Genomic DNA, 54,006 nt, shown 5'->3' with positions numbered 1-54,006 from the left:
GGCGATGCCGAAATCGTCGCCGCCGGTGGTCAGGAAAACATGACCCTTTCGCCCCACGCCGCCGCCCTGCGCGCCGGTCATAAGATGGGCGACATGAAATACATCGACACCATGATCCGTGACGGCCTGTGGGACGCCTTCAACGGCTATCACATGGGTCAGACCGCCGAGAACGTGGCCGAGAAATGGCAAATCAGCCGCGACATGCAGGACGAATTCGCCGTCGCCTCGCAGAACAAGGCCGAAGCCGCGCAGAAGGCCGGCAAGTTCGCGGACGAAATCGTGCCCTTCACCATCAAAACCCGCAAGGGCGACATCGTGATGGACAAGGACGAGTACATCCGCCACGGCGCAACCATGGAAGCCATGGCAAAACTGCGCCCCGCCTTCACCAAGGACGGCTCGGTCACGGCGGCAAACGCCTCGGGTCTGAATGACGGCGCGGCAGCGACCCTGCTGATGTCGGCAGAGAATGCCGAGAAGCGCGGGATCGAGCCGCTGGCCCGGATCGCGTCCTACGCGACCGCTGGTCTGGACCCGTCGATCATGGGCGTCGGCCCGATCTACGCCTCGCGCAAGGCGCTGGAGAAAGCAGGCTGGTCGGTTGACGATCTGGACCTGGTCGAGGCCAACGAAGCCTTTGCCGCACAGGCCTGCGCCGTGAACAAGGACATGGGCTGGGACCCGTCGATCGTGAACGTCAACGGCGGCGCGATTGCCATCGGTCACCCGATCGGCGCATCCGGCTGCCGCGTTCTGAACACGCTGCTGTTCGAAATGAAGCGCCGCGATGCGAAAAAGGGTCTGGCGACCCTCTGCATCGGTGGCGGCATGGGTGTCGCGCTCTGCGTGGAGCGTGACTAAGTGCGTTGAAGATTGAACATAAAAGGGCGTCCGCCGGGCGCCCTTTTTGTTGAAACCAAGCTTTACACCTTAGATGCGACAATATCGCCGGACAGAAAGCCAAAATCGAACACGAAACGATATTGCGCAGAAATCTCTCTCAGAGTAACAGAATTACCAAGCAGACAAATTGAAGGAGTCCTCAATGGCACGTACAGCACTCGTAACCGGCGGTTCCCGCGGCATCGGCGCAGCAATTTCCAAGGCGCTCAAGGCCGAAGGGTATAATGTTGCAGCCACCTATGCCGGGAACGACGAAGCGGCGGCAAAATTCACCGAGGAAACCGGCATCGCCACCTACAAGTGGAATGTAGCCGACTACGACGAATCCAAAGCGGGCATCGAAAAGGTTGAGGCCGAGGTCGGCCCGATCGACATCGTTGTCGCCAACGCGGGCATCACCCGCGACGCGCCGTTCCACAAGATGACTCCGGATCAGTGGAAAGACGTGATCGACACCAACCTGACCGGCGTGTTCAACACCGTCCATCCTATCTGGCCCGGCATGCGTGAACGCAAGTTCGGTCGCGTGATCGTCATCAGCTCAATCAACGGTCAGAAGGGCCAGTTCGCGCAGGTGAACTATGCCGCGACCAAAGCGGGCGATCTGGGCATCGTAAAGTCGCTGGCGCAGGAAGGCGCGCGTGCGGGCATCACCGCCAACGCCATCTGCCCTGGCTATATCGCGACCGAGATGGTCATGGCGGTTCCGGAAAAGGTTCGTGAATCCATCATCGGCCAGATCCCGGCCGGCCGTCTGGGTGAGCCCGAGGAAATCGCCCGCTGTGTGGCGTTCCTGGCATCCGACGATTCTCAGTTCATCAACGGCTCGACGATTTCGGCCAACGGTGCACAGTTCTTCGTCTGATCCAACAAACCTGTAAGAAATCGGGCCGGTCCTTTTGGACCGGCCCTTTTTTATCCCGTAAGAACGCGCGCGCTGCGCTCAGCGGGAACCGAACAGCCATTTCAGGGCGTTGTTGATTGCGCGAGACCGTTCCAGATGCGCACGCTGAAAGGCGCGGGCGGTGGCCGGGTTGGTGGTGACCTCAATCATGGCGGTTTTCCTTTCAGTTCAACTCTGTTTGACTTGAACTGAATATGCGCCTTAAATTCTAAGCTGACAAACGAGGTTTCTACAGGTTTCAGTTAAGAATTTCTTGATAAATGAGCACACCCCTTCCCCCTCTGACCGCCCTGCGTGCCTTTGATGCTGCCGCACGGCATATGTCCTTTGCCAAGGCGGCGGACGAATTACACGTCACGCCCGCAGCGCTGTCCTTTCAGATCAAATCGTTAGAGGAGCATCTGGGCCGCCCCCTGTTTCACCGCCTGAACCGCGCGGTGGAACTGACCGAGGCTGGGCGCGCCCTCGCCCCCGGTGCCGCCGAGGGGTTTGCCACACTGCAGGCCGCGTGGCAGGCCACCCGGCGGCAGGGCGACGACACCAGCCTGACGGTGACCGCAGGGCCTGCGCTGACGGCCAAGTGGCTGGCGCCGCGGCTCTATGACTTTGCCCGATCCCATCCCGAGATTGACCTGAAGTTTTCGGCCACCCTGCGGATCGTGGATCTGGAACGCGACGATGTGGATGTGGCCATCCGCTTTGGCTATGGCCCGGATGAGGGGTTGTATTCCGTCCCCGTCCGCAAAGAGTGGCTGACCCCGGTAATGACCCCCGAACTGGCCGAACAATTTCCGACTGTCGAAAGCCTGAAGGACGCGCCGCTGATCCATGACGACTCGATTGCGTTTCTGCAGCCGCGATGCGACTGGCCCACCTGGTTCCGGGCGGTGGGGGTCGACTTCACACCCGAGCATGGCGCGCGGTTCTCAAACGCCGATCACGCGATTGATGCTGCGGTTGCGGGCGTCGGTGTGGTGCTGGGCCGCCGCGCCATGATCCTTAAGGACATGACCGAGGGGCGGCTGGTCGCCCCCTTCAAGGTCGCTATCGAGACCCGCGGGCGGTTCCGTTTTCTGTGCCTGCCCGGCGCCGAAAACCGACCGCAGATCGCAGCCTTTCGCGATTGGTTCGTTGCCGAGATCGAGAAAACCGCGCATATCTCGGACGACTTCAAGATTATCCCGGTGGAAGACGTCCCTGCCCCATGACCAGAACACGCGCAACAGCCATCGGGTTCATCGCCGTTTTGCTGTGGTCCTTGCTGGCCCTGTTCACCGTTGGGTCGTCTCCGACCCCACCCTTGCTGCTGAACACCATCTGCTTTTCGATCGGCGGCACGCTGGGTCTGATCTGGACCGGGGCCAACGGTGGGTTGCGCCAACTGCGCGCAGTGCCCATCACGACATATCTGTTCGGCACTTTGGGGCTGTTCGGATACCACGCGCTGTATTTTTCGGCCCTGCGCATGGCCCCGGCAGCCGAGGCCGGGTTGATCGCCTATCTCTGGCCACTGCTGATCGTGCTGTTTTCAGGGCTGCTGCCGGATGAGAAGCTGCGTATCGGACATCTGATCGGCGCCTGCCTTGGCTTTGCCGGGGCGGCCGTGATCATAGCCGGGGGCGGCAGCATGGGGTTTCAGGCCGATCATCTGCCGGGTTATGGGTTGGCGCTGCTCTGCGCGCTGACATGGTCGGGCTATTCCGTCCTGTCGCGCCGATTGGGCGATACGCCGACCAGTTCGGTCGCGGTGTTCTGCATCACGGCGGCGATTGCCTCAGGCCTGCTGCATTTGGCGGTCGAAGATACTGTCTGGCCCGATGATGCCATCGGCTGGGCATCGGTCGTGGCCCTTGGGCTTGGGCCGGTTGGGCTGGCGTTTTATGTCTGGGATATCGGGGTAAAGCAGGGCGACATCCAGATACTGGGCACGGCGTCCTATGCGGCTCCCCTGTTGTCTACGCTGGCTTTGGTTGTGGCCGGGATCGCCGCCCCGTCCTGGGGTCTGGCGATCGCGGCCGTGTTCATCACAGGCGGCGCGGCGATTGCCGCGCGGGCCAGTATGAGACGCTAGTTCGACAGTCGCTCGATCTCTTCCTTCAGCCTAAGCTTCTGCTTTTTAAGCTGAGCAATATGGAGATCGTCGATGCCAGGCGAGCGTTGGGCTTGTTCTACTTCAAGACCGAGGTTTTCGTGCTTTTTCTTCAGTTCGGTCAGGTGTGCGCTCACGCTCATGGCGATACTCCTCTGTTGGTGTCTGAGTTTCACGTAAGAAGTTGACCACATCGTTTCCACCCTGTCACGCTGCAGACGCACAGATTCTGTCATAAATCCGACAAATTCGGCTGGTTACTGCCTATCGGTCGAAAATGCCGCAGATCGTGGCCCCGTCGCGCAGCACCGAAGAGACCTGAGTCGTATAGCTTTCGCCGTCTTTTTCATGGCGGTCGCCCGCGTGCAAAATCAGCGGTGCGTGCAGCCGAAACGCCGCCTTGCCTCCCTTTCTAGCCCGCAAAATGACCAGTTCAGCGCTACGGCCAGTGCGCGCGGCCAGCGGCAGCACCTCGACCGAGCCCAGACGCCCGGTGCAGCCCGCCAGCATGTCGGGCAGACGGTCGGCCTTTTGGATCATGTGCAGATACCCACGCGGCGCAAGGCGTTTGGCCGCAGCATCAAACCAATCAGCCAGCGGCGTCTCTTCCCCCAATGCCACGCTGCGTCCTTTATCCGTTGCCGGGCTGTGCGCACCCGCACGATAATAAGGCGGGTTGGCGATCACGTGATCGAACTGCCGCTGTTTCAGATCGGCGGGCAGAGCGTTCAGGTCTGCTTCGATCACCTCCAGCGGCGCGCCGTTTTCGACAGCGTTACGACGCGCAAGATCGGCATAAGGTGCTTGCAACTCCACGCCCACCGCCTGCACCCCCGGCACACGGGACAACAGGCACAGGATTGCCGCTCCGGCGCCACAGCCCAGCTCCAGCACGGTGTGACCACGTGTCGCCGGAACCGATGCCGCCAACAGCACCGGGTCAACCCCGGCGCGATAACCTGCGCGCGGCTGCCACAGGCGCACACGCCCGTTCAAAAAATCATTACAGGCCAAATCACTATCGGGAAACTGGGTCATCGTCCCAACGGGATGTCATTGTCGCGCATCACGCGTTCCGCACGGGTCAGATCATCTGTGCGCACCATCAGGCGGCGCGGGAAGATTCCGATGCCACCTTCGAGGATGCTCATATTTACGTCCATCTGAAAGCAGTCTATATCCTCACCTTCAAGAAGGGCCGAAGCAAAGGCCAGGATCGTTGGATCGGTGCTGCGCAAAAGTTCTTTCATGGGACGGATGTAAGGGCAAGGACCGCCGAAAGTCGAGCCTTGTATCAGGAGTGTGATGGATATCGACACGATCACAAAACCGCATGAACGGCTGGCAGAAATACTGGCCGGCGAAATGGACGCGGTCAATGAACTGATCCGCACGCGCATGGCCTCTGAGCACGCGCCGCGCATTCCCGAGGTTACAGCGCATCTGGTTGAGGCCGGCGGCAAGCGCCTGCGTCCGATGCTGACATTGGCAGCGGCCCGTCTGTTTGGCTATCCGGGCGACCACCATGTGCGTCTGGCGGCAACGGTCGAGTTCATTCACACCGCCACCCTGCTGCATGATGATGTGGTGGACGAAAGCGCCCAGCGGCGCGGGCGGCCCACGGCGAACCTGCTGTGGGATAACAAATCCAGCGTTCTGGTCGGCGATTATCTGTTTTCCCGCAGCTTCCAGCTGATGGTCGAGACCGGATCACTGCGGGTTCTGGACATTCTGGCCAATGCCTCGGCCACCATTGCCGAGGGCGAGGTGCTGCAAATGACCGCCGCAACCGATCTGGGCACGGATGAGGCGATTTACCTGCAGGTCGTGCGCGGTAAAACCGCCGCGCTGTTCTCGGCTGCAACCGAGGTCGGCGGTGTGATCGCCGGCGCCTCCGAAGAGCAGGTCAAAGCGCTGTATGACTATGGCGATGCGCTGGGTATCGCCTTCCAGATCGCGGATGATCTGCTGGATTATCAGGGCGATAGCAAGGCCACCGGCAAGAATGTCGGCGATGACTTCCGCGAGCGCAAGCTGACTCTGCCGGTGATCAAGGCCGTGGCGCAGGCAACCCCCGAAGAACACGCTTTTTGGGAGCGCACCATTGGCCGAGGCCGTCAGGAAGACGGTGACCTGGATCACGCGCTGAGCCTGATGGGCAAATACGGCACTCTGGACGCCACCCGCGCGGATGCGTTCGGATGGGCCGCCAAGGCCAAGGCCTCGCTGGACGCCCTGCCCGACCACGAGATCCGCACCCTGCTACGTGATCTGGCAGACTACGTGGTTTCGCGCCTCAATTAAGCTGCGTCGCGCGGCACCACCAATCGGGATGGGCCGCGCCGATCTCATAGGCCGCGAAATGCGCGTCTTTCATCGTTGGATATAGCGCGAAACAGGTCGAGCCTGAGCCCGACATCCGGGCCAGCAGACTATTCCTGGTATCTGCCAGTTCCTCAAGCACGCGGGCCACGTCCGGGACCAGCCCAGCTGTGGGTGGTTCAAGATCATTGCGCTGGCCCTGTAACCACGCGGCACAGTCCTCGGGTGCGTGAAACGCTGGGAGTACGTCTGGCATGGGCGGGTTGTCACGGCTGACCAAAGCCGAGAACACCGCGCCTGTGGGCACTTCGACGCCGGGATTGACCAGAAGGGCAGGCAAAGGGGGCAATTTGACTGGGTCCAACTGCTCACCGATACCGCGCATCCGCGCACCGGCGGCCAACACGCACACAGGAACGTCCGCACCCAATGACAATGCGGTATCCGGCGAGACAGCCCCCCCCTGATCCGCAATCATCCGCAGCGTCGCCGCAGCGTCGGACGAGCCCCCGCCGATCCCGCCGCCGTGGGGCAGCACTTTGTTCAGATCGATATGTCCGGTCCAACCCGCAGCCTCGGCGGCTTTCCAGACCAGATTGCGGATGTCCGTGGGCACGCCTGCGGCGTGCTCGCCGGTGACTGCCATCGACAAAGCAGGGCCGGGGTTGAACTCCAGCTTGTCGCCGATATCCGCGAACACCACCAGCGAATCCAGCAGGTGATAGCCGTCCGGCCGCTGGCCGGTGACATGCAGGGTCAGGTTGATCTTGGCGGGCGCAAAGGCCTTAGTTGCCATTGGCGACCTTCAGCGGCTCGGCCCCTTCTTCGGCCAGAACCGCGTCCAGCCCGATCTCAAGCTTGCGGCGGATACGTTCGGGGTCGGCCTCGCCATCCGTATCTTCGGGGTCGATGAAGGACAGGGCACGGCTCCACTGAAATTCAGCTTCACGACCACGGCCCACAGCCCAGTAAACGTCGCCCAGATGGTCATTCACCACCGCATCGACGGGCATCAGCTCGACCGCGCGCTCCATATGCTCGACCGCTTCGTCATAGCGGCCCAGACGGAACAGGACCCAGCCCAGACTGTCGACGATATAACCGCTGTCCGGCCGCGCCGCGACGGCGCGTTCGATCATGTCCAGCGCCTCGTCCAGTTTCTCGCGCCGTTCGACCAGCGAATAGCCCAGATAGTTCAGCACCTGCGGCTGATCCGGGTTCAGCTCCAGCGCGCGGCGGAAATCGGCCTCGGCCTGATCCCAGTTCTTCAGACGCTCATGCGAGATGCCACGGGCATAGTGCAGGAACCAATTGCCCCCGGTGCTGCTCTCGGTCCGGTCAATGGCCCTGTCATAGGACGCGACGGCCGCCGCGTATTCCTCTTGCTGGCGCTGCAGATCGGCCAGCGCAACATGTACGCTGGGCAGGTTCGGGCTCTGGCTGGCCAGCGTCTGCAGCACTTCGGCTGCGGCATCTTTCTTGCCCCACCGGCTGAGCACTTCGGCCCGGCCCAACTCGGCGGCATGGTAGTCGCTGCTGCTGGGCGGCACCTTGCGATAGGCATCCACCGCCAGATCATATTGTTCCAGATCGTCCAGCAATTCGGCGCTCAGCAGGATCGCATCCACGTGGTCGGGGCGCAGGAACGCGGCGATGCGCACATAAAGCAGGACGTAGTTCTGCGCCGCCTCGTTGCTGAGCGCGGCACCGACGGAAAAGAACACTTCGGCCATCCCGTCCTGAGCCGATTGCGCATGGGTGAACGGCAGCGTTTCACCAGCGCTCAGACGCGCGACATAGCCCTCTATGGACGGATCGCTGCCAGCGGCGAAGACCTCGGCCAGAAATTGCAATGCGTCGTCATGGCGATCGAGCTGCGACAGGACCTCGGCCCGGGCCAAGGCCGCGCGGCGCGAAAAGCGGGATACGGCGCCGTTATGCTCCGTGAACACCTCTTCGGCGCCTTCGAAATCACCCACCGACGCAAGCGCCAGCGCCTTGTGATACAGCGCAAAGTCCCGCAGCCCGTCCTGCGTGGCGACCTCATCGAACTGTTCCATGGCGCGGGTCATGGCGCCCTGCCCCATATAGGCCCAGCCCATCATCAGACCGTCGACCAGAGGCCCCACGCCCTGCGTTTCGTGATCCAGCGCCAACAGGTCGTCCAGCTTGCCCTCAGCCCCCAGATTGGCGGTGATCACCATCCGCGCCGCCTGGCTGGGCAGGCCCATATCCGCGATCACCTGTGCAACCGGCAGCGCTTGCTGTACCTGACCCAGAGACAGGCGGGCGACCACCACGCTTTCCAGCAGGGTCGCATTTTCGGGATCGGCCTTCAGGGCGCGGGCATAATATTTCTCAGCCGCACCATAGTCGTTCTCGTAAATCGCCTGACGGCCGGCCAGATAGGCGCCGGACCCTGTATCCGCTTGAACCGGAAGTACAAAAGACGAGGTGAACAGCACAGCCAGCGCTGCGCGACGAACCAGAGAAACCACCACAATCCTGCCTTGCTATTCTTGTCTGCGCAACAAGCTAGGGCTTTGGCTGGCAAGAGGCAATGGCAGAGCCTTCACGACCCTGCCAGTGCCCGGTTTTTTGCTTACATGTTTGGATAATTCGGCCCGTCGCCGCCCTGCGGTGTGGTCCAGGTGATATTCTGGCTGGGATCCTTGATATCGCAGGTTTTGCAGTGAACGCAGTTCTGGAAGTTGATCACGAATCGCGGACCTTCTTCATCCTCGACCATCTCGTACACGCCTGCCGGGCAATAGCGCTGCGCCGGTTCGTCGAACTTGGGCAGGTTGACCTTCACCGGAATGTCCGGGTCGGTCAGCTTCAGATGGCAGGGCTGGCTTTCCTCGTGGTTGGTCATCGCAAACGAGACGTTGGTCAGGCGGTCGAAGGACAGCGTGCCATCGGGCTTGGGATAATCGATGGGCTGATGCTTGCTGGCTTCTTCGGTCGACTGCGCGTCGTTCTTGCCATGGCCCAGAGTGCCCAGCAGCGAGAAGCCCAGCGTGTTGGTCCACATGTCCATGCCACCCAGCACGAGGCTGGCGGTCAGGCCGTATTTCGACCACAGCGGCTTGACGTTGCGCACCTTTTTCAGGTCGCTGCCGATGGCGCCTTCGCGGACATCGGTTTCGTAGGCGGTCAGCTCATCCCCCGAACGGTCGGCCTTGATGGCGTCGAATGCAGCCTCGGCTGCGGCCTTGCCGGACAGCATTGCGTTGTGGTTGCCCTTGATGCGCGGCACGTTGACCATACCCGCTGAGCAACCCAGCAGTGCCACACCCGGCGCCACCAGTTTCGGCATCGACTGCCAGCCGCCCTCGGTGATCGCGCGGGCGCCGTAGGCCACGCGCTTGCCGCCTTTCAGCAGCTCGGCCACCATCGGGTGGTGCTTGAAGCGCTGGAATTCCATGTACGGATACAGGTGCGGGTTTTTGTAGTTCAAGTGCACCACGAAACCGACATAGACCTGATTGTTTTCCAGGTGATAGATGAACGACCCGCCGCCCGCGTTGCTGCCCAGCGGCCAGCCCATGGTGTGCGTGACCGAGCCCTCCTTGTGCTTGGCCGGGTCAATCTCCCAAATCTCTTTCATGCCGACGCCGTATTTCTGCGGCTCTTTACCGGCAGACAGGTCGTATTTGGCGATCACTTCCTTGGACAGCGAACCGCGAACACCTTCCGACAGGAAGACGTACTTGCCGTGCAGCTCCATGCCCGGTTCGGTGCCCGGACCGTACGATCCGTCGGGTTCCAAGCCGAACACACCTGCAACGACGCCTTTGACCTCGCCGTTGTCGCCGTAGACCAGCTCGGAACAGGCCATGCCGGGGAAGATTTCCACGCCCAGTTCCTCGGCCTGCTCGGCCATCCAGCGGCAGACATTGCCCATCGAAACGATGTAGTTGCCGTGGTTGTTCATCAGCGGTGGCATCGGCGCGTTGGGGATGCGGATTTTACCGGCCTCACCCAGCATGTAGAAATTGTCTTCGTGCACCGGCACGTTCAGCGGCGCGCCCTTTTCCTTCCAGTCCGGGATCAGCGCGTCCAGCCCGCAGGGGTCCAGAACCGCGCCCGACAGGATATGCGCGCCCACTTCCGAACCCTTTTCCAGAACGACGACGTTCAGGTCCGCGTCCAGCTGCTTCAGACGGATGGCCGCCGACAGGCCCGCAGGGCCTGCACCCACGATCACCACATCGTATTCCATCGCTTCGCGTTCAATCTCGGCCATCGCGGGCTCCTTAGCTAACTTTCCGAATTGGCGCTTTCACTGCGTGGTCTGCGCAATATTGTTTCAAGGCTGATTACATGGTCTGAAAGACCTTGGTCAATCAAAACACGGCGTAACATTGCTGCAATGCGGCAGTTATGCCTCGGGGGCGTCCCCCATCAGGTATCTGGGACCGCTACCATGAGATTTGGCGCGGTCATCGGGGTTGTAAAGGGCACATTTCGGCAGGCTCAGGCAGCCGCAGCCGATGCAGCCGTCAAGATTGTCGCGCAACCGCGTCAGGGTATCGATTCGCTGGTCCAGATGGGACCGCAGGCCGATGCTGATCTTTTGCCAATCTTTCGGCGTCGGCGTGCGGTTCCCCGGCAAGCCCGACAACACCTCGCGAATCTCGGGCAGGGTCAGGCCGAATTGCTGGGCGATCATGATGAAACTCAGCCGCCGGATGTCGGCACGCTGATAGCGCCGCTGTCCGCCCGCGTTGCGCCAGGGCGCGATCAGCCCCTGCGCCTCGTAGTATCGAATGGCGGACACCGCCAACCCGGTGCGCCGCGCCAGAGCGCCAATCGCCAGCCCTTCCGAAACCGCCATTTCGACCTCGCAAATAATCCTTGACCTAAAGTTAGGTTTAGAAATTACAGTGAGTCGAAACAAGCCCCAATTCGCAAAGGAGATTCCATGATGGCGACGCTTGAACACACCAATTTCACTGTCCGCGATCCGCAGGCCTCGGCCGCGTGGATGCACAAGGTGTTTGGCTGGAAAACCCGTTGGGAAGGCCCCGCCATCGCGGGCGGATACACGGTTCATGTAGGCAGCACGCATACCTATCTGGCGCTTTATGCGCCCAGCGACCCGAAGCCGTCGGATGAAAGCAGCTATGACATCGTTGGCGGACTGAACCACGTGGGTGTGCTGGTCGAAGATATCGACGCCACCGAGCAGAAAGTGATCGACGCAGGGTTCACCCCCAAATCCCACGCCGATTACGAACCCGGCCGCCGGTTCTACTTCAACGATGACAATGACATCGAATTCGAGGTGATTAGTTACGCCTAGGCCGTAATCCGCCCGTTGCAGGGCCATGCCCTCTTGCATTTCACGCCTCATTTGGGTCAGGTATTTGCCAACCCATCAAATCGCCCCGACGCTGGTTCCATGCGGCGGGGCGCATCACTTTATGCGTGGACGACAAGAGTATGGAAAAGATTCCCATGACGCCTGCGGGCAATGCCGCGCTCGAGGCAGAGCTGAAAAACCTGAAATCCGTCGAGCGCCCGGCGATCATCGAAGCCATCGCCACAGCGCGCGAATTGGGCGACCTGAAGGAAAACGCCGAATACCACTCGGCGCGCGAAAAACAGGGCTTTATCGAAGGCCGCATCAAGGAGCTGGAAGGCATCCTGTCGCTGGCCGATGTGATCGATCCGGCCAAGCTGTCCGGCGCGATCAAGTTCGGCGCCAAGGTCACGCTGGTCGACGAAGACACCGACGAGGAAAAGACTTGGAAGATCGTGGGTGAGTATGAGGCCAATATCGAAAACGGCCTGCTCAACATCAAATCGCCCATCGCCCGTGCCCTGATCGGCAAGGACGAAGGCGACAGTGTCGAGGTGCGCACCCCCGGCGGCGTGCGGTCTTACGAAGTGCTGAGTATCGAGTACGCCTGACCGGAGCGTCCCCATGTCCGAACCCACGCCCGAGCAGGAACCCGAGCGACCGACCTCGCTGGGCATCTATGACAAGCCGTCGCGCCCGGCAGTGACCGAGATCGAGATCGCGGCCATCGTGCTCAGCGTGATCTGGCTGGTGGTGTCGGTGGTGTTTCTGGTGCTGCCCGGCCAGACGCAGGGCGGTGGGTTCGTCGTGACCCTGCTGGCGGTGTTCATGCCGGTGGCGATGATCTGGGTTGCCGCCACCGCGATGCGCGCCAGCCGCGTGATGCGCGAGGAAAGCGAACGCCTGCAGACCGCCATCGACGCGATCCGGCAGACATATGTCATTCAGCAACAGCGTGCGGCCAGTACGTACGAACCAACTGTCAGTAAAAAGCTGGATGAAATCGCCGAAGCCACCAAAAAGACTGAAACTGCGCTGGCGACGTTTTCGACCAAACGCACCGAACCCGCGCGCGCCGCTACGTCAAACGGTACAGGCGATCAGACGACGCTGGAGCTGGGCACACAAGCCGAAGACATTGCGCCGCCGCTCAGCACCGATATTTTCATCCGCGCGCTGAACTTCCCTGAAACGCAGGACGATACCGAAGGGTTCAACGCCCTGCGTCTGGCCCTGAAGGACCGCAAGACCGCGCAGCTGGTTCAGGCGTCGCAGGATGTGCTGACCCTGCTCAGCCAGGAAGGCATCTATATGGATGACCTGCGCCCAGACATGGCCCGGCCCGAGGTCTGGCGGCAGTTCGCGCAAGGCGCACGGGGGCGTTCGGTGGCCGCTCTGGGCGGTATCCGCGACCGCTCGTCATTGGCGCTGACGGCGGCGCGGATGAAACAGGACCCGATCTTCCGCGATGCCGCGCATCATTTCCTGCGCCGGTTCGACCACATGATCGTCGCCTTCGAGCCCGAGGCCAGCGACGCCGACCTGACCGCCCTTGGCGAAACCCGCACAGCGCGGGCTTTCATGCTGCTGGGGCGTGTGGCTGGGACGTTTGACTAAGGCGCGGTGACAGGCCAGCTCATGCGCGTGGCGCTGCTGAATCCGAACAGATACTGAAACGGACCGGTCTTTTCCTTGCTGACGGCCCTGAAGCCCTCACGCTCATACAGGGCCTTTGCGCGGGGGTTTGTATCAATCACATCCAGTTGCACCTCCGACATGCCCGACTTGCGGGCGTGATCCTTGATCGCGGACAGCAGCGCGGTTCCGACCCCCTGTCCGCGTGCTTCTGCGGCGACAAAAATTCCGTCCATCTGGAACACGCCGGGTTGCAGACCGCGCTCCAGAACGCACAGCACCAGACCGCGCCACGTGCCGCCAAACCAGCCATAGATCTTTGCCATATCAGACAGGCTGCCTTCGACCAGCCCGCCGTCCTGGGTTTTGAACCCGGCCAGCCCCAGAATCTGATTTGAACTGTCCCGCGCGACCAGGGCAAATTGCGGATTTATGGAAAGTTCTATGAAGGCCAACCCCTTTTTGTCCGGCCCCATGACTTTGTGCAGCTTGGCTGCAAAAGCCTGCCAGAACAGGGCTGCGGCCTTTGGTCGTTCAGCCTCGGCGAAGCCCTGTTCGATCCTGACGGTCACAACCCAAAGCTTCCATAGGGAATGAACCGGACCATATCGCCCGGTTTGATGTGGCGCACGCCGTCCTCGATCTCGACCAGTCCCTCGGCCCAGCTGAGCCCGCTGATCCGGCCCGACCCTTCCGAAGCGAACACCTCGGCCTGGCCATCACGGACACGGGCACGCAGGTATTCACGGCGGCCCGGTTTCTTGCGTTTCTCGAACGCGGCGGGCAGGTCAAAACCTTGCGGGGCCTGCCAGCCCTCACCGGCCATCAGGCCCAAGGCGGGGCGTGCAAAGATCAGCGTGCAGACCATGGCCGCCACCGGATTGCCCGGCAGGCCGAAGACTGGCGTTCCCTCCCACATGCCCAACGCTAAGGGGCGACCAGGTTTCAGCGCGATCCGCCATTCCTGCATCGCGCCCGCCTGCCGCAACAGGGCCGAGACGTGGTCTTCGTCCCCTGCCGACGCGCCGCCGCTGGTCAGGACCACATCCGCCTGCTCTGCCGCTTGGTTCAGGCGGTCGCGCAGGGCATCCCGGTCGTCCTCGACGCGCCCCATGTCCACCGGCTGAAACCCCATGCGGGCGATCAGCGACAACAGCATCGGGCGGTTGGCGTCGAATATCTGGCCCGGACCGGGGGATTCTCCGGGTTCGACCAATTCGTCCCCGGTGGACAAAACGGCCACCCGCAGCGTTTCCCGGACCGACACATCAGCAAGCCCCGTCGCAGACAGCAAGGCCAGATCGGCGGGCGTCAGCCTGCGCCCGGCGAACAGAACCGGGTCGCCCTCGGCCACATCCTCACCGGCGCGGCGCGTATTGGCACCGTGTTTCAGTGGGCCGTGAAAGGCGATGTGGCCGTCCTGAACGGTGACGTCTTCCTCAAGAATGACCGTATCCACACCCGCAGGCAGGGCCGCGCCGGTCAGCACGCGCAGCGCATGGCCGTCAGGCACCGCCCCACCAAACGGAATGCCCGCCGCCGCGCGCCCCGGATGCAGGGGCATCACTTGCAGCCCCTCGGGCGCGGCACCGGCAAAACCATAGCCGTCCACCGCCGTATTCGGCAGCGGCGGGTTCGAGCGTTTTGCGATGACATCCTCGGCCAGAATGCGCCCGGTTGCCTGTTCCAACGGCAGGGTTTCGGCACCCATCCTCACCGTCAACCGCTGGCGCAGCAGGGCCAGCGCGTCGTCCACCGGCGTCCAATTCACCCCGGCGGGCAGCGCAAAACAATCATTGCGCAGGGGCGGCGGAGCGATGTTCGGTTTGGTCATAATCCGACCTCCTGCAAGATAAAATCCGCGATGGCTGCGGTGTCATCCAGATCAAATACCGGGCAATCCACAGTCAGCGGCGTATCGCTGGCCACGGCGCGGATGGTTGTGTTTTCGGGCGCCATCAAAGCGTTCTTGGCCTCGACCCGAAACGCCTCGACCTTGGGATGGGCTTCGCGTTTGAACCCCTCGATCAGCACCAGATCAACCGGCGACAAACGCGCCAGCAGCTCGGCCAGAGACGGCTCGGGCGCACCGCGCAGTTCCTGCATGATGGCGATGCGCTGGCCCGAGGCCAGCAGCACCTCGGACGCGCCCGCGATGCGGTGGCGATAGCTGTCGGTGCCCGGCTGATCGACATCAACGCTGTGATGGGCGTGCTTGAGGGTCGATACGGTGAAACCCCGCCCGGTGATCTCGGCCACCAGCCGCTCCATCAGCCCGGTTTTGCCCGCGTTTTTCCAACCGGTGACGCCGTAGACCCTCATGCCTGCTCCAGCAGCTTTTCTGCCCGCGCCAGATCCTCGGGCGTATTGACGTTAAAGAAAGGATCGAACGGTTCAGCGTCGAACAGGGCCTCGCGCCCGTCATGTTTGTCGGTCCACAGCACGACCTTGCGCAGCCCGTCGTTCAGCGCATCGCGCAGATCATCACGCAGAGCCACCGGCCAGAGGCCAAAGGTCGGGTGCCGGTTGATACGCTTGCTGCCGCCCGATTTCAGCGCCTCATCCCCGGTGCGCGGCGTGGTCGCCAACACAAGCGGATGGGTTTGCCCCTTTGCGGCGCCGGTCAGCCGCGACACCAGATCGCGCGGAAAGAACGGCGTGTCGGCGGCAGCAGTGACGACACAGTCGGCGCCCTGCTCCGCCGCCCAGTCGAGCCCCGCCAGTACACCCGCCAGAGGGCCAGCAAACCCTTCGATCGTGTCCGGCAGGATGGGCAGGTTCAGATCAGCGAACCGTTCGGGATCACCATTGGCATTCAGCGCAAGGCCGTCCACCTGCGGGGTCAGACGGTCGATCACGTGGGACAGCAGGCTCTGCCCACCGATCTGCAACAGGCCCTTGTCGCCGCCACCCATCCGGGTGGCCAGACCGCCTGCGAGGATGATGCCAAGGGGTTTGGTCATGTTGCCTCCCCGATTTCTGGCCATTTCCTGAACTTCTCCGGTGGAAGAAAAACCAAAGAACCGATGCAAAGGCCAAACAGAATGTACCATATGCTTGTGGACACCCCTGTAAATTCAGCCAGAATGCGGCTTAACCGATAATAGGCAGGCAGAAAAACGACCACGGCACCAAGAACAAAAAGGGCGCAAAAATAACGCCGAAATCTGCGCACCGATTTCCGTGTCTCTTCAGAAAACTCCAAAGAGTTGGGCAAACCGTGAAGTAAAACCCGTTGAAGGGCGACGTTCTGTTGCTGCACCAATAGCCCCCAAGACTGCCATCCCAACCGAAAAGGGGCGCTCAGGTCGAATGTCCCAATGTACTCAGCGGGTTCGCAACCCAATCGGCGAAGAACATTTGGCTCCAATCGTGCCAATCCCTCTATAACACCTCGTTTGCTGCGTGCGTAGCTTCGCAGCATCAGAAAACCCAAGGGCAAAATGCTGATTATCAAAACGAACAATGCGAAAGCGTAGAGTGTTTCTAAGATCATCCCGCACTCTTCCTGCGATGTTTCTTGTCCTCAACCGCGACGGTCGCCGGGTCCACGTCGCGGACCAGCCGATCTTCGCCCGACAGGCACACGAACCGCTGGCCGCGCATCCGGCCGATCAGGGTCAGGCCGACCTCGCGGGCAATCTCGACACCCCAGGCGGTAAAGCCCGAGCGGGACGCCAGCACCGGGATGCCCATCATTGCCGTCTTGATCACCATTTCCGAGGTCAGACGGCCGGTGGTGTAAAGGAGCTTGTCCTCTGCCGCCTCGCCCTTTGACAGCATCCAACCCGCGATCTTGTCGACCGCGTTGTGGCGGCCCACGTCCTCCATATAGACCAAGGGACGATTCTCGCAGCACAAGACCGTGCCGTGGATCGCGCCCGCTTCGAGGTACAGCGAGGGCGTCCGGTTGATCTTGGCGGCCAGATCGTAAAGCCACGAGGTTCGCACCTGAACCTGCGGCAGGCGGACGTCCTCCAACCCCTCCATCATGTCGCCGAACACTGTGCCCACAGCGCAGCCGCTGGTGCGGGTCTTTTTCCTGAGCTTGTCCTCGTACGAGGTTTCACGCGCGGTACGGACGATGACGGTTTCCAGATCGTCATCGTAATCAACGCGGGTGATCTGGTCATCGGCCAGCAACATGCCCTGATTACGCAGAAAGCCCAGCGCCAGATACTCGGGATAATCGCCGATGGTCATCGCCGTCACGATTTCCTGCGCGTTGAGGAAAATCGTCAGCGGGCGTTCTTCCACGACCGAGATTTGGCTGACCTCGCCATTCTGGTCGACGCCTTCAACCGCACGGGTCAGGCGGGGCGCACCCGGATCGGGGGCGATGATGTAGTCCGAGACATCCAGTTCCGTGGCCAATTGCAACCCTTTCCCAAGACCGTTAGTGCTGCGGGCAACACCATAGGATTTAGCCATGGCAGACACCACATCCAAGTCGTACTTCTGGAAGGGTTTTCGCGACGGGTCACCGTTCATCTTTGTCGCAATCCCCTTCGGCACCCTGTTCGGCGTTTTCGCGACCGAGGCCGGGTTGGATATCGTACAGACCATGATGCTCACCTCAACGGTCTTTGCCGGGGCTGCGCAATTCGCCGCCCTGCAATTGTTGCAGGACCAGACCCCCACCGCCATCATTCTGATCTCGGCGCTGGCGGTGAACTTGCGGATGGCAATGTACTCGGCCTCGCTGACGCCGTTTCTGGGGGCGGCACCCCTGTGGCAAAGGGCCTGCGCGGCCTACCTGACGGTCGATCAGTCCTATGCCTGCTCGATCGTGCAGTTCGAAAAAGAGCCGAAGATGACCGTGCCCCAGCGCATGGCCTATTTTGTAGGCTCGGTCACCCCGATTACACCGCTTTGGATTCTGGCCACCTATCTGGGTGCGGTTCTGGGGACACGCATTCCCGAAAGCTGGGCGCTGGACTTTGCCCTGCCGATCACCTTTCTGGCCATGATCGGCCCGATGATGCGAACCTTTCCCCATGTGGTCGCCGCGCTGGTGGCCATTGTCGTTTCGTTGCTGACCGTGGCCCTTCCGTACAATCTGGGCCTTTTGATCGCAGGTTGTGCCGGGATGATCGCAGGCGCCCAGGCTGAACTGATCGCCCAGCGCAGAAAGGTCGACGCATGACCCATCCCGATCCCGTCACGATCTGGACGATCATCGTCGGGCTGGCCGTTGGCAGCTATGCCCTGCGCTTTGTCTTCATCGGTCTGGTCGGAGACCGCCCGATGCCGCCCTGGCTGCTGCGCCACCTGCGCTACACCGCCGTGGCCATCCTGCCGGCGCTGATCGCGCCGCTGGTGGTGTGGCCAACCGCAACCGGCGGGCAGCCGGACGCACCGCGCATGGCTGCGGCCGCAGTTGCCCTGACAGTTGGACTGATCACGAAAAACGTGCTGGCGGCCATATTTTCCGGGGCCGGAACCCTCTATGGCCTGTTGTACCTATTGGGGTAAGGCCACGTCCTGCTGGTTCAGAACGGCGTTGTTCGCCGCCAGCCCCTTTTGCAGATCGGCGTCGTCATTCTCGCGGTATTCGCTGGTGACCACCCCCGGCAACTCGCCGAATTGCTCGGACAGTTTGACCGGATAGAAGGTGGTGCTGATCTGCTCGAAACCCGGCACCTGCTGCAACAGCTGAGATGTCGAGTTGGCGCAGTACGCGCTGGACACCGGCCCCATCTGCTTGGCCAGTTGCAGGGCGATCTCGGCCTGTTGCGGCGTGACCTCGATGGTTTGGATTCGGGCAAAATGCGTTTCACGCGCGTGGCTGCTGCGATAGGCGCGCTCGACGTTCGGGGTAATGCCGTACAGCACGTCATTCCTTATCGGCACCACGTCAGCCCGGAACGAACCTGCGGGGTCAAAGATCACCCGCTCACTGCCGCTGATCATCAATGACGTATGAGCACCCGAACCGGTCCGGGTGTTGATCATCGTATAGAGGGTCAGCGTCGACGGCCCCGGATCACGATAGGATCGGGCCACAACTTCCGACTGGTCAGCCTGTGGTCGCTGCGAGCCGGTGCAGCCCGCCACTGTCACTGCCAGCAGGCAGGCAAGCAAAATCCTGATCACGGTGATCCCCGTTTTGGATTAAGAGGCGAAGACCGCCAGGAACAGGCACAGGAAGGCGATGGCAACCACGCACCATGTGGTGGCCTTGATAAAGCCGTTGAAGGTTTTTTCTTGGACGTTGATGTCCATGTCGCCGTGCTTGTATTCAGCCATTGGTCAGAGATTCCCAGTTCGCGTGTTTAAGATGTTGGATAATCGAAAATCAGGGGCCTGTCACCACGTCATTCGCGCGCAGGGGGCGCAGACAGGAAGACCGAACAGCCCGGATATCCGAATCCCCAGCGCCAGGGCAGGCCGGAACAGGGGCCGCCACCCAGCCGCACCGCCGCGTGCATCGCCTCGGCAGTGATGGAGTGGGCCGTGCGAATCTGGTCCGGCGTCATGTCGTACCGTTCAGCATATTCGTCGGCATTGTCGACCCCGTGCTGTTTGACGCAGGCGCGCAGCGCATCATCCGCTGACAGGCGCGCGTCATAGCTGTTCCCGGCCTGCGTCGCCCCGCCCGCATTGTGATAGGCGCGGTCATGGGTCACGCAGCAATATTCCCACGGCGGATGTGCTTCGTAGAGCGCGCTGAACTTGGGAAAGGTCTCGGCCACAAAGCGCCAACTGGCCGACAGGCCGCCGGAACAGCCATCGGTTTCGAACGGGATCGGTTCCGTGTCCCCACGCTGCGCGATCAGCGCACGGTGGGCAGGCATCTCGATATTGCGCATGAAATCCTGCGCCATGGCGGGGGCCGCCATCAGCGCGAGGGTCACGCATAGATTACGGGTTTTCATCGCGCATCGCCTGGGTGTCGACGGACATGCCGAAGGCGGTCGCCAGCCACAGCAGCAGCCGCTCGGCCGGGCCCATTTCGGCGCGCACCCGCAGCACCTCATTGGCCATCGCGGGGCGGTCGGTGATCAGACCGTCCACCCCCATCGAGGCCATGGCCGACATCTGCAGCGGGTCGTTCACCGTCCAGACATAGATATCCTTGCCCGCCGCATGAACCGAGCGCACCAGCCCCGGCGTTGCCATCGCGGCATTGACGGCGATGAAATCACCTTCCAGCCCGGTCAGATCGCCGACGGCAGTTGCGGCCAGAACCCCTGCCCGCCAGTCAGGGCGCAGCTTTTTCATCTTTTGCACTGCCGGGTATTTCAGCGACATGGTGGCGATGTCGTCCTGCATCTGAAGCTCTTCCACAAGCGCCGCCACGCGGTTTTCCAGATCAACGTCATGTCCATAGTATTTCAGTTCGATAATGACCTTGGCCTTACCCTTTGCGGCCTCCAGCACCTCGCGCAGAGTGGGCGTGCGTTCGTCGGCATATTCGGGGCCGAACCAGCTGCCGATATCGATCTGAGCGATGTCCTCCATCGTGGCATCCCAGACCTTGAGGTTCACCCCCGCCAGTTTCATGAAATCACTGTCATGGGCGACAATGACCACGTCATCCGCCGTTTCCTGCACGTCGATTTCGACCCAGTCCGCCCCGTCTTCGATCGCTTTCAGCACCGAGGCCATAGTGTTCTCGGGCCGCAGCGCCGCAGCGCCACGGTGGCCGATCACCTCAGCCCGGTCCGGCGCCTGTATGCGTTCCAGCAGATGCTGCCCGAACCACAACCCGATCAGCACGGCCGCCACGGCGGCGCCGAGGGCGGCGAATAGTGGAACACGCAGGCTGCCGGGTTCGGGATGCGGCGGTTCCTCGGTTCTGATCTCGAAGAACCCGTCCAGCAGCACCGCCAGCGCGCCCAGTGCCGTTGCCGCCAGCACGAGGCCAGCCACGGACCAGATCCCGGCCACCAACAGGCTGTAGACCAACGCCAGCCGCAAGTGGCTGGCCCCCTGCAGCGGTACAATGGCAAACAGCAGCCCGGCCACCCATGCGATCAGGCCCGCGATGATCACGCGCAGGATCAGCCAGATCGCCAGCTCGATCTTGAGGCGCCCGCGTTTGCCTTCCATCCGGGTGGCGCTGATGTTGAAGGCATGGGCGGGGTGAACGCCTTCGAACAGGACCAGATGCAGGCCCAGCGCCCAGGCCGACAGACGACGGATCAGCACCCAGGCCATGACCAGAACCACGGCCCCGATCAGTGCCACCGCAATCCAGAACGATGGCGGATGGAAGGTCAGGTAGTAGTTGATGTCATATTCGGTCAGCGTCCACCACGCGATCACGGCCGCAACGGCTGCGAAGGGCAGGACCAAAACCAGGACCCGCAGCACAAAACGCACCGCAAAGCCGAACAGCGCCGGAAGGCGCGACAGGATCAAGCCGATGGCGGAACTGCCCGCACGCCACGGGTCGGATTCGCCCATCCGCAGCGATCCGGCCATGACCGAGAACACAAACACCTCGGCCAGCAGAAACAGGCTGAGCACGGCAATCGCCGCGACAAAACCCACCGGTGACAGGATGAAGGCGGCAATGGCCTGATCCGTCAGCGCGGTCTGGTTCGACAGCGACACCGCCAGATTGACGATGAGCGCCACAGCTGGCGCGATCAGGGCAACCAGCAGCAGGCGCACGGCGACATAGATCGGCACAAAGACGCGACGGCGCGCCCATGCACCCTTGTAGGCGCTTGTAACGGCTGAAAAATCGGACACGCGGCACCCCCTTGAATGGTGCACTCATTCAAGGCTGCGCAGACGTGAATTGCAAGTCAGGCGGTCAGCTTTCTTCCAGATCCTTTGCCAGCCGGAAACCGATGCGGTTGGCAGGCTTGTCCTCGACCGATTTGGGCAGGGCGCGCAGCATCACGTTCAACTGGCTGACATGCTGCACCAGTTGGGTCCGCGCCCCGCTCGCGTCCGAGCCGTAGAAGGTGATGATATCGGGATCGAAGTAGCCCATGCCCTCGATCCGCATGACCCCGGCATCGCCGCCGGTAAAGCCCATAGCGACCTCCTGATCGCCGGTCAGCGTCTTTTCGAAGTTCTGGATATAAAGGATCAGCCGCTCATAGGCCCATTGCGCCGGGCTTTTGGTCTGAACCGGTTTTTGCAGTGGTTCGGGCAGATTCTTGGCCGCGGACTCAGCGTTGGGGTTCGCGTGAAACTCGTAACACCTGGGCAAAGCCGCCGCTTCTGCCGCCTCGGCCGATGTTTCGATCTGGTCCTGCATAGCTTTACCCTTTGCGCTGAAACTCCCACGCCCCGTCCGCGCGCCGCGTCCGGGTCACGGTTCCAATGTGGTAAAGATGGTTCAGATGTGCAACCGCCTCGACCAGCGCAAGCCCATATTCGCCCTCGCCAATCTGACGTTTGAACAGAGGAGTGAAACACTCGGCGGCGGTTTTCGGTGTATCCAGATAGTCCTGCAAGCGATCCAGCGCGCCGTGGTGATTGTCGATCAGTTGCTTCATCCGCAGCGGCAGGCCGGTAAAGGGCAGCTTATGCCCACCCAGCGCCAGTTGGTCGGGCCGCGCCAGACCCTGCAGCCGCTCGCAAGCCTCCAGCCATTCGGCCACCGGGTCGGCCATCGGCTCGGTGACATAAACGCCCAGATTGGGGCTGATTGAGCTGAGGATCTGATCCCCGGTGATCACCAGATTGTCATCGCAGCTCCAAAAGGTAGCGTGTTCGGGCGCGTGGCCATTGCCCATATGCACGTCCCAGTCGCGCCCACCCATACGGATCACGCTGCCCTGTTTGATCCGGGTAAAGCCCAGCGGCATCGGATAGACCGTGTCGCAGAAGTTGAACGGCCTTTCGGTCATGCGTTTGGCAAGCACGTCAGCATGCATCCCCGCGCTGCGGTAGTAATCCAGCGTCTCTTGCGGCCAGGTTTCCTGCACATCCAGTTGCAGCATCCGCGAAAACAGCCACGCAGTGCGGGTCGTGACCAGTTCGGCGCCATGATCGGACTGGAACCAGCCCGCATTGCCGACGTGATCGGGGTGGTGATGCGTGACCACCACACGGGTCACCGGCTTGCCTCCCAGCGGCCCGGCCATGAGCATTTCCCAAACCCGGCGGGTCTTGTTCGACGAAATTCCCGTGTCGATCACCGTCCAGCCGTCGCCATCATCCAGCGCATAGATATTGACGTGGTCCAGCGCCATGGGCAGCGGCAGGCGCATCCACAGCACACCTTCGGCAACCTCGGTGGCCTCACCCGGTGCCGGGGGCTCGGGCCAGGGGTATCGGATCGCCAAAGGAGTTTCCCCGTCCATTATACCGCCAATTCCTCGGCGCTGAGGGCATAGAGGTCCCCGGCCCCGTTCTGAGCCTGCGCCAGCAGACCGGCATATTCCGGCAGCAGCGCGTTGATGTAGTACCGCGCCAGTTTGAAGCGCGGGCCATTGGGTTCGGCCAATGCGGCCTTCAGATGGTAATGCGCGCCCAGAACGCGGGCGAAGGCGTGAAGATAGGGTACAGCCCCCGCAAAGCGAGTATTCATGTCGGACTGCGCCACGATCCATTCGGTGGTTTCGCGCAGGCTTTCGGTGGCCTCCCAGACGGGACCGGCCAGATCGGGCATGGTGGCGCGGGCTTCTTCGGCGTGATCCTCAATCTCGTCCAGCAGGCGCGAGGCCGCCTCGCCGCCATCCATCATCTTGCGCGCCACCAGGTCCATGGCCTGAATGCCATTGGTGCCTTCGTAGATCGCAGTCACGCGGACATCGCGGTAATACTGGGCCGCACCGGTTTCTTCGATAAAGCCCATGCCGCCATGCACCTGCACGCCGGTCTCGGACACGCGCATCCCGGTCTCGGTGCCGAAAGCCTTGCAGATCGGTGTCAGCAGCGCGGCGCGCGCGCTCCACTCGGGATCACCCGTGGCGTTGCCCATGTCGATCGCTGCCGCATTGGCCAGCATGATCGCCCGTGCGGCAAAGGTGTCGGCGCGCATGCTCATCAGCATCCGGCGCACATCCGCGTGATCGATGATCGTGCCCGAGGGCGTCTTGCCCTGCTTGCGCTCCAACGCATAGGCCAGCGCGTGCTGATAGGCGCCCTCAGCAGCGCCAACGCCCTGACCGCCAACACCCAGACGGGCATTGTTCATCATGGTGAACATCGCGGCCATGCCGCCATGTTCCTTGCCCACAAGCCAGCCCTTGGCGCCGTCATACTGCATCACGCACGTGGGTGAGCCGTGCAGACCCATCTTGTGTTCGACCGACACAACCTTCAGGTCATTCGCCACGCCGGGGTTGCCGTTTTCGTCGGGCAGGTACTTGGGCACCAGAAACAGCGAAATCCCTTTGGTGCCCGGTACCCCATCGGGCAGGCGCGCCAGCACCAGATGGCAGACATTCTCGGTAAAGTCGTTGTCGCCCCACGAGATGAATATTTTCTGCCCCGTCACCGAATAGGTGCCATCGCCATTGGCCTCGGCTTTCGAGGACAAAGCGCCCACATCCGACCCGGCCTGCGCCTCGGTCAGGTTCATGGTTCCGGCCCATTCGCCCGACATCATCTTGGGCAGGTACAGCGCCTTCAACTCGTCGCTGGCGTGATGCTCCAGAGCCTCGATCTGGCCCTGCGTCATCAGCGGCGCCAGCTGCAGCGACAGACAGGCCGCCGACATCATCTCGTTCACCGCTGTGGTCAGGGTCATCGGCAGGCCCATACCGCCATGCTCGGGATCACCGCTCATCCCGATCCAGCCACCTTCTGCAATGGCCTTCCAGCCGTCGGCATAGCCGGGCGAGGTCCGCAGCACACCGTTTTCCAGCCGCGCGGGTTCCAGATCGCCGGGACGCTGCAACGGGGCCATCACCTCTTCGCACATCTTGCCGGCCTCGGTCAGGATCGCACCGACGACATCCTCGCTGGCTTCCGAGAACTTCTCGGTCGCGGCAATCTGATCGAACCCGACGACGTGGTGGAAAAGCAGTTCATAATCGGAAATGGGCGCGCGGTATGGCATGAGTTCCCTCGGGGCTAACTGTATGGTTTTTCGCGGGTGGGGTTGGAAATTGCAATGCCCACCTTTATGCATCCTTGATCAATTCGATTACCTAGCCAGCCAGATGGTACAAGCAATCAAAACGCGGCGTCACCAGACATGATCCCTAACGGCACATTGAATTTGTCCGCCGATCCGGGCGGAATCGCACAGGCGGCAGACTTGCTGCGGCAAGGCCTGCTGGTCGCTTTCGCGACCGAGACCGTCTATGGGCTGGGCGGCGATGCCCGCAATGGCGAGGCGGTCGCCAGCATCTATGCGGCCAAGGGGCGGCCCAGTTTCAACCCGCTAATCGCACATGTGGCTTCGGTCGAGGCGGCGCAGCGCTTTGTCGAATGGTCCGACCGGGCCGAAGCACTGGCCGCTGCCTTCTGGCCCGGTCCGCTGACGCTTGTACTGCCTTTGCGCGACGGGCACGGGATTTCTCCGCTGGTCACGGCGGGGCTGGATACGCTGGCGGTACGGGTACCCGCCCATGGCACCGCGCGGGCATTGCTGGCGGCGTTCGACGGGCCGGTCGCGGCCCCGTCGGCCAATCCGTCGGGCCAGATCAGCCCGACAACTGCCAATCACGTGCGCGCCGGATTGGACGGGCGCATAGCGGCCATTCTGGACGACGGTCCCTGCGGTGTCGGGCTGGAATCTACTATCGTCGGACTGGCCGGAGAACCCTCTCTGCTGCGTCCGGGTGGCGTGGCGCTGGAACAGGTCGAATCCGCGCTGGGCACAGAACTGCACATCCATCAGGCCGGAGACCTGCTGACCGCGCCGGGCCAGTTGCAATCGCACTATGCGCCGGACGCGCCGGTACGGCTGAATGCCGACAACCCGCAAGGGGATGAGGTGTTGCTGGGCTTTGGCCCGGTCGATTGCGATCTGAACCTCTCGGATAAGGGCAGTCTGACCGAAGCTGCCGCCAACCTGTTCTCGGCCCTACACACGCTGAACGCCACAGGCCGCCCGATTGCAGTGTCTCCGATCCCGGATCAGGGTTTAGGTGCAGCCATCAATGACCGTCTGCGCCGCGCTGCCGCGCCGCGTGACAGCTGATCAGGCGCGCCCGGCGCTGGCCGACAGGGTCAGCGGGTCGACACCCAGCGTTGCCAGCGCGGCCTCCCATTTCTCGTCATCGGGCACGTCAAACACCAGCTTCTGGGTCGCGTCGGTGGTCAGCCAGCCGTTCATGGCGATCTCATCCTCCAACTGGTCAGGCCCCCAGCCGGAATAGCCCAGCGCCAGCGTCGAATTCAGCGGCCCACGCCCCGAGGCCAGATCCTCAAGCACATCCAGCGTCGCGGTCATGCTGAAATCATCCGAAATCTGCATCGAATGCAGGTTGGCCTCATAGTCCGCGCTGTGCAGGACAAAGCCGCGCGACATCTCGACCGGGCCGCCGAAATGCACCAGCCGTTCCCCCACGACCGGGATGCGACAGGCAATGTTCAACTGGCTCAGCAGGGTTTTGACCCGCAAATCCGAGGGCTTGTTGATGATCAGACCCATCGCCCCGTCTTCGCCGTGACTGCACATGTAAACCACCGAATGATCGAAGCGCGGATCACCCATGCCAGGCATCGCAATCAACAGTTTTCCGGTCAGGTCCATGGATTTACATCTCTTGCTTCGTCCCCCTTCAACAATGGCCCCGGCGCAGGGGGATTGGCAAGGGAAGAGGCCACATTTCGCCAGATTTCATCCAGGTGACCGGAACGTGACTTGGAATCCCGGCCCGGACCACGCATTTATGGGGTATGAAGTGTTTTCTGAAGCCAGCCACGGTCGCCCTGACCGCCTGTTTCGCCCTGACCGCGCCTGCGGTGGCGCAGGACGTGGACGGGGTGGTGCAATTGGACGTGCTGGATGGCGGGCGCACCGCCAGCGGCACCTATCTGGGCGCGTTGCGGCTGACGCTGAAGGACGGTTGGAAAACCTATTGGCGCGCACCGGGCGATGCCGGTATTCCGCCACAGTTTGACTGGCGCGGCTCGCAGAATGTGAGTGATGTGTCGATCACCTGGCCCGCGCCGGACGTGTTTGTGCAGAACGGGCTGCAATCCATCGGTTACGCGGATCAACTGGTGCTGCCGGTCGAGATCACGCCCAAGAACCCCGCCAAACCCGTGCGGCTGCGTGGCGACATGGACTTGGGCGTCTGCAAGGATGTCTGCATCCCCGAGCGGTTGGATTTCGACCACACGCTGAATGCCGATGCCGACCGCAACCCTGCTATCGCTGCGGCTCTGGCCCAGCGCCCCTATTCCGCGAAAGAGGCACGCGTGACCGCCGCAAGCTGCCATCTGACCCCGACATCGGACGGGATGCAGATCGAGGCACGCGTGAAAATGCCCCCGGCCGGCGGGCGCGAGGTGGCCGTGATCGAACCGGGCAACCCGGCGCTTTGGGCTTCGCAGCCTGAAACCACCCGGCAGGGCGATACGCTGGTCGCCACATCCGAGGTGATCAGCGCCTCGGGCGGGCCTTTCGCGCTGGACCGGTCCGAGATCAGGATCACGGTGCTGGGCGCCAACCACGCCGTCGACATTCAGGGCTGCAGCGCGGGCTGATTGATGGAGAAAACCCCGAAGATCGGCGCGCTGGCCGTTGTTGTGCATGACGCCCAGGTGCTGCTGGTGCAGCGCAGCAAGCAGCCGGACGCGGGGTTGTGGGGGTTTCCCGGCGGTCATGTGGAATGGGGTGAAACCGTCATGCAGGCGGCACAGCGGGAGCTGCGCGAAGAAACCTCGGTCATCGCAGCACCCCTGCACTATCTCGACAATCTGGACCTGCTGCGCCATGACGCTCAGGGCGTTGTGCAGTCGCACTATTTGTTGGTTGGGGTCGCCTGTCAGTATCGCTCGGGCGCTCCGCTGGCCGGGGATGATGCGCTGGACGCCCGCTGGTTTCCGCTTGATCAGATACGCCGGGGTGACCTGCCTATGAGCGACCGCGTCATCGACCTGCTGGAAACCGCCCTGCGTCGGGCTTAGGCCGCCCGCCCTCTGAGGCGTACATAAAGCAGGCCGGACAGCACGACACTCAGAACAAGGATCGGCACGGCACCGGCGATGAAAGCCCCCAGTCCCATTTGCAACGCCGCGACGCCCTCGTCACCTGCATAAAGCCCCGACAACAGGCCAACAGGCGCACCCGAGATTGCAGGCCAGACCATCGTCACACCAAACCACATCAGCAGCGCCATCCCGGTGGCGGTCACCGCGCCCTGCACCACCCGATCCGGAGCCCGCAGTGCCCGGCGCATCGCGGTCATCGGGCGCGACAGGTCATTCAAGATGGCCAGCAGTGCGGGCACCAGCAACAGCACCAGCAGCATCCCGAAGCCCAGCCCGTACACCAGCGTGATCACCGAGGGTTTGAGGAACTGCGCCTGTTGCGACCCTTCATAAAGCAGCGGTGTCAGCCCCAGAACCGTGGTCAGCGTCGTCAGCATCACCGGGCGCAGCCGGTCCGCTGTGCCCTCGACAATCGACGGCACCAGCCCTCGGTCCTGCTGATAAGCGTCGATCGTCGTCACCAGAACAATCGAGTCGTTGATGATGATCCCGGTCATCCCCAACAGGCCGATCACGGTGAACATGCTCAGCGGCACATCCCAGATGTAATGCCCCCAGATCGCGCCCACCAATCCAAACGGTATGATCGCCATCACCACCACAGGCCGCGTCCAGCTGGCAAAGACCCAGGCCAGCACCAGATAGATGCCGGTCAGACACAGGATCAGGCCGGTGCGGGCCTCGTTCAGGAATTCATCCTCCTGCTCGCTCAGGCCCGCCATCTGCCATTCGACCTGCCGTTCGGCGGCGATATCGGGCAGAATCTCTTCGCTCAGGGCTCGGGCGATTTCCGCCGCGCGGGCCGGGTCATCCTCGGAAATGTCACCGATCACGGAAATCACCCGCAGACCGTTTTCGCGCCGCACGGCCGAGAAACCCGATTTACGCTCGACCGAAACGATATCGGCCAGCGGCACGTAGACCCCGTCCGGTGTGCGCATCAGTGTGCGTTCCAGGAAATCGGCGGTCAGCTCGCCCTTGGGCAGTTCCACCCGGATCTCGGCGCTGCGGGGGCCGTCGGGGAAGGTTGCGGCCTCGATCCCGTTCAACCGATCCCGCAAGACGCGGCCCAGTGTCTCCATACGAAAGCCCAGCGCCTGCCCCTTGGCGGTCAGGTCCAGAATGAAATCTTCCTTGTCATAGGCCAGATTGTCCTCAAGCGCCGACACTTCGGGGTATTTCGACAGCTCGGCCTGCAAATCCTCGGACGCGGCCTTGAGCGTGTTCACGTCGGCGCCATAGAACTGCACGTCAATGGCATCACCGCCCGGCCCGGAGCGCCAGCCGCGGAAGGTCAGCAACTCGACCTTGGGATGGCGCGGGACGAAATCCTGCAGCTCGCCCACGAATTCAAAGCTGGAATAGGGGCGCAGGTCCGAGTCGATCAGTTCAATCGAAACTCCGCCCAGCAGGTCCCCGTCCTTGCCATCGGCGGCGCTCAGGTTGAACCACCCGGCATTGCCGCCGACCTCGGCCAGAATATAGTCGATGGGGTTGCGCCCGTGGCGTTCTTCATAAATCCGGCCCAGCTCTTCTGCGGCGCGCTGCATCTGGTGCATCATTTCCAGCGTGTCTTCGCGGGTGGCACCTTCGACCATGATGAAATTGCCGGTGACCGAGCCCCGTTCCGGCGCGTTGAAGAACCGCCAGTTCACATCACCCTTGATGAACAGGGCAATCTGGCTGGCCAGAATCACCACCATCACCGCCACCACCACATAGCGCGCCCAGACGACCCAGGCGATCAGCGGGCGGAACAGGTGGTCCCGCACCCAGCGGAACCCGCGATTGACCACCCGGTTGGGCCAGTCATACCAGTGTTCCTTGGCCGAATGCGTAATCGCATGGGCCATGTGGTTGGGCAGGATCAGGAAACACTCGATCAGCGAGGCCAGCAGCACCGCGATCACGGTAAAGGGGATGTCGCCAATCAACTCTCCGAACCGGCCACCGATGGCAGTGAGGCCGAAGAACGCGATGACGGTGGTCAGGGTGGCGGCAAAGACCGGCATCGCCATGCGCCGTGCGGCGCTTTCAGCGGCCACCACGGGGGCCTCGCCCAGCCTCCGGGCGCGGAAATCGGCGTGTTCGCCCACAACGATGGCGTCATCCACCACAATGCCCAATGTGATGATCAGCCCGAACAGCGAGATCATGTTGATCGACAGCCCGCCGATATACATGAACGCAATCGCTGCGGACATCGCCACAGGAATACCCGCCGCAACCCAGAAGGCGATGCGGGCGTTCAGGAACAGGAACAGCAAACAGACCACAAGGCCCAGCCCCACCAGCCCGTTATCGACCAGAATATCCAGACGCTCGGTGATGGCCTGCGCGCGGGTGCGGATCAGCTCGATGGTCACGCCTTCGGGCAGGCTGGCCTGCAGTTCGGCCACCACGTCCTCGACCGTGTGCTGGATCTTGATGGCGTCCCCCAGATTGGACCGGTCCACCCGCACGGACATGGCCGGGTTCTCGCCAACGAAATAGCTGCGGTTGCGGGTGACCCCTTCGACCCGGATGTCCGCCACATCACCCACAAAAAGCTTGGAACCGTCGGCAAAGTTGCGCAGTGCGATACCCTCGATCTCTTCTGGGGTGCGCTTTTCCGTGCCGGTGCGAATGCGGGCATTGGCGCCGGTGACATCGCCCGCCGGGTTGGCCATAGCCTCGGCCGCGATGGCCTGCGCGATTTCCGAGAGGGTGACGTCATTGGCGATCAGCTGTGCTGTCGGCACTTCGACCACCACGCGGGGCGCGGCAATGCCCCGGATCGTGGTGCGGGTCACGCCAACCGCAAACAGGCGGCTGATCAATTCGTCGGTGAATTTCGCCAACTGGTCCGGGTCGACCGGGCCGGTCACCACAACATCCGTGACCCGATCGCGCCACGCCCCGCGCCTGATCGAGGGTTCCTCGGCATCGTCGGGCAGGTTGGTCACACCATCGACGGCGGTTCGAACCTCATCCACGGCGCGCGACATGTCCCAGTTGGGCTCGAACTCCAGCCGGATATTGGCCCGCCCCTCGCGCGAGGTCGAGGTCGTGCTCGCCACCCCTTCGACCGCCAGCAGGGCCGGTTCCAGCAACTGAACGATGCCGTTATCGACATCCTCGGGACCGGCGCCTTCCCATTTGATGGCCACGTTCACACGTTCAAGGATCACGTCCGGAAAAAACTGCGCCCGCATCGCCGGAATTGCCGCCGCACCCAGAACCAGCATCACCAGCAACAGCAGGTTGGCGACCGTCCTGTGGCGGGTGAAATAGCTTAGGATACCGCCCGCCGCGCCTGGGATCTCGCGCATCATGGCGCCTAACCCCCTGCCCGGTTTTCGATGCTGCGCACCAGAGAGGCCGGAACCTTGGGCGCGCTGAGCTGGCTCAGGGCGCTGGCCTTGGCCTCAGTGGTCATCTGATCGCTGGCCTCGACCTGCGCCACCAGTTGGGCGCGTTGTTCGTCGGACAGTTCGACCAGCCCCGGATCGGCCCCGGCATTGGCCTCATCCCGCAGCGGTCGCACACGCACCCCGCCGCCCAGCAGCGGCGTGCGGCCAATCACAACCTCGCGCCCGACCAGCCCCTGCCCGCGCAGCAGCACCTCATCGCCCTGACGACGGATCAGCTGCACCGGCAGCGCCTCGAGCCGGTCATCGGCGCCCAGCACCAGCACCGTGCCCGCCGCGTCCAGAACCGAGGAGGGCAGGCGCACCACATTGTCCAGCGGCTGTTCCTCGACCGTGACTGTGACGAAATCGCCGGGCTTGAACCCCGGCGCGTCCTCCAGCCTTGCATAGACCAGCCGCCCGGTCTGGCCTTCGCCCGCGGAACCGCTGTCGCGGCTGATGCGGCCATGGGCCGTCAGGTCGGTGCCCGTCACCTCAAGCGATACGGTGACCGGTGCGTTGATCAGGTCGCCCTCGGCATCCAGCAGACGCACGAACTGCGCGGTCGAGACGCGAAAGGCCACCTCAAGCGCGGTGGGATCAACCAGTTCCGCCAGCTTTTCATTGGCCGACACCAGCCGCCCTTCGACCAAGGTCACATCCGTCAGCGTCCCGGCAAACCGCGCACGAACGGTCATGTCATCCAGATCACGTTCGGCGGCCTCAAGCGCGATGCGGGCGCGGGCCAGCAAGGTGGTCGCCTGATCAACCCGCGATTCCGCCTGCGCCAGCGATATGCGGCGCGCCAGAACCGATTGCTGGGCAGCCGCCTCGGCCAGTTCCGCCTCTTCCACCGCGGCAGGGGTTCCGACCCCGCGGCCCTGCAGGTCTTTCTGCCGTTGCAAGGCGCGCCCCCGCAAGGCGGCCTGCGCCTCGGCCGAGTTCAATTCGTCCTGCGCTAGCAGCAGCGATCGTTCCGCGTCGCGTTCTTCAAATTGGGCGTCCAGCAAGTCGGACTTGGCGCGATCCAGCGCCGACTGCGCATCCGCCGGGTCCAGTTCGACCAAAACCTCGCCTGCGGCGACAACGCCGCCATCTTCGAAATCTTCGGCCAGAGACACCACCCGTCCGCCCAGCGCGGCGCGCAATTCCAGACGGCGGCGGCTTTGCACCTCGCCAAAGGCCTCAAGATAGGGGGTGACGGTTTCAAGTTCGGCCGGGCGCACGCTGACGGCAAAGATGCGTTCACGCGCCTCGGGTGGCGTGTTTTCGCGCGTCAGCGCGTCCTGCACCGCGCCGGTGATCATCTGTACCGCGACAAACAGCAAGGCCAGCGTCAGAAACGCCAGAAAGACACCAACAAGGCTTTGCCTCAGAAATCGCATCAATCACTCACCCCGGTCGCATCAGGCTGCCACGTGCAAAAGGTAGCCGGGCACAGAAAAATGCCAAGCCACAAAGCGGTTACAAACAGTTATACGTGCAACCAGTCTACTTCCGTCGCAGATGTTCGTCCAATCGGGGCATTATTTCCACGAAATTACAGGGGCGGTGGCGGTAATCGAACTGTTTTTCCAGAATCCCGTCCCAGGCATCCTTGCAGGCGCCGGGGCTGCCGGGCAGCGCAAACAGATAGGTGCCGCCCGCCACGCCGCCCGTGGCGCGGGATTGCACGGCGGAGGTGCCGATCTTTTCCATTGAAATAATGGTGAACACCGTGCCGAACGCCTCGATTTCCTTTTCATAGACGTCGCGATGTGCCTCAACCGATACATCGCGGCCTGTCAGGCCGGTGCCCCCGGTCGAGATCACCACATCAATCTCGGGATCACCAACCCACAGCCGCAGCTGGGCCGCGATCTCGACCCGCTCATCCCGGATGATCTTGCGGTCGGCCACCGAATGGCCGGCGCGCTCGATCCGGTCGACCAGCGTCTGACCCGAGCGGTCTTCATCCAGCGTCCGTGTATCCGAGACGGTCAGAACGGCGATCCGAACCGGAATGAACTCCTTGCTTTCATCAATGCGCGACATTTGGCGTCAGGCCCTTTCCATGATGGCAAGCCGGACGGCAAGGGCGGTGAAAATCCCCCCCGTCACCCAGCCCATGATACGAGAGGCGCGCGGGTTCGAGATCAGAACCTTGCCCGCGCCACCGGCAAATATGCCCACCAGCCCGTTCACGACAAACCCGCCCAGCGCGATGATGACGCCGAAAATCAGGAATTGCGGCAGGATCGGGCCGGTGGCGGGGTTCACGAATTGCGGGATGAAGGCCAAGACAAACAGGATGACCTTGGGATTGGTCAGGTTCACCACCATCCCGTCCCGAAACGCATGGCTTGTGGGTTTCGCGGGCGCATCGGCAGACACCGCCCCGTTCCGGATCGCCCCCCATGCCAGATACAGCAGATAGGCCACGCCCATCCAGCGGATCACGTCGAACAGCCACGGCAGGCTGTTCACCGCGGCACCCAATCCCAGCCCGGCCAGCAGCACGTGCACCATCAGCCCCAGCGAGATACCCGCGCTGGCCACCAGCGCCGGGCGGGCACCGGATCGCAGGCCCTGACCAAAGCAGAACATCATGTCGGCGCCGGGGGTGAAGTTCAGCGCCAGGGCTGCCGGGATGAATGCCAGCAGAGTGACCGTTTCTATCATAAGGTGACCTCGAACCAGTTTACCTTGGGGCCAAGATTGGCGATCTGCGTGCGCCCTAGCGCGCCGCGATAGCCCCAGCTGTCGTGGATATGGCCGCACAGCGCGTATTGCGGCTGCAACCGTTCGACCGCGTCGCGCACGGCGACCGAGCCGACCGCGTCGCCCTGCGACGTGACATCGCCATACCCCTTGGGCGGAGAATGCGCGATCAGAATATCCGCGCCATCGCAGCGATCCAGCAACTCGGTGGCCTCGGCATCGGTCAGGTCGCAGGACCAGTCGCCAAACGGCGTGACCGGCACACCGTAGCCCAGCCCGAACAGGCGCAATCCGTCCAGGGTCATGCCGGTGCCATGCAGCACATGGCCACCTTCGGGCGCCGCGTCGGTCAGTTCCTGCGCGCTTTCCGCATTGCCGGGCACCATGACAAAGGGCGCGGTGATGCCGGACAGCATCGCCATCGCCTCATCCAGCCCCTGCCGCATGTTGCAGAAATCTCCGGCTCCGATCACCAGATCGGCTTTGGCGCTGGCGGCCACAACCTCGGCCGCGCGGTTGCGGGCCATATGCAGGTCGGAAAAGGCCAGAACGCGCATCATTTCCCCTCCAGCTTGGCCCTGAGCTCCAGCAGATCGGCCCAGGCCTGCCGCTTCATCTGCGGCTGACGCAGCAGATAAGCCGGGTGGAACATCGGGATGACCGGCAGGTTCAGCGCCTGATCCCATTGCCCGCGCAGCCGTGTGATGCCGCGTTTGCCCAGCACCGCCTGACAGCTGATATTGCCCATGATCACCAGAACCTCGGGCTTGGCCAGCGCCACGTGGCGTTCGAGGAAGGGCTTCATCATGCCGATTTCTTCGGGCTTCGGGTCACGGTTTTGCGGCGGTCGCCACGGCAGGACATTGGTGATATAGACGTTCTGGCTGCGATCCAGATCAATCGCGGCCAGCATCCGATCCAGCAATTGCCCGGCGCGGCCAACAAAAGGCTTGCCCTCGCGGTCTTCCTCGCGGCCCGGGGCCTCGCCTATGATCATCACCCGCGCGCCCGGCGTGCCGTCGGCAAACACCAACTGCCGGGCACCGCGCTTCAACTCGCAATGGTCGAAACCGTCCATCGCTGCCCGCAATTGATCCAGCGACCCGGCGCTTTGGGCAGCGGCCTTTGCCACCGCGACCGGATCGACCTTTTTCGGCTTTTCGGGCGCGGCCTGAACGACTGCGGGTTTCTTGGCCTTGGGCGCAGTATCGGGCAGCGCATACCGGTCGACCGGCGCATCACCGATCGCATCCGTTGCGCCCAGTTCGATCTGCCAGTCCAGCAGCGCCCGCGCAGTATGATAGTCCAAAGCCGATTCCATACCCCTCAATCTAACCAGCTTTTGATCGAGGGAAAGCGAATAGGCCTTGATCGGGCGGTCCGTCGCACCGACCATTGCGGCATTCATGTTGGTTCTTGTGCGATTCCTTTTGATTTCCCTGCTGCTGATCCCGCTCAGCGGCCCCTCCTTTGCGCAACTGTTCGACCGCAACGGCCAATGCCGCCCCGGTCAGTTCCAATGCGGCACCCGCTGCTGTTCCGGTGGCCAAAGATGCAGCTTTGACGGCCACTGCATCCCGCTGGGTGGTACCTATTGCGGCGGCGGGCGCACCTGCGGACCGTTCGAACGCTGCGTGGCCGGGGGCACACGCTGCGCCCCAGCAGGGGCTAACAAATGCACCTCGCGCCTTGATTGCCCTGGAGGCACCTTCTGCAACGCGCGCGGCGAATGCGAACGGACCTCACCCGAGTTTGACCCGAACACCGCCATCGAAGGGTTGCCCAGCCTATGCGATGACGGCCAATCCTGCGCGGCGGGTACGTCCTGCCTGCCGGGCGGCGGATGCTCGCGCCCCGGCTGGTTTTTGTGCGAGGAAACCGACTCGCAATGCCGCCCCGGCTTCAAATGTTCCGAGCATCAGGGCTGCGTGCCGATCAAGGCCGTCGATTGCGGCTATGGCAAGTGGTGCAAACCTGGTGAGCAATGTCTGCCCGAAGGCGGATGCGAGAAACTGCCCGAAGGATCTGATCCTTAGGTTGCCCTCGCGCGCGGGGCTTTCTATAAGCGGCTCGATTGTCAGACAGGAGCCCGCCCATGCGTTTCGCCCATCGTCACCTTCTTGGCATCGAGCATCTGTCGCAGTCCGATATCACCGCCATCCTCGATCTGGCCGAGAAATACGTCGACATGAACCGCCAGTCGACCAAGCGTTCCGACGTGCTGTCGGGGCTGACGCAGATCAACATGTTCTTCGAAAACTCGACCCGCACGCAGGCCAGTTTCGAACTGGCGGGCAAACGTCTGGGCGCGGATGTGATGAACATGGCGATGCAGGCCAGTTCAATCAAAAAAGGCGAAACCCTGATCGACACCGCAATGACGCTGAACGCGATGCATCCCGATCTGCTGGTGGTGCGGCATCCGCATTCCGGTGCGGTCGACCTGCTGGCGCAGAAGGTGAATTGCGCGGTACTGAACGCGGGCGACGGGCGGCATGAACACCCGACGCAGGCGCTGCTGGACGCGCTGACCATTCGCCGCGCCAAGGGACGTCTGCATCGTCTGAACATCGCGATCTGTGGTGACGTGGCCCATTCCCGCGTGGCACGGTCGAACCTGATCCTGCTGGGCAAGATGGAAAACCGCATTCGCCTGATCGGGCCGCCGACGCTGGTGCCTGGCCAGTTCGCCGAGTTCGGCGCCGAGATCTATGACGACATGAACGAGGGCCTGAAAGACGTCGACGTCGTCATGATGCTGCGGCTTCAGAAAGAACGGATGGATGGCGGCTTTATCCCCTCGGAACGCGAATACTATCACCGCTATGGTCTGGATGCCGCCAAGCTGGCACTGGCCAAGCCCGACGCCATCGTCATGCACCCCGGCCCGATGAATCGCGGCGTCGAGATTGACGGCACGCTGGCCGATGACATCAATCGATCCGTTATTCAGGAACAGGTCGAGATGGGCGTCGCCGTCCGCATGGCTGCGATGGAACTGCTGGCCCGCAATCAGCGAGACGCCGCATGAGCGATCTGACCGTCGCCCGCCATGAACGCGGCGTGATCCGCCTGTTCACGCTGGACATGCGCCCGGAAGAGGCGAAGTTCCTGCGCGAACCGGGCGCTGCCGATCAGGTCTTGGGCGTGACGGGGCTGGATACGGATCAGATCGACGTTTTTTCGGTCTCGGACCTCGAAGACCTTGGGCTTATTGGCTATTTGAACGAGGGCTGTAGCGTCTCTGCCGATCAACTGGATCGCGCCGCGCTGGAGGCCATCGAAGGTTGGGTCATGGTCATCCGCAGCGCCGCCTTCGGCGACCGCGCGGCAACGCTGGCGCCGGACCCGAGGCTGCATCTGGCCGGTCTTTACACCGAAGAGACCACCAACTGGACTGGCGGTCCGATTGAAACCGAAAGCGCTAAGCCGTTCTCGGCGCCGCAAGCCGTGCCGCAGGATGACCGGCCCCGCCGCATCGGCTCGGCCGTTCTGGCGCTGGTGATCCTGCTGGCTATCGGAGGTGCCCTGTGGCTGATCCTGTGACTTTTGCCCCCGACAAAGGCGCCTATATCCGCACCAACGCATGGCTTGCTGCCTTTGCGATGGCCGGCGCGATGATCATCCTCTGGCTGATCGGCAACCCCTATCCCTGGACCGGCGCACCTGCGGGCCTTGCGGCCATCGGCATCCGCGCGTGGTATCTGGCCTCCGAAGAGCTGGTTGCCACGTGGGAGATGTCCGACACCACCCTCACCGGCCCTGGGTCCCGCAAGGTGGCGCTGAACCAGATACAGGCGGTCAATACCATGGGCAGCTTTGTCCAGATCGTCACCAAGGGCGGCGACAAGCACCTGATTAAATACCAGGCCAACCCGGCCGCCACCAAAGCCGCAATCGAAAGGGCGATGGCATGAGCAACCTGATCTTTACCAACGCCCGCCTGATCGACCCCGAGGCCGGGACGGACAGCCTCGGCTGGCTACAGGTGGCCGAAGGCCGGATTACCGCGCGCGGTGAAGGCGAGGCACCAACACTGGACGCACAAGTCATCGACTGCAGCGGGCAGTGCCTTGCGCCGGGGATCGTCGATATCGGCGTCAAGGTCTGCGAACCCGGGGAACGGCACAAGGAAAGCTACAAATCCGCCGGTCTGGCCGCCGCCGCCGGAGGGGTGACCACCATCGTCACCCGCCCCGATACACTGCCTGCGGTCGACACCCCGGAAACGCTGGAATTCGCAACCCGGCGCGCGCAGGCCGATGCGCCGGTGAACGTGCTGCCGATGGCCGCCCTGACCAAGAACCGCGAAGGGCGCGAAATGACCGAGATCGGCTTTCTACAAGATGCCGGGGCCGTCGCCTTCACCGATTGCGATCACGTCATCGCCTATACAAAGGTGTTTTCCCGCGCGCTGACCTATGCACGGTCCTGCGGCGCGCTGGTCATCGCCCACCCGCAGGAACCCGGCCTCAGCAATGGCGCGGCGGCCACCAGCGGCAAGTTCGCCGCCCTGCGGGGATTGCCTGCGGTGTCACCGATGGCGGAACGCATGGGCCTGGACCGCGACATCGCGCTGCTGGAAATGACCGGTGCGGCCTATCACGCCGACCAGATCACCACTGCCCGCGCCCTGCCCGCGCTGGAACGCGCCAAGCGCAACGGGCTGAATATCACCGCCGGAACCTCGATCCACCATCTGACGCTGAATGAGCTGGACGTGGCCGACTATCGCACCTTCTTCAAGGTCAAACCGCCGCTGCGGTCGGAAGACGACCGGCAGGCGGTGATCGACGCGGTGCGGTCCGGCCTGATCGACATCATCAGCTCGATGCACACGCCGCAGGACGAGGAGAGCAAGCGCCTGCCGTTTGAAGAGGCGGCCTCGGGCGCGGTGGCGCTGGAAACGCTGCTGCCTGCGGCGCTGCGGCTGTATCACGCGGATCAGCTGGACCTGCCCATCCTGTTCCGCGCCATGGCCCTGAACCCAGCGAAACGGCTGGGGCTGGACGCGGGCCGCCTGGCCGAGGGCGCACCTGCCGATCTGGTGCTGTTCGACCCGGATGTGCCCTTTGTGCTTGACCGGTTTTCACTAAAATCGAAATCCCAGAACACACCGTTTGACGGCCAGCGGATGCAGGGTAAGGTCACCGCAACTTATGTCGCAGGCCAAGAAGTTTACCGGAGATCCTGATGCCCCTACTCGACAGCACGACGACCCAGCTGATCCTCTGGGCCGCGATTGGGTATCTGATGGGGTCGGTCCCCTTTGGCATGATCGTCGCCAAGATCATGGGGCTGGGCAATCTGCGCAATATCGGGTCGGGCAATATAGGCGCGACCAATGTGCTGCGGACCGGCAACAAGGGCGCCGCCGCGCTGACTCTGCTTTTTGACGCCGGCAAAGGCGCGGTGGCTGTACTGCTGGCACGCGCATTGGCCGGGGAGGACGCCGCCCAGATCGCCGCCCTGACCGCGTTTCTGGGCCATTGCTTTCCGGTCTGGCTGGGGTTCAAGGGCGGCAAGGGCGTGGCCACCTTTCTGGGCCTGTGGCTGGCGCTGGACTGGCGCGTGGGCGTCGCCTGCTGTTTAAGCTGGCTGGTCGCGGCCGCAATCTGGCGGATTTCGTCTCTGGGCGCGTTGGTCGCCGCGGCGATGTCGACTGTCTGGGTGCTGCTGCTGACGGACGGGTCGACCTTTTTCCTGGGCGTCATCCTGACCTTGCTGGTCTATTGGCGGCATTCCGAAAACATCGCCCGCATCAGGGCTGGGACAGAACCCCGGATCGGCTCAAAAACCTGATGGGCGTTCACGGTCAGCTCGGGGCTTGATTCACTGAAATTTTCCTGTAATTTCTGTCATAACAGAAATTTGTGGAACCTAAGATGCACCTGACGCAATCCATGCAGGATTTCATCCTTCACTGGGGGGATATGGGCTCAAAATGGGGCGTGAACCGGTCTGTGGCGCAGATCCACGCTCTGCTGCATATCTCGCCCGAGCCACTGACGGCAGATGATATCTGCGAAACGCTTGGGCTGGCGCGGTCAAACGTGTCGAACGGGTTGAAGGAATTGCAAAGCTGGAAACTGGTCAAGGCCAGCCGGAAACTCGGGGATCGCCGCGATCATTTCCACTCGGTCCGGGATATGTTCGACCTGACAAAAGCCGTGGTCGAAGGTCGGCGCGAGCGGGAATTTGTTCCGACCCTCGCGGCCATGCGCGCCGCTGCCGAAGAGGCCCGCACCGATGGAACCCCGGACAAGGTTCGCAAGCGTCTGGAAGAGACACTGGACACCATGCAGATGTTTGATGACTGGTATGTTGACGTGAACCGGTTGCCACGGCGGGTTCAGCTTGCCGTGGTCAGACTTGGCGGTCGAATTGCCCGGCTGCTGCCGAAAGGCTCAGGAGATCCATCCGAATAATTTTTTGCCCTCTAATTTCTGTAAATACAGAAATAACTGTAATTGATATCATCGAAAGGACTTCAAATGCCTGACGCAACTCCAACCCACCACCCCGAACGAGCGCCAACAAATGTTGACTGGGCCGATCTGACCATGCTCAGCCGTTGGGACAAAATCAGGGAAATGTTGTTGCCGCTGCCCTGGCTGGTGCTTTCACTTGCGCTTTACAGCACAGCCTTGTGGCCGCTGGGAAGCCTTGCCAGCTTTATGTTCTTTCTGTGCGGGCTGCGCCTGAACCACGAGGCGATCCACAGCAATCTGGGTCTGTCCCGCCGCCGGGACAGAGTCGTCATGCATGTGTTGAGCGCTTTGATGCTGGGGTCCAACCACGCCTTTTGCCACTGTCACCTTATGCATCACAAACACGCCATGGGGCCGGGTGACTGCGAAGGACGCTGCGGGCATATGACCCTGCCGCAGGTTCTGATCTACGGACCGCGCTTTCCGATTGATATCAACCGCAATGCGTGGCGTGATGCGAACGCTAAAACCCGCAGGCGCATCCTGATCGACTGGGCACTGGTCGGTGCTGTTGTCGCAATCGCTGCACTGACCGCCTCGCAAGCCCTTATTCTGCATGTGCTGGCGATGATCGTCGCGCAATCTCTTGCTGCTTTGTTTGCCGTCTGGATCACGCATCAGGGCACCCACGATAGCGGCGTTGCCGCCCGCAGTCAGCGCGGCCTTCTCGCCCGATTGGCCTATCTGATGTTCTATCACCGCGAGCATCACCTGTTCCCGAAAGTTCCCGTCAGCCGCTTGCCTGTATTGGCAGACCGGCTGGACCGCTCGGTGACCGGGTACGCTGCCCGTCGCAAACCGGTTGTCGGTTGGCTGGAGCCGCGCCGATACCGCATCTGAGCTGGGTTCCCGTCGGACGCCATCCGGCCGTTCAGACCTGCGCGCCTGCACAGGCCCCCTTCGCCGTCGCACATTCACAATTGATTGTTTTGAACGTGATGACGCGATTGCCCACTTCGGTTGCGTGACGGCCAATTACCGGCCGCACGGACAAAAATCCCAAGGGGTGTCCAGGCGTAATTTCAGCGCCGCCGGATCGCCCGTTTCACGAAAGGTGAAAACAATGAACAAGATCAAATCCATCCTTGGCGGCGTTGCGCTGTCCGTTGCAATCGCAAGCTCGGCCCTGGCCGCAGGCGTTGAACTGAACGCAAGCTCGACCGGTCTGGCGCTGCAGGGTTACGACCCGGTTGCCTATTTCACCGAAGGTCAGCCGACCAAGGGCGATTACCGCATCACCGCGCTGCACAATGACGCGCTGTACCGCTTTGCCACTGAGGAAAACAAAGCCGCGTTCGAAGAGAACCCCGAAGCCTACCTGCCAGCATACGGTGGCTACTGCGCATTCGGTGCAGCGATGGGCTTCAAGTTCGACGGCGATCCGACCTATTGGAAGATCGTCGACAACAAGCTGTACTTGAACCTGTCGCAGGACATTCAGGAACGCTGGGAAGGCGATATCCCGGGCTTTATCGACCAAGCCAGCGCCAACTGGGAAACCATTGCCGACAAGACCCCGGCAGAACTGCAGCAATAACCTGCTGACAGAAATCACCGGATCGGCGGCGGATCACTCTGCCGCCGATTGCCATTTGCAACACCCATTTTGAAAACCTACATTTAAAGGAAAGAAAACGCCCGTTTCAGCGGGCCGGTGCCGCCACCGATTACAAACGCGGCGCATCTTTTGGGTCGGACACTTTGAACAAACTGTGATCCGGTCGTGAAACCGGACCGTAGTGATCAATACACACGCAGGCAGCGCGGATTTGCTGCAGCCCATTTCCGATGAAAGGACATAACATGAAAGGTAAGTTTCTTCTCGCCTCAGTGATCGCGGCCTTTTCCGCGGGTGCGGCCGCAGCGCAGTCCTCGGGCAACTGGACCGGCTTTTATGGCGGCTTGCAGCTGGGTTACGCCGATATCAACACCAGCGCATCGGGCGTGGACGGCGACGGCGTGATCGGCGGCATCATTCTGGGCTATGACTACGACCTGAGCGATTGGGTTGTCGGTCTGGGTTTCGACTATGACTGGACCGGTATCGGGCTGGCCCCCGGCGTCGAGGTCGAAGAGGTCTGGCGCGTCAAGGCGCGCGCGGGCTACAAGGTGACGTCCAAGGGCCTGCTATACGGCGTCGGCGGCTTTGCCGAAGCCGGAACCGATAGCCTTGGCAGCGAGGATGGTTGGTTCATCGGGGCAGGCTATGAACAGATCGTCGCCCCGAACATCAGCGTTGGCGGCGAGATCCTTTATCACGAATTCGACAATTTCGACCGCACCGGCATCGACGTGGACGCAACCACCGTACAGGTGCGCGCGGCCTATCGGTTCTGATCGGACGACAGGTCAGCAACGGACCCGGCCCCTATAGGCCGGGTTCTGCGTGTCAGGGCTCCAGAACCGTGCTGCCGGTGGTCTGCCGGGCCTCAAGCGCGCGGTGGGCCTCGGCGACCTGATCCAACGGAAAACGCTGGTCGATGTGGAGTTTGACCTCTCCGCCCTCGACCTTGCCGAACAGGCGCCGGGCCATCGCCTGACAGACCGTGTGATCGGAAATATGGGTGAACAGGGTTGGCCGGGTGACCTTTAGCGAGCCCTTCTTCGCCAGAATTCCGATATCCATCAGCGGCACCGGCCCAGACGCGTTACCGAACGAAATCATCATTCCCAAAGGTTTCAGGCTGTCCAGTGATCCGTTGAACGTATCCGCTCCGATCGAGTCCATCACCACGTCCACGCCCTTGCCGCCGGTGATCTCGGCCACGCGGTCGGCAAAGTTCTCTTTGCGGTAATTGATGCAATGGGTCGCCCCGTTGAACTGGGCCAGGCTGCATTTTTCATCCGTACCAGCGGTGCCGATCAGGGTGATCCCCTCGGATTTGGCCCATTGGCAGGCGATCAGGCCCACGCCCCCCGCCGCCGCGTGAAACAGCACGGTATCGCCGCGTTTCAGCGGCGTGGTGCGGTGAAACAGGTATTCCACCGTCATTCCCTTGAGCATCATCGCCGCCGCCGCATCGAATGAAATCCCGTCGGGCAAGGGGCAAACCTGCGCCGCAGGCATCACCCGCGCATCGGAATAGGCGCCCGACGGCGCGGCGGCATAGGCAGCACGCTGGCCGGGCTCCAGATGGGTCACACCTTCGCCGACGGCTTCGATCACACCTGCGGCCTCCATGCCCAAAGCGTGCGGCAACTCCATCGGGTACAGCCCCGTGCGCTGATAGACATCGATGAAATTCAACCCGCAGGCATGGTGGCGGATGCGCACCTCTCCGGGTCCGGGATCGCCCAGGGGGCGGTCTTCGATCTTCAGAACTTCGGGGCCGCCGTGTTCGTGAATGACGACGGTTCTTGCCGTTTGCTGCATGCTGACCTCCTGTTGCCTGCAGCCAAGCTAACACGCCTGTAAATAAGGGCAATCGGCACGATTCCGCGCCGCGCAACCGCAACGCGAAAAAATGTGCTATACTCATGACCGGGCGTTGCCGGCTGGTCCGGCCAAGGGCAACCGATGCCGGAACCACCCTGCTGCGCGGATACGCAAAGGGAGGGGAAAGACGATGGCCAAGACGATTGGAAATCCGATCAGCTGGACCGCCCGGAATATCGGCGCGACCGGCGATCATATTGCAGAAAGCGTGAACCGCATCGGCAGCGCAGATACACGGCATCTGCCAGAGGTACGGACCCTGACGATGCAGGACCTGCGCGCCTGTCTGCGGGCAGGCTATGGCGATTTTCTGGAAACGCGGGCCGATGCCATATTCATCGTGCTGATCTACCCTATCGCGGGGTTGCTGATGTTCGGCTTCGGCCTGAACCGCAATATGGTGCCGCTGCTGGCACCGCTGATTCTGGGGTTTGCCCTGATTGGCCCGATCGCCGCCGTGGGCCTGTATGAAATCAGCCGCAAACGCGAAAAGGGGGGCGAGGTGCACTGGCTGGACGCGTTCGGGGTGTTCCAGTCGCCATCCTTCGGGGCAATCCTGATGCTGGGCTTTTATCTGGTCATGTGGCTGCTGATCTGGCTGATGGTCGCGCAGAGCATCTTTGTCCACACGCTGGGCCCAGACCTGCCCACATCAATCGGCGCCTTTGTCACGCAGGTCTTCACCACTGGCGCGGGCTGGACGATGATCATCTTCGGCAACGCGGTGGGGTTCCTATTTGCTCTGGTCGCGCTGGCCATCAGCGTAGTCAGCTTTCCGCTGCTGCTGGATCGCAAGGTGGGGCTGCCGGTGGCGGTCGTGACCTCGGTGCGGGTGCTGCGGCACAATCCCGGAGTGATTCTGGCATGGGGGTTCATCGTCGCTGCCCTGTTGGTCCTTGGCGCGATCCCGTTGATGCTGGGGCTGATCGTGGTGATGCCTGTTCTGGGCCACGCTACATGGCACTTGTATCGCCGCGCGGTGGCCTGACGGAAGGCGCGCGGGACAAGCCCGCGCAGCCCTGTTAACCCGCGACCTTCAGGACGATCTTGCCGATATGGCCCGAGCTTTCCATCCGCGCGTGCGCCGCTGACGCCTCTGCAAGATCGAACTCGCTGTCCATGACGGGGGCAACCTTCCCGGCCTCCAGCAACGGCCAGACCGCCTCACGCAGTTCCTGAGCGATTTTCGCCTTGGCCAGATCGCCTTGCGGACGCAGGGTGCTGCCGGTCAGGGTCAGGCGTTTGACCATCATCAGGGCAAAGTTCAGCTCGACCTTCGGCCCCTGCAGAAAGGCGATCTGCACCAGACGGCCATCCTCAGCCAGCGTTTTGACATTGCGCGGGATATAGTCGCCGCCCACCATATCGAGGATCAGGTTTGCACCGCCCTCGGCCCGCATCACGCCGACGAAATCCTCATCGCGGTAGTTGATCGCCCGCTCGGCGCCCAGCTTGACGCAGGCCTCGCATTTCTCATCCGATCCGGCAGTGGCAAAGACACGGGCTCCAAACGCATGGGCCAATTGGATCGCCGTTGTACCGATCCCGCTTGAGCCGCCATGCACCAGAAACCGCTCGCCAGCCTTCAGCCCGCCGCGCATGAAGACGTTGGACCAGACGGTAAAGAAGGTCTCGGGCAGGCAGGCGGCCTCTTTCATCCCCATGCCCTTGGGGACCGGCAAACAATGTGCGGCGGGGGTGGCTACGTATTCCGCATATCCGCCACCGGGCAGCAAGGCGCAAACCTGATCGCCGACCGAAAGCCCTTCGACCCCGGTGCCTACGGCAACCACTTCGCCCGACGCTTCAAGCCCCGGCAGATCGCTGGCGCCCGGAGGCGGATCATAGGCCCCTGCCCGTTGCAACGCATCGGGGCGATTCACCCCTGCATAAGCGACCTTGAGGATCACCTGGCCGTTTTGCGGCTCGGGGATCGGGCGTTCGGTCAGGTGCAGAACATCCGGGCCGCCGGGCTGCGAGATTTCTACGGCGCGCATCGTCTGGGTCATGGGCAAATCCTCCTTTGCCCAATGCCTAACAGGCAAATTCCGGAAGGCCCAGATACTTACTTGCGCGGGTCCAGCATCCCGGGCAGATCAGCGCGCATTTTCATCGGCGGCTTTACCTGGCTGGCAAACCAGTTCGGCACCGCAAGGAACGGCTTGAACAGCGGATTGTCGTTCACCTGCGCCTTGAGCTTTTCGAACTGCATGACGTTGTCGATGCGGCGATCCAGAAACGCCCACGTTTTTTCGTGATCCGGGGACTCATCCCCCAGCCAGAACAACAGGGTCGAGGAATAGACCCCCGACAGGGTCGCGCGCTTGGTGTACCAGTTCACATCGTCCGAAGTGTCGCCCAGCGTGTCCCAGATCAGGTCGCAGGTCTGCCACAGCGCCTTGGCCCCGTCCGCCGCATGGGTCGGCAGGGAAAACAGCGTCATCCCCCGGCGCACCAACTCCTTGTCGGTCACGGCCTCAAGCCGGAACCGGACGCCGGCCGCCACGCGGTCGCGGAATTTCATCTCGCTCAGGTCGGTGGATTTCAGACGGTCCACCATGGCCGCATCGCCTCGCGCATGAAACGCCAGCGCCAGATCAACCGCACCGCGGGGGCAGATCGCGCGTGCCAAACCGTCCTCCAGATCGCAATCGGTGATCGCGGCGCGAAAGCTGACCTCGGACCAGCCATCAAACGGCACATGGATCAGGATCGCATCCAAAAGCTGTTGTTTTGCATCTTCATAAGTGACAGTCATGGCGGTTCTCCGGTTCTCGGGGCCAGTACTAGACAAGATAGACCGGCTTTGCTATACGGCCAACTCCTGCAATTTCCTTGCAACTCTATCTAGAAAGGTGGTGACAACCACATGCAGGTTAGTGTTCGCGACAATAACGTCGATCAGGCGCTTCGTGCCCTGAAGAAAAAGCTGCAGCGCGAAGGCGTGTTCCGTGAAATGAAGCTGAAGCAACATTTCGAGAAACCGTCCGAGAAAAAAGCGCGCGAGAAGGCTGAAGCGATCCGTCGTGCCCGTAAACTGGCACGTAAGAAAGCACAGCGCGAAGGTCTGCTCTAAGAGCTGCCTGAGTCTCGTCCAGCTTTGGATGACACTATTTGACGACCCCCGAGGCCCCGCCCGGGGGTTTGTCGTTTCTGGCACCGGTTGTATTTCGCCGAATCATCCACCGCTTTAAGCGGCAAGCTGCCAGATTCGGCACAGCAACATTTTGCCCGGCATTTTGCAGCGCAGCGAATCTCTGACCGGCAGCATGCACCTGCCGGATTCCGCCTGAATCCCCGCCTCCTCTGTCCGTCCGTTCGGTGCCCCCTGTAACTGGCCCGGTCTGCACAGACGACCACTCAAACCGGAGGCAACCATGTCAACTGCAAGTACATTCGAGCAAGAAATGCTGGCGCTGATCAATGAAGAGCGCACATCCCGCGGGCTGAACCCGCTGAAACTGGAAACCCGCCTGAATGACTCGGCCGAGGATCACAGCGCCTGGATGCTGAACACCGATACGTTCAGCCACACCGGATCGAACGGGTCCAGCGCGACCGAGCGGATGCGGGACGCCGGGTTCGACTTTTCCGGCAACTGGCGGTCGGGTGAGAACATCGCCTGGCAATCGGAACGCGGCGCGCAGGGCATCAGCGATGATGTCGAGCAGCTGCACCAGAGCCTGATGAACAGCCCGGGCCACCGCGCCAATATCCTGAACCCCGACTACGAATACATCGGGATCGGCATCGAAGAAGGCAACTATAACGGCTGGGACGCCGTCATGGTGACCCAGAACTTTGCCACCACCGATGGCACTGTGGTGCTGGACAACGGCGCCGCACCGATCCCACCGGTGGAAGAGCCTGTGGCAGAAGACCCCGTTGTGGAAGAGCCCGACGTCACCGAGAATGAGGAACCGGTGGACGAAACACCAGACACTGACGTCACCGAGACCGAGGAACCGGCGGACGAAACCCCTGACACCGATGTCACCGAGACCGAAGAACCGGCAGACGAAACACCAGACACCGATGTCACCGAGACCGAAGAGCCGGTAGACGAGCCTGAGGTCACCGAGACCGAGGAACCGGCGGACGAAACGCCCGACACCGACGTCACCGAAGCCCCGGCGGATGATTGTTTCGACGTGGAAGGGTTCCTTGCGGCGATCGAAGACTTCGTGAACGACCTGCTGGTCCTGGTTGACGATTTCCGGCTGAACGATGTCCCGGCAACCGATACCGCAGAGGTTGAGGATGACTTCATGCTGACCTGGGACATGTGTGACGACGCCCCGACCGAAACCGATGTCACGTCGGACATGGGTGCGGACATGCAGGACGATTTCTTCACCTTCGTCTCGATCGACAACGCCTGCATGATGGACTTCGTCTAAGCTTACATCCGGCACGCGGGGCGCCTTTTCGGTGCCCCGCGCTTACGTGCGGGTCAATCTGCGCAGGATTCCGCACAAATGAGGCAAAACCGGCGGTGACAATTCGCTCAGCAGGCCGAGGCGTCCGGTTTGTGACCTTATCCCGTCAAAGTCTCGCCATTAATGTCCCGCCAAAATAACGCAATCTACTGGAGGCAGAATCATGTCAACCGCTAGCGATCTTGAACGGCAGATGCTTGCATTGATCAATGCAGAGCGCGCGCAGGCGGGGCTGCCCCCCGTCCAGCTTGAACTCAACCTGAACGAGGCCGCCGAAGATCACAGTCAATGGATGTTGAACACCAACCGGTTCGACCATACGGGTGTCGGCGGCTCGCAGCCGTGGGACCGGATGGAAGATGCCGGGTTCAACTTTGCGGGCAACTGGCGCGCAACCGAGAACATCGCCTGGCAGTCCGTTCGCGGCGAACCGGGCCTGTCCGACGACGTTGTCGACCTGCATAACAGCCTGATGAACAGCCCCGGCCACCGGGCCAACATCCTTGATCCAAATGTCACCCTGGTCGGGATCGGCATCGAGGTCGGCAATTTCGACGGCTATAACGCGATCATCGTGACGCAGAACTTTGCCCGCACCACTGGCGCGGTTCAACTGGATACCGGTGGCTCGACACCCGCGCCCACCCCTGCCCCTACGCCTACGCCTCCAGAGCCGGGACCTGAATATGTAAACGCCGGCACCGTCGGTGATAACGGGGATGACTGGTTCGCCCTGCACCTCAACCAGGCCGGGTCGCTGGAAGGGCGCGGCGGCAGCGACACGCTTAACGGTGCAAACGGCGGCGATTTTCTTCACGGCGGCACGGGCAATGATACGGTTGTCGGATATGGCGGCAACGACGTCCTGATCGGCGGTCAGGGAACAGACCTGCTCAGAGGTGGTGGCGGAGACGACTTTGCTCAGGGCGGCAGGGGCAACGACAGGCTGCATGGCGGCGATGGCAATGACCTGCTGTTGGGCGGCACCGAGAATGACCGGATTCAATCGGGCTACGGCAATGACACCCTGCGGGGCGGACACGGTCAGGACGACCTTTTTGGCGGGGCGGGCAACGACATTCTGTATGGCGGCCGCGACGACGACGACCTGACTGGCGGGTCCGGTTCAGACCTGTTCGTCTTCACCTCCGGGACGGACACCGTTCTGGACTTCTCCAGTGACGACTACATCGACCTCAGAGGCCCGACCTCGATCACCGGGTACAGCGATCTGATGAACAATCACATTTCGCAGTCCGGCAGCGATGTTGTGATCGACGACGGCAACGGCAACAGCCTGATCCTGGCGAACACGCAAGTGTCAGAGTTGACACAGGACTTTTTCCTGTTCTGATGCGCCCGGCATTCCAAACTGAAAACGCCCCCGGTTTCGGGGGCGTTTTTTTGTGATCAATAGATCTTGGGCACGTGCAGCTCATCCGGCAGGACGCGGCGTTCGTATTCCGGGTTGTAGCGCCTGTCCGGCAGATTGACCTTTTCCTGCGGCACATCGGTGTAGGGGATTTTGGTCAGCAGATGCTCGATACAATTCAGGCGCTCGCGTTTCTTGTCATTGCCTTCGACAATATACCACGGTGCCTCGGGGATGTTGGTGCGGAAAAGCATATCTTCCTTGGCCTTGGTGTAGGCCTCCCAGCGGATGCGGGATTCCAGATCCATCGGCGACAGTTTCCACTGCTTCATCGGGTCATGAATACGCATGAGGAATCGCAGCTGCTGTTCCTCATCCGTGATCGAGAACCAGTATTTCAGCAGGATGATCCCTGACCGCACCAGCATCCGTTCGAATTCGGGAACGTCCTGAAAGAACTGCTCGACCTGATCGTCGCTGGCAAAGCCCATCACCCGCTCGACCCCGGCACGGTTATACCAGGAGCGATCGAACAGAACGATTTCACCCGCTGCAGGCAGGTGCGGAACATAACGCTGGAAATACCACTGGCTTTGTTCACGTCGGCTGGGCGCGGGCAGAGCCACGACGCGGGCCACCCGCGGATTCAGACGCTGGGTGATGCGTTTGATCACGCCCCCCTTGCCCGCACTGTCGCGGCCTTCGAACAGAATGCAGACCTTGGCGCCGGTGTGTTGCACCCAATCCTGAACTCTGATCAGCTCAGCCTGCAGGCGCAGCAGGTTGCGGAAATAGACCTTGCGATCCAGCATGTCCGGATGCTGATCCTTGTAGATCTTGCGGACTTCCATCGAGAGCATGGGCTCGCTGAACTCGATCTCGAAATCTTCGTCCAGCGTGTCTTCCAACTCGGCTTCCAGCCAGTCTTTGGGCGCGTCATTGTTTTCGTAAGCCAAGGTCATATCCTTATCGTCTATCGGGTCCGGACCGTACAGGGCGCGTGTAACCACCTGATGTCATCAGAGAAATTGATGAAACCCTCGCCAATTATGCGCTGCGGATGCCAATACATGCAACGCAGGCGGGCGTTCGGTCTTCCCCTTTTTGAACCCCCAAGCGGTGGGATACAAGCGTAAGAATTGCCGCATTGCCAACGGGTTGGCCTAAAGCTGCCGCTTCGGCCCTTGCCACAGACCACAATCCAACGGCAAAAACGACCCGTCAAAGCATGAGACGACCGTGACGTATTTTCTCTCCCTTCTGCCCGCAATTTGGCCCTGGTTCATCCTGATTGCCGCGCAAACAGGCGCCGCGTCAGGCCAGCAGAAGCTGGGCCTGACCCTGCTGGCCGCGTTTGGCGGCATCGCACTGGCGCTTGGATTGGTCACACCGCTGGCGGTGGGGATCGCCGGCCTTGGGTTGCTGGGGGCTGCTGGGCTGCGCCGCCTGTCCGGGCCCATGGCTTTGGCAGGGCATCTGGCACTGATCCTGTGGTGCCTCGCGCTGGCGGCGCATCTGGTTCCCGGATTTCACAACCTGCTGGTCCTGGATCAGGTGCAGGCCGGGCCGGACAGCACTGACTTCACCCTGTATCTGAACCTGGACAAACCGCTGGTGTTGTTTGCCGTTCTGCTGGTCTGGCCCCGAATGATCCAAGGCGCCGAACCGACCAAAACCGCGCCGCTGGTGTTTGGCCTGATCCTGCTCCCCGCGCTGTTCCTGCTAGGGCTCGCCACCGGCGCGGTCCGGCCCGAGATCGGCCTGCCCCCGTGGTGGCTGATCTTTGCGCTGTCGAACCTGTTTCTGACCTGTCTCACCGAAGAGGCCTTTTTCCACGGTTATCTGCAATCAGTTATTATCACAAAATTCGGGGCGACCCTTGGAATCGTAACGGCCAGCCTGCTGTTCGGTCTGGCCCACGCGGGCGGAGGCCCGGCGCTGGTGGTGTTCGCTTCGATCCTCGGGGCGGCCTGCGGGTTGGGCTACTATGCGACCGGGCGGCTTTGGGTGCCGGTTCTGATGCATTTCGGCTTCAACGCCTTGCATCTGGCCCTGTTCACCTATCCCGGTCCGGTCTGAACGTCATACCGGCAAGGCAGTGGTCTTGAACACCGTGCGTAACGCAAACGAGCTTTGCATCTGCGCCACCCCCGGCAGACGTGACAGGTATTGGCGATGGATACGGGCAAAATCCTCGGTATTTTCGGCAACGACCTTCAGGATATAATCCGCCGTGCCCGCCATCAGATGACATTCCAACACGTCGGGAATACGGGCTACGGCCTTTTCGAACGCGTCCAGCAGCTCTTCCGCCTGTCCCTGCAAGGTGATCTCGACGAACACCGTCGTCGGTACATTCATCTTGCGCGCATCCAGCAGCGCCACGTAATTGCGGATATAGCCGTCCGCCTCCAGCCGCTGCACCCGCCGGTGGCAGGCTGACGGAGACAGATTCACCTGCTCGGACAGTTCGGCATTCGACATGCGGCCGTCCCGCTGCAGAGCCGCCAAAATCTTTCTATCCGTCGCATCCACGCTCATTGACGCAATTCCTTTGCAGAGATTTAGCAATTTAGCGGAAATTCTCCCGAAGAAAAGCCAATTCGCGGGCAGAGTTTCACAGAAATTGCGCCTTGGAATGCCCATAATTTAAGCAGTTTATGAATGGAGGAGCAAAAAATGAAAATCGGTTGCCCCAAGGAAATCAAACCCCAGGAATTTCGCGTCGGCATGACCCCCAACGCCGCGCAAGAGGCCGTCGCGCGCGGACATGAGGTCCTGATCGAAACCAATGCCGGTCTCGGCTCGGGCTTCGACAACGACGCTTATATCGCTGCAGGCGCACGGATCATCGACACGGCCGAAGAGGTGTTTGCCACCGCCGACATGATCGTCAAGGTCAAGGAGCCGCAGGCGGTCGAGCGCAAGATGCTGCGTGAAGGTCAGCTGCTGTTCACCTACCTGCACCTAGCACCCGACCCGGATCAGACCCATGACCTGCTGGAATCGGGCTGTACTGCGATTGCTTATGAAACCGTGACCGATTCAAGCGGCGGCCTGCCCCTGCTGGCCCCGATGTCCGAGGTTGCGGGCCGTCTGGCACCGCAGGTCGGATCGTGGACCCTGCAAAAGGCCAATGGCGGTCGCGGCGTCCTGATGGGCGGCGTTCCTGGTGTGGGGCCAGCTAAGGTTATCGTGATCGGCGGCGGTGTCGTCGGCACCCACGCAGCAAAGATTGCAGCCGGTATGGGTGCAGATGTCACCGTCCTGGACCGCTCGCTGCCGCGCCTGCGCTATCTGGACGATGTGTTCGGCCGCCAGTTCAACAACCAGTATTCGACCGCTGGTGCCACCGCTGAACTGATCCAAACCGCTGACATGGTTATCGGCGCGGTTCTGATCCCCGGTGCGGCTGCTCCCAAGCTGATCACCCGCGACCAGCTGTCCACCATGAAGCCCGGTGCGGTTCTTGTGGACGTCGCCATCGACCAGGGCGGTTGTTTCGAAACCTCCAAGGCAACGACCCACGCTGATCCGATCTACGAAGTGGACGGCATCATGCACTATTGTGTTGCCAACATGCCAGGTGCCGTTGCACGCACCTCGACCATCGCACTTGGCAACGCGACCATGCCCTTCATGCTGTCGCTGGCGGACAAGGGCTGGAAGCAAGCGTGTCAGGACGATCCGCACCTGCTGGCCGGTCTGAACGTACATGCCGGCAAACTAACCTATGAAGCGGTTGGCACAGCACTGGGCATCGATGTGGTCGCACCCGAGGCGGTCATTAACGCCTAAGGCCTCCCGCCCCTGAAAGCGCCCTCTGACGAGGGCGTTTACAGCGTTGGGCCGGGCGCCGCACCTGCGGTGCAGCGCGGTTACGTGAATCGCAACGGTCCCGCAAACGAAACGGCGCCGCGCGTTCCGCGCG

General features: G+C 62.1%; 61 protein-coding genes (1 of these 61 only partly in view). 29 read left to right on the top strand and 32 right to left on the bottom strand.

What is annotated here, in order from left to right; all coding sequences use genetic code 11:
* The 4 genes from ACR0NT_RS15060 to yddG all read left to right on the top strand — a co-directional run.
* Positions 1–864: the 3' portion of an acetyl-CoA C-acetyltransferase gene (locus ACR0NT_RS15060; RefSeq protein WP_170673566.1), read on the top strand. It extends 312 nt beyond the left edge of the window; only the last 864 of its 1,176 coding nucleotides appear in the window; its start codon lies beyond the left edge, outside the window; the stop codon is at positions 862–864.
* A 184-nt stretch (positions 865–1,048) separates the two neighbouring features.
* A complete protein-coding gene (phbB, locus tag ACR0NT_RS15055; protein WP_170327209.1) occupies positions 1,049–1,771 on the top strand; it encodes an acetoacetyl-CoA reductase in 723 nt (240 codons plus the stop codon).
* 299 nt (positions 1,772–2,070) lie between these two features.
* Entirely contained in the window at positions 2,071–3,018 is a 948-nt protein-coding gene (locus ACR0NT_RS15050) for a transcriptional regulator GcvA (protein ID WP_170673569.1), read from the top strand.
* On the top strand, positions 3,015–3,881 hold the full coding sequence (gene yddG, locus ACR0NT_RS15045) for an aromatic amino acid exporter YddG (RefSeq protein ID WP_170673572.1): 867 nt from the start codon (positions 3,015–3,017) through the stop codon (positions 3,879–3,881). Before ACR0NT_RS15050 ends, yddG begins: the two co-directional genes overlap by 4 nt.
* Here yddG and ACR0NT_RS15040 read toward each other — a convergent pair.
* The 3 genes from ACR0NT_RS15040 to ACR0NT_RS15030 form a co-directional block, all read right to left on the bottom strand.
* A complete protein-coding gene (locus ACR0NT_RS15040; protein ID WP_170385717.1) occupies positions 3,878–4,042 on the bottom strand; it encodes a YdcH family protein in 165 nt (54 codons plus the stop codon). The genes yddG and ACR0NT_RS15040 overlap by 4 nt on opposite strands.
* 121 nt (positions 4,043–4,163) lie before the next feature.
* Entirely contained in the window at positions 4,164–4,937 is a 774-nt protein-coding gene (locus ACR0NT_RS15035; RefSeq protein ID WP_170673575.1) for a methyltransferase, read from the bottom strand.
* Positions 4,934–5,149: a putative signal transducing protein gene (locus ACR0NT_RS15030; protein WP_170333283.1), complete on the bottom strand. Its 216-nt coding sequence runs from the start codon at positions 5,147–5,149 to the stop codon at positions 4,934–4,936. The genes ACR0NT_RS15035 and ACR0NT_RS15030 overlap by 4 nt, the downstream gene beginning before the upstream one ends.
* Positions 5,150–5,204: 55 nt before the next feature.
* Between ACR0NT_RS15030 and ACR0NT_RS15025 the strand changes: the two genes are divergently transcribed.
* The gene (locus ACR0NT_RS15025; RefSeq protein WP_170446269.1) at positions 5,205–6,203 is read left to right on the top strand and encodes a polyprenyl synthetase family protein; all 999 of its coding nucleotides are present in this window, start codon (positions 5,205–5,207) and stop codon (positions 6,201–6,203) included.
* Here the strand turns inward: ACR0NT_RS15025 and ACR0NT_RS15020 are convergent.
* The 4 genes from ACR0NT_RS15020 to soxR all read right to left on the bottom strand — a co-directional run bounded on the left by ACR0NT_RS15020 (position 6,196) and on the right by soxR (position 11,061).
* Entirely contained in the window at positions 6,196–7,017 is an 822-nt protein-coding gene (locus ACR0NT_RS15020; protein ID WP_170446271.1) for a 4-(cytidine 5'-diphospho)-2-C-methyl-D-erythritol kinase, read from the bottom strand. The genes ACR0NT_RS15025 and ACR0NT_RS15020 overlap by 8 nt on opposite strands.
* Positions 7,007–8,719 carry a tetratricopeptide repeat protein gene (locus ACR0NT_RS15015; protein WP_170673578.1) on the bottom strand — a complete coding sequence of 571 codons (1,713 nt, stop codon included), beginning with the start codon at positions 8,717–8,719 and terminating at the stop codon, positions 7,007–7,009. Before ACR0NT_RS15015 ends, ACR0NT_RS15020 begins: the two co-directional genes overlap by 11 nt.
* A 104-nt stretch (positions 8,720–8,823) precedes the next feature.
* Positions 8,824–10,470 carry an electron transfer flavoprotein-ubiquinone oxidoreductase gene (locus ACR0NT_RS15010; protein ID WP_170446275.1) on the bottom strand — a complete coding sequence of 549 codons (1,647 nt, stop codon included), beginning with the start codon at positions 10,468–10,470 and terminating at the stop codon, positions 8,824–8,826.
* A gap of 135 nt (positions 10,471–10,605) precedes the next feature.
* A complete protein-coding gene (gene soxR / locus ACR0NT_RS15005; RefSeq protein WP_170446277.1) occupies positions 10,606–11,061 on the bottom strand; it encodes a redox-sensitive transcriptional activator SoxR in 456 nt (151 codons plus the stop codon).
* An 87-nt stretch (positions 11,062–11,148) separates the two neighbouring features.
* Here soxR and ACR0NT_RS15000 point away from each other — a divergent pair, with 87 nt between their 5' ends.
* From ACR0NT_RS15000 to ACR0NT_RS14990, 3 genes are all read left to right on the top strand, one after another.
* Positions 11,149–11,529 carry a VOC family protein gene (locus ACR0NT_RS15000; RefSeq protein WP_170446280.1) on the top strand — a complete coding sequence of 127 codons (381 nt, stop codon included), beginning with the start codon at positions 11,149–11,151 and terminating at the stop codon, positions 11,527–11,529.
* Positions 11,530–11,669: 140 nt separating this feature from the next.
* Positions 11,670–12,140 carry a transcription elongation factor GreA gene (gene greA / locus ACR0NT_RS14995; protein WP_170446282.1) on the top strand — a complete coding sequence of 157 codons (471 nt, stop codon included), beginning with the start codon at positions 11,670–11,672 and terminating at the stop codon, positions 12,138–12,140.
* Positions 12,141–12,153: 13 nt separating this feature from the next.
* Positions 12,154–13,146 carry a hypothetical protein gene (locus ACR0NT_RS14990; protein WP_170673581.1) on the top strand — a complete coding sequence of 331 codons (993 nt, stop codon included), beginning with the start codon at positions 12,154–12,156 and terminating at the stop codon, positions 13,144–13,146.
* On the opposite strand, the gene ACR0NT_RS14985 is transcribed toward ACR0NT_RS14990, so the two are convergent.
* The 6 genes from ACR0NT_RS14985 to ACR0NT_RS14960 are packed head-to-tail and all read right to left on the bottom strand — an operon-like array spanning position 13,143 to position 17,595.
* The gene (locus ACR0NT_RS14985; protein WP_480443306.1) at positions 13,143–13,736 is read right to left on the bottom strand and encodes a GNAT family N-acetyltransferase; all 594 of its coding nucleotides are present in this window, start codon (positions 13,734–13,736) and stop codon (positions 13,143–13,145) included. The genes ACR0NT_RS14990 and ACR0NT_RS14985 overlap by 4 nt on opposite strands.
* A complete protein-coding gene (locus tag ACR0NT_RS14980; RefSeq protein ID WP_170673584.1) occupies positions 13,733–14,998 on the bottom strand; it encodes a molybdopterin-binding protein in 1,266 nt (421 codons plus the stop codon). Before ACR0NT_RS14980 ends, ACR0NT_RS14985 begins: the two co-directional genes overlap by 4 nt.
* A complete protein-coding gene (gene mobB, locus ACR0NT_RS14975; protein ID WP_170673587.1) occupies positions 14,995–15,486 on the bottom strand; it encodes a molybdopterin-guanine dinucleotide biosynthesis protein B in 492 nt (163 codons plus the stop codon). The genes ACR0NT_RS14980 and mobB overlap by 4 nt, the downstream gene beginning before the upstream one ends.
* Entirely contained in the window at positions 15,483–16,127 is a 645-nt protein-coding gene (gene mobA, locus ACR0NT_RS14970) for a molybdenum cofactor guanylyltransferase MobA (RefSeq protein ID WP_170673590.1), read from the bottom strand. The genes mobB and mobA overlap by 4 nt, the downstream gene beginning before the upstream one ends.
* Complete coding sequence (locus tag ACR0NT_RS14965) at positions 16,124–16,660, bottom strand: hypothetical protein (protein ID WP_170673593.1); 537 nt, start codon at positions 16,658–16,660, stop codon at positions 16,124–16,126. The genes mobA and ACR0NT_RS14965 overlap by 4 nt, the downstream gene beginning before the upstream one ends.
* A complete protein-coding gene (locus ACR0NT_RS14960; protein ID WP_480443302.1) occupies positions 16,657–17,595 on the bottom strand; it encodes a formate dehydrogenase accessory sulfurtransferase FdhD in 939 nt (312 codons plus the stop codon). The genes ACR0NT_RS14965 and ACR0NT_RS14960 overlap by 4 nt, the downstream gene beginning before the upstream one ends.
* Between ACR0NT_RS14960 and ACR0NT_RS14955 the strand changes: the two genes are divergently transcribed.
* Both ACR0NT_RS14955 and ACR0NT_RS14950 read left to right on the top strand, forming a co-directional pair.
* Entirely contained in the window at positions 17,594–18,310 is a 717-nt protein-coding gene (locus ACR0NT_RS14955; RefSeq protein ID WP_170446294.1) for an AzlC family ABC transporter permease, read from the top strand. The two genes, ACR0NT_RS14960 and ACR0NT_RS14955, sit on opposite strands and share 2 nt — an antisense overlap.
* Entirely contained in the window at positions 18,307–18,639 is a 333-nt protein-coding gene (locus ACR0NT_RS14950; protein WP_170446296.1) for an AzlD domain-containing protein, read from the top strand. Before ACR0NT_RS14955 ends, ACR0NT_RS14950 begins: the two co-directional genes overlap by 4 nt.
* On the opposite strand, the gene ACR0NT_RS14945 is transcribed toward ACR0NT_RS14950, so the two are convergent.
* The 7 genes from ACR0NT_RS14945 to ACR0NT_RS14915 all read right to left on the bottom strand — a co-directional run bounded on the left by ACR0NT_RS14945 (position 18,628) and on the right by ACR0NT_RS14915 (position 25,138).
* Positions 18,628–19,260 carry a hypothetical protein gene (locus tag ACR0NT_RS14945; RefSeq protein ID WP_170446299.1) on the bottom strand — a complete coding sequence of 211 codons (633 nt, stop codon included), beginning with the start codon at positions 19,258–19,260 and terminating at the stop codon, positions 18,628–18,630. The two genes, ACR0NT_RS14950 and ACR0NT_RS14945, sit on opposite strands and share 12 nt — an antisense overlap.
* 18 nt (positions 19,261–19,278) lie before the next feature.
* Positions 19,279–19,413 carry an aa3-type cytochrome c oxidase subunit IV gene (locus ACR0NT_RS14940; protein ID WP_170446301.1) on the bottom strand — a complete coding sequence of 45 codons (135 nt, stop codon included), beginning with the start codon at positions 19,411–19,413 and terminating at the stop codon, positions 19,279–19,281.
* 68 nt (positions 19,414–19,481) lie between these two features.
* Positions 19,482–20,042: a hypothetical protein gene (locus ACR0NT_RS14935; protein WP_170446302.1), complete on the bottom strand. Its 561-nt coding sequence runs from the start codon at positions 20,040–20,042 to the stop codon at positions 19,482–19,484.
* Positions 20,029–21,867, bottom strand: coding sequence for a glycerophosphodiester phosphodiesterase (locus ACR0NT_RS14930; protein WP_170673596.1), 1,839 nt, complete (start codon positions 21,865–21,867; stop codon positions 20,029–20,031). Before ACR0NT_RS14930 ends, ACR0NT_RS14935 begins: the two co-directional genes overlap by 14 nt.
* A 64-nt stretch (positions 21,868–21,931) precedes the next feature.
* A complete protein-coding gene (locus ACR0NT_RS14925) occupies positions 21,932–22,384 on the bottom strand; it encodes a DUF6173 family protein (protein WP_170673599.1) in 453 nt (150 codons plus the stop codon).
* A 4-nt stretch (positions 22,385–22,388) separates the two neighbouring features.
* On the bottom strand, positions 22,389–23,435 hold the full coding sequence (locus ACR0NT_RS14920) for an MBL fold metallo-hydrolase (RefSeq protein WP_170673602.1): 1,047 nt from the start codon (positions 23,433–23,435) through the stop codon (positions 22,389–22,391).
* Positions 23,435–25,138, bottom strand: a complete 1,704-nt coding sequence (locus tag ACR0NT_RS14915; RefSeq protein ID WP_170673604.1) for an acyl-CoA dehydrogenase family protein — start codon at positions 25,136–25,138, stop codon at positions 23,435–23,437. Before ACR0NT_RS14915 ends, ACR0NT_RS14920 begins: the two co-directional genes overlap by 1 nt.
* 138 nt (positions 25,139–25,276) lie before the next feature.
* Between ACR0NT_RS14915 and ACR0NT_RS14910 the strand changes: the two genes are divergently transcribed.
* Complete coding sequence (locus tag ACR0NT_RS14910) at positions 25,277–26,227, top strand: L-threonylcarbamoyladenylate synthase (RefSeq protein WP_170673607.1); 951 nt, start codon at positions 25,277–25,279, stop codon at positions 26,225–26,227.
* Here ACR0NT_RS14910 and ACR0NT_RS14905 read toward each other — a convergent pair whose 3' ends face one another.
* Positions 26,228–26,782 carry a YqgE/AlgH family protein gene (locus ACR0NT_RS14905; RefSeq protein ID WP_170446314.1) on the bottom strand — a complete coding sequence of 185 codons (555 nt, stop codon included), beginning with the start codon at positions 26,780–26,782 and terminating at the stop codon, positions 26,228–26,230.
* Between the two features lie 146 nt (positions 26,783–26,928).
* Between ACR0NT_RS14905 and ACR0NT_RS14900 the strand changes: the two genes are divergently transcribed.
* Together ACR0NT_RS14900 and ACR0NT_RS14895 are read left to right on the top strand one after the other, a co-directional pair.
* Entirely contained in the window at positions 26,929–27,741 is an 813-nt protein-coding gene (locus ACR0NT_RS14900) for a protein-disulfide reductase DsbD domain-containing protein (RefSeq protein ID WP_170673609.1), read from the top strand.
* Between the two features lie 3 nt (positions 27,742–27,744).
* The gene (locus ACR0NT_RS14895; protein ID WP_170673612.1) at positions 27,745–28,164 is read left to right on the top strand and encodes an NUDIX hydrolase; all 420 of its coding nucleotides are present in this window, start codon (positions 27,745–27,747) and stop codon (positions 28,162–28,164) included.
* Here ACR0NT_RS14895 and ACR0NT_RS14890 read toward each other — a convergent pair.
* The 6 genes from ACR0NT_RS14890 to ACR0NT_RS14865 all read right to left on the bottom strand — a co-directional run bounded on the left by ACR0NT_RS14890 (position 28,161) and on the right by ACR0NT_RS14865 (position 35,658).
* On the bottom strand, positions 28,161–31,562 hold the full coding sequence (locus tag ACR0NT_RS14890) for an efflux RND transporter permease subunit (RefSeq protein ID WP_170673615.1): 3,402 nt from the start codon (positions 31,560–31,562) through the stop codon (positions 28,161–28,163). The two genes, ACR0NT_RS14895 and ACR0NT_RS14890, sit on opposite strands and share 4 nt — an antisense overlap.
* A 5-nt stretch (positions 31,563–31,567) precedes the next feature.
* Positions 31,568–33,022, bottom strand: coding sequence for an RND family efflux transporter (locus tag ACR0NT_RS14885; protein ID WP_170446321.1), 1,455 nt, complete (start codon positions 33,020–33,022; stop codon positions 31,568–31,570).
* Positions 33,023–33,128: 106 nt separating this feature from the next.
* The gene (moaB, locus tag ACR0NT_RS14880) at positions 33,129–33,671 is read right to left on the bottom strand and encodes a molybdenum cofactor biosynthesis protein B (protein WP_170673618.1); all 543 of its coding nucleotides are present in this window, start codon (positions 33,669–33,671) and stop codon (positions 33,129–33,131) included.
* Positions 33,672–33,677: 6 nt separating this feature from the next.
* Positions 33,678–34,298 (bottom strand): LysE family translocator, encoded by a 621-nt coding sequence (locus ACR0NT_RS14875; RefSeq protein WP_170446325.1) that lies wholly within the window; start codon positions 34,296–34,298, stop codon positions 33,678–33,680.
* Positions 34,295–34,894, bottom strand: a complete 600-nt coding sequence (locus ACR0NT_RS14870; protein ID WP_170673745.1) for a metallophosphoesterase — start codon at positions 34,892–34,894, stop codon at positions 34,295–34,297. The genes ACR0NT_RS14875 and ACR0NT_RS14870 overlap by 4 nt, the downstream gene beginning before the upstream one ends.
* Positions 34,894–35,658 (bottom strand): uracil-DNA glycosylase, encoded by a 765-nt coding sequence (locus ACR0NT_RS14865; RefSeq protein WP_170673747.1) that lies wholly within the window; start codon positions 35,656–35,658, stop codon positions 34,894–34,896. The genes ACR0NT_RS14870 and ACR0NT_RS14865 overlap by 1 nt, the downstream gene beginning before the upstream one ends.
* Positions 35,659–35,743: 85 nt before the next feature.
* On the opposite strand from ACR0NT_RS14865, the gene ACR0NT_RS14860 reads away from it, so the two are divergent.
* The 10 genes from ACR0NT_RS14860 (at position 35,744) to ACR0NT_RS14815 (ending at position 43,165) form a co-directional block, all read left to right on the top strand.
* Positions 35,744–36,373, top strand: coding sequence for a scavenger receptor class F, member 2 (locus ACR0NT_RS14860; protein ID WP_170673621.1), 630 nt, complete (start codon positions 35,744–35,746; stop codon positions 36,371–36,373).
* Positions 36,374–36,432: 59 nt separating this feature from the next.
* Entirely contained in the window at positions 36,433–37,368 is a 936-nt protein-coding gene (locus ACR0NT_RS14855; RefSeq protein WP_170446329.1) for an aspartate carbamoyltransferase catalytic subunit, read from the top strand.
* The gene (locus ACR0NT_RS14850) at positions 37,365–37,883 is read left to right on the top strand and encodes a hypothetical protein (protein WP_170446331.1); all 519 of its coding nucleotides are present in this window, start codon (positions 37,365–37,367) and stop codon (positions 37,881–37,883) included. The genes ACR0NT_RS14855 and ACR0NT_RS14850 overlap by 4 nt, the downstream gene beginning before the upstream one ends.
* The gene (locus tag ACR0NT_RS14845) at positions 37,868–38,254 is read left to right on the top strand and encodes a hypothetical protein (protein ID WP_480443297.1); all 387 of its coding nucleotides are present in this window, start codon (positions 37,868–37,870) and stop codon (positions 38,252–38,254) included. Before ACR0NT_RS14850 ends, ACR0NT_RS14845 begins: the two co-directional genes overlap by 16 nt.
* Positions 38,251–39,531, top strand: coding sequence for a dihydroorotase (gene pyrC / locus ACR0NT_RS14840; RefSeq protein WP_170446332.1), 1,281 nt, complete (start codon positions 38,251–38,253; stop codon positions 39,529–39,531). Before ACR0NT_RS14845 ends, pyrC begins: the two co-directional genes overlap by 4 nt.
* Positions 39,531–40,139, top strand: coding sequence for a glycerol-3-phosphate 1-O-acyltransferase PlsY (gene plsY, locus ACR0NT_RS14835; protein ID WP_170446335.1), 609 nt, complete (start codon positions 39,531–39,533; stop codon positions 40,137–40,139). The genes pyrC and plsY overlap by 1 nt, the downstream gene beginning before the upstream one ends.
* 83 nt (positions 40,140–40,222) lie before the next feature.
* A complete protein-coding gene (locus ACR0NT_RS14830) occupies positions 40,223–40,765 on the top strand; it encodes a GbsR/MarR family transcriptional regulator (protein ID WP_480443294.1) in 543 nt (180 codons plus the stop codon).
* Positions 40,766–40,831: 66 nt separating this feature from the next.
* On the top strand, positions 40,832–41,668 hold the full coding sequence (locus ACR0NT_RS14825) for a fatty acid desaturase (protein WP_170446336.1): 837 nt from the start codon (positions 40,832–40,834) through the stop codon (positions 41,666–41,668).
* Positions 41,669–41,891: 223 nt separating this feature from the next.
* On the top strand, positions 41,892–42,365 hold the full coding sequence (locus tag ACR0NT_RS14820) for a YHS domain-containing (seleno)protein (RefSeq protein ID WP_170446338.1): 474 nt from the start codon (positions 41,892–41,894) through the stop codon (positions 42,363–42,365).
* Positions 42,366–42,631: 266 nt separating this feature from the next.
* Positions 42,632–43,165, top strand: a complete 534-nt coding sequence (locus ACR0NT_RS14815; protein ID WP_170446340.1) for an outer membrane beta-barrel protein — start codon at positions 42,632–42,634, stop codon at positions 43,163–43,165.
* 52 nt (positions 43,166–43,217) lie between these two features.
* Here ACR0NT_RS14815 and ACR0NT_RS14810 read toward each other — a convergent pair whose 3' ends face one another.
* The gene (locus ACR0NT_RS14810; RefSeq protein ID WP_170446342.1) at positions 43,218–44,201 is read right to left on the bottom strand and encodes a quinone oxidoreductase family protein; all 984 of its coding nucleotides are present in this window, start codon (positions 44,199–44,201) and stop codon (positions 43,218–43,220) included.
* Between the two features lie 193 nt (positions 44,202–44,394).
* Between ACR0NT_RS14810 and ACR0NT_RS14805 the strand changes: the two genes are divergently transcribed.
* Positions 44,395–45,252, top strand: coding sequence for a DUF2189 domain-containing protein (locus tag ACR0NT_RS14805; RefSeq protein WP_170446344.1), 858 nt, complete (start codon positions 44,395–44,397; stop codon positions 45,250–45,252).
* A gap of 34 nt (positions 45,253–45,286) precedes the next feature.
* On the opposite strand, the gene ACR0NT_RS14800 is transcribed toward ACR0NT_RS14805, so the two are convergent.
* Together ACR0NT_RS14800 and ACR0NT_RS14795 are read right to left on the bottom strand one after the other, a co-directional pair.
* The gene (locus ACR0NT_RS14800) at positions 45,287–46,273 is read right to left on the bottom strand and encodes an NAD(P)H-quinone oxidoreductase (protein WP_170673624.1); all 987 of its coding nucleotides are present in this window, start codon (positions 46,271–46,273) and stop codon (positions 45,287–45,289) included.
* A gap of 56 nt (positions 46,274–46,329) precedes the next feature.
* On the bottom strand, positions 46,330–47,022 hold the full coding sequence (locus ACR0NT_RS14795) for a COQ9 family protein (protein ID WP_170673627.1): 693 nt from the start codon (positions 47,020–47,022) through the stop codon (positions 46,330–46,332).
* A gap of 111 nt (positions 47,023–47,133) precedes the next feature.
* On the opposite strand from ACR0NT_RS14795, the gene rpsU reads away from it, so the two are divergent.
* From rpsU to ACR0NT_RS14780, 3 genes are all read left to right on the top strand, one after another.
* Positions 47,134–47,340, top strand: a complete 207-nt coding sequence (rpsU, locus tag ACR0NT_RS14790; protein ID WP_005614280.1) for a 30S ribosomal protein S21 — start codon at positions 47,134–47,136, stop codon at positions 47,338–47,340.
* 301 nt (positions 47,341–47,641) lie between these two features.
* Positions 47,642–48,664: a CAP domain-containing protein gene (locus ACR0NT_RS14785; RefSeq protein WP_170673630.1), complete on the top strand. Its 1,023-nt coding sequence runs from the start codon at positions 47,642–47,644 to the stop codon at positions 48,662–48,664.
* A gap of 202 nt (positions 48,665–48,866) precedes the next feature.
* On the top strand, positions 48,867–50,057 hold the full coding sequence (locus ACR0NT_RS14780) for a CAP domain-containing protein (protein ID WP_170673631.1): 1,191 nt from the start codon (positions 48,867–48,869) through the stop codon (positions 50,055–50,057).
* A gap of 56 nt (positions 50,058–50,113) precedes the next feature.
* Here the strand turns inward: ACR0NT_RS14780 and ppk2 are convergent, their stop codons facing one another.
* The gene (gene ppk2 / locus ACR0NT_RS14775) at positions 50,114–51,037 is read right to left on the bottom strand and encodes a polyphosphate kinase 2 (RefSeq protein WP_170673634.1); all 924 of its coding nucleotides are present in this window, start codon (positions 51,035–51,037) and stop codon (positions 50,114–50,116) included.
* A gap of 277 nt (positions 51,038–51,314) precedes the next feature.
* On the opposite strand from ppk2, the gene ACR0NT_RS14770 reads away from it, so the two are divergent.
* Positions 51,315–52,154, top strand: a complete 840-nt coding sequence (locus ACR0NT_RS14770) for a CPBP family intramembrane glutamic endopeptidase (protein ID WP_170673636.1) — start codon at positions 51,315–51,317, stop codon at positions 52,152–52,154.
* 3 nt (positions 52,155–52,157) lie between these two features.
* On the opposite strand, the gene ACR0NT_RS14765 is transcribed toward ACR0NT_RS14770, so the two are convergent.
* Complete coding sequence (locus tag ACR0NT_RS14765) at positions 52,158–52,616, bottom strand: Lrp/AsnC family transcriptional regulator (protein ID WP_170446358.1); 459 nt, start codon at positions 52,614–52,616, stop codon at positions 52,158–52,160.
* A gap of 138 nt (positions 52,617–52,754) precedes the next feature.
* On the opposite strand from ACR0NT_RS14765, the gene ald reads away from it, so the two are divergent.
* On the top strand, positions 52,755–53,873 hold the full coding sequence (gene ald, locus ACR0NT_RS14760; protein WP_170446361.1) for an alanine dehydrogenase: 1,119 nt from the start codon (positions 52,755–52,757) through the stop codon (positions 53,871–53,873).
* Positions 53,874–54,006 lie beyond the last annotated feature (133 nt).

The organism is Ruegeria sp. AB10, from assembly GCF_056542745.1.
The sequence above is the reverse complement of the archived record's forward strand: the minus strand, read 5'-3'. Positions and strand labels throughout refer to the sequence as shown.

Excerpts from the sequence above, each read along its gene's own strand:
- ACR0NT_RS14920 (WP_170673602.1), bottom strand. The coding sequence starts at position 23,435 with ATGGACGGGGAAACTCCTTTGGCGATCCGATACCCCTGGCCCGAGCCC.
- ACR0NT_RS14765 (WP_170446358.1), bottom strand. The coding sequence starts at position 52,616 with ATGAGCGTGGATGCGACGGATAGAAAGATTTTGGCGGCTCTGCAGCGG.
- ACR0NT_RS14895 (WP_170673612.1), top strand. The coding sequence starts at position 27,745 with ATGGAGAAAACCCCGAAGATCGGCGCGCTGGCCGTTGTTGTGCATGAC.
- ACR0NT_RS14935 (WP_170446302.1), bottom strand. The coding sequence starts at position 20,042 with ATGAAAACCCGTAATCTATGCGTGACCCTCGCGCTGATGGCGGCCCCC.
- ACR0NT_RS15050 (WP_170673569.1), top strand. The coding sequence starts at position 2,071 with ATGAGCACACCCCTTCCCCCTCTGACCGCCCTGCGTGCCTTTGATGCT.
- ald (WP_170446361.1), top strand. The coding sequence starts at position 52,755 with ATGAAAATCGGTTGCCCCAAGGAAATCAAACCCCAGGAATTTCGCGTC.
- greA (WP_170446282.1), top strand. The coding sequence starts at position 11,670 with ATGGAAAAGATTCCCATGACGCCTGCGGGCAATGCCGCGCTCGAGGCA.
- ACR0NT_RS14825 (WP_170446336.1), top strand. The coding sequence starts at position 40,832 with ATGCCTGACGCAACTCCAACCCACCACCCCGAACGAGCGCCAACAAAT.
- ACR0NT_RS14785 (WP_170673630.1), top strand. The coding sequence starts at position 47,642 with ATGTCAACTGCAAGTACATTCGAGCAAGAAATGCTGGCGCTGATCAAT.
- ACR0NT_RS15030 (WP_170333283.1), bottom strand. The coding sequence starts at position 5,149 with ATGAAAGAACTTTTGCGCAGCACCGATCCAACGATCCTGGCCTTTGCT.
- ACR0NT_RS15035 (WP_170673575.1), bottom strand. The coding sequence starts at position 4,937 with ATGACCCAGTTTCCCGATAGTGATTTGGCCTGTAATGATTTTTTGAAC.
- ACR0NT_RS14795 (WP_170673627.1), bottom strand. The coding sequence starts at position 47,022 with ATGACTGTCACTTATGAAGATGCAAAACAACAGCTTTTGGATGCGATC.
- ACR0NT_RS14865 (WP_170673747.1), bottom strand. The coding sequence starts at position 35,658 with ATGGAATCGGCTTTGGACTATCATACTGCGCGGGCGCTGCTGGACTGG.
- ACR0NT_RS15000 (WP_170446280.1), top strand. The coding sequence starts at position 11,149 with ATGATGGCGACGCTTGAACACACCAATTTCACTGTCCGCGATCCGCAG.
- ACR0NT_RS15040 (WP_170385717.1), bottom strand. The coding sequence starts at position 4,042 with ATGAGCGTGAGCGCACACCTGACCGAACTGAAGAAAAAGCACGAAAAC.
- rpsU (WP_005614280.1), top strand. The coding sequence starts at position 47,134 with ATGCAGGTTAGTGTTCGCGACAATAACGTCGATCAGGCGCTTCGTGCC.
- ACR0NT_RS14815 (WP_170446340.1), top strand. The coding sequence starts at position 42,632 with ATGAAAGGTAAGTTTCTTCTCGCCTCAGTGATCGCGGCCTTTTCCGCG.
- phbB (WP_170327209.1), top strand. The coding sequence starts at position 1,049 with ATGGCACGTACAGCACTCGTAACCGGCGGTTCCCGCGGCATCGGCGCA.
- ACR0NT_RS14800 (WP_170673624.1), bottom strand. The coding sequence starts at position 46,273 with ATGACCCAGACGATGCGCGCCGTAGAAATCTCGCAGCCCGGCGGCCCG.
- ACR0NT_RS14875 (WP_170446325.1), bottom strand. The coding sequence starts at position 34,298 with ATGATAGAAACGGTCACTCTGCTGGCATTCATCCCGGCAGCCCTGGCG.
- soxR (WP_170446277.1), bottom strand. The coding sequence starts at position 11,061 with ATGGCGGTTTCGGAAGGGCTGGCGATTGGCGCTCTGGCGCGGCGCACC.
- ACR0NT_RS14955 (WP_170446294.1), top strand. The coding sequence starts at position 17,594 with ATGGCAGACACCACATCCAAGTCGTACTTCTGGAAGGGTTTTCGCGAC.
- ACR0NT_RS14850 (WP_170446331.1), top strand. The coding sequence starts at position 37,365 with ATGAGCGATCTGACCGTCGCCCGCCATGAACGCGGCGTGATCCGCCTG.
- ACR0NT_RS14910 (WP_170673607.1), top strand. The coding sequence starts at position 25,277 with ATGATCCCTAACGGCACATTGAATTTGTCCGCCGATCCGGGCGGAATC.
- ACR0NT_RS14925 (WP_170673599.1), bottom strand. The coding sequence starts at position 22,384 with ATGCAGGACCAGATCGAAACATCGGCCGAGGCGGCAGAAGCGGCGGCT.
- ACR0NT_RS14885 (WP_170446321.1), bottom strand. The coding sequence starts at position 33,022 with ATGCGATTTCTGAGGCAAAGCCTTGTTGGTGTCTTTCTGGCGTTTCTG.
- ACR0NT_RS14805 (WP_170446344.1), top strand. The coding sequence starts at position 44,395 with ATGGCCAAGACGATTGGAAATCCGATCAGCTGGACCGCCCGGAATATC.
- moaB (WP_170673618.1), bottom strand. The coding sequence starts at position 33,671 with ATGTCGCGCATTGATGAAAGCAAGGAGTTCATTCCGGTTCGGATCGCC.
- plsY (WP_170446335.1), top strand. The coding sequence starts at position 39,531 with ATGCCCCTACTCGACAGCACGACGACCCAGCTGATCCTCTGGGCCGCG.
- mobB (WP_170673587.1), bottom strand. The coding sequence starts at position 15,486 with ATGAGGGTCTACGGCGTCACCGGTTGGAAAAACGCGGGCAAAACCGGG.
- ACR0NT_RS14965 (WP_170673593.1), bottom strand. The coding sequence starts at position 16,660 with ATGATCTTAGAAACACTCTACGCTTTCGCATTGTTCGTTTTGATAATC.
- ACR0NT_RS14915 (WP_170673604.1), bottom strand. The coding sequence starts at position 25,138 with ATGCCATACCGCGCGCCCATTTCCGATTATGAACTGCTTTTCCACCAC.
- ACR0NT_RS15010 (WP_170446275.1), bottom strand. The coding sequence starts at position 10,470 with ATGGCCGAGATTGAACGCGAAGCGATGGAATACGATGTGGTGATCGTG.
- yddG (WP_170673572.1), top strand. The coding sequence starts at position 3,015 with ATGACCAGAACACGCGCAACAGCCATCGGGTTCATCGCCGTTTTGCTG.
- ACR0NT_RS14900 (WP_170673609.1), top strand. The coding sequence starts at position 26,929 with ATGAAGTGTTTTCTGAAGCCAGCCACGGTCGCCCTGACCGCCTGTTTC.
- ACR0NT_RS15025 (WP_170446269.1), top strand. The coding sequence starts at position 5,205 with ATGGATATCGACACGATCACAAAACCGCATGAACGGCTGGCAGAAATA.
- ACR0NT_RS14960 (WP_480443302.1), bottom strand. The coding sequence starts at position 17,595 with ATGGCTAAATCCTATGGTGTTGCCCGCAGCACTAACGGTCTTGGGAAA.
- mobA (WP_170673590.1), bottom strand. The coding sequence starts at position 16,127 with ATGACCAAACCCCTTGGCATCATCCTCGCAGGCGGTCTGGCCACCCGG.
- ACR0NT_RS14980 (WP_170673584.1), bottom strand. The coding sequence starts at position 14,998 with ATGACCAAACCGAACATCGCTCCGCCGCCCCTGCGCAATGATTGTTTT.
- ACR0NT_RS14950 (WP_170446296.1), top strand. The coding sequence starts at position 18,307 with ATGACCCATCCCGATCCCGTCACGATCTGGACGATCATCGTCGGGCTG.
- ACR0NT_RS14890 (WP_170673615.1), bottom strand. The coding sequence starts at position 31,562 with ATGATGCGCGAGATCCCAGGCGCGGCGGGCGGTATCCTAAGCTATTTC.
- ACR0NT_RS14780 (WP_170673631.1), top strand. The coding sequence starts at position 48,867 with ATGTCAACCGCTAGCGATCTTGAACGGCAGATGCTTGCATTGATCAAT.
- ACR0NT_RS14820 (WP_170446338.1), top strand. The coding sequence starts at position 41,892 with ATGAACAAGATCAAATCCATCCTTGGCGGCGTTGCGCTGTCCGTTGCA.
- ACR0NT_RS14905 (WP_170446314.1), bottom strand. The coding sequence starts at position 26,782 with ATGGACCTGACCGGAAAACTGTTGATTGCGATGCCTGGCATGGGTGAT.
- ACR0NT_RS14870 (WP_170673745.1), bottom strand. The coding sequence starts at position 34,894 with ATGCGCGTTCTGGCCTTTTCCGACCTGCATATGGCCCGCAACCGCGCG.
- ACR0NT_RS14860 (WP_170673621.1), top strand. The coding sequence starts at position 35,744 with ATGTTGGTTCTTGTGCGATTCCTTTTGATTTCCCTGCTGCTGATCCCG.
- ACR0NT_RS14940 (WP_170446301.1), bottom strand. The coding sequence starts at position 19,413 with ATGGCTGAATACAAGCACGGCGACATGGACATCAACGTCCAAGAAAAA.
- ACR0NT_RS14990 (WP_170673581.1), top strand. The coding sequence starts at position 12,154 with ATGTCCGAACCCACGCCCGAGCAGGAACCCGAGCGACCGACCTCGCTG.
- ACR0NT_RS14830 (WP_480443294.1), top strand. The coding sequence starts at position 40,223 with ATGCACCTGACGCAATCCATGCAGGATTTCATCCTTCACTGGGGGGAT.
- ppk2 (WP_170673634.1), bottom strand. The coding sequence starts at position 51,037 with ATGACCTTGGCTTACGAAAACAATGACGCGCCCAAAGACTGGCTGGAA.
- ACR0NT_RS15020 (WP_170446271.1), bottom strand. The coding sequence starts at position 7,017 with ATGGCAACTAAGGCCTTTGCGCCCGCCAAGATCAACCTGACCCTGCAT.
- ACR0NT_RS14810 (WP_170446342.1), bottom strand. The coding sequence starts at position 44,201 with ATGCAGCAAACGGCAAGAACCGTCGTCATTCACGAACACGGCGGCCCC.
- pyrC (WP_170446332.1), top strand. The coding sequence starts at position 38,251 with ATGAGCAACCTGATCTTTACCAACGCCCGCCTGATCGACCCCGAGGCC.
- ACR0NT_RS14855 (WP_170446329.1), top strand. The coding sequence starts at position 36,433 with ATGCGTTTCGCCCATCGTCACCTTCTTGGCATCGAGCATCTGTCGCAG.